58 protein-coding genes and 2 pseudogenes (2 of these 60 cut by a window edge) are annotated in these 55969 nt (G+C 66.6%); 18 read left to right on the top strand and 42 right to left on the bottom strand.

Features of this window, described 5'->3' with window-relative positions; translation table 11 throughout:
* A protein-coding gene (locus ACWZHB_RS19280; protein ID WP_427903257.1) for a DNA-directed RNA polymerase subunit beta crosses the window boundary here: on the bottom strand, positions 1–56 show its 5' end (the start). 421 nt of this gene lie to the left of the window's left edge; the window shows 56 of its 477 coding nt (coding positions 1–56); its start codon is at positions 54–56; its stop codon lies beyond the left edge, outside the window.
* A 160-nt stretch (positions 57–216) separates the two neighbouring features.
* On the bottom strand, positions 217–432 hold the full coding sequence (locus ACWZHB_RS19285) for a helix-turn-helix domain-containing protein (protein ID WP_427903258.1): 216 nt from the start codon (positions 430–432) through the stop codon (positions 217–219).
* 239 nt (positions 433–671) lie between these two features.
* Here ACWZHB_RS19285 and ACWZHB_RS19290 point away from each other — a divergent pair, with 239 nt between their 5' ends.
* The gene (locus tag ACWZHB_RS19290) at positions 672–1946 is read left to right on the top strand and encodes a helix-turn-helix transcriptional regulator (RefSeq protein WP_427903259.1); all 1275 of its coding nucleotides are present in this window, start codon (positions 672–674) and stop codon (positions 1944–1946) included.
* Here ACWZHB_RS19290 and ACWZHB_RS19295 read toward each other — a convergent pair.
* Complete coding sequence (locus tag ACWZHB_RS19295) at positions 1943–2593, bottom strand: HAD family hydrolase (RefSeq protein ID WP_427903260.1); 651 nt, start codon at positions 2591–2593, stop codon at positions 1943–1945. The two genes, ACWZHB_RS19290 and ACWZHB_RS19295, sit on opposite strands and share 4 nt — an antisense overlap.
* A gap of 133 nt (positions 2594–2726) precedes the next feature.
* Complete coding sequence (locus tag ACWZHB_RS19300; RefSeq protein ID WP_427903261.1) at positions 2727–3416, bottom strand: hypothetical protein; 690 nt, start codon at positions 3414–3416, stop codon at positions 2727–2729.
* Positions 3417–3448: 32 nt separating this feature from the next.
* On the opposite strand from ACWZHB_RS19300, the gene ACWZHB_RS19305 reads away from it, so the two are divergent.
* Complete coding sequence (locus ACWZHB_RS19305; RefSeq protein WP_427909225.1) at positions 3449–3784, top strand: SDR family NAD(P)-dependent oxidoreductase; 336 nt, start codon at positions 3449–3451, stop codon at positions 3782–3784.
* Positions 3785–3830: 46 nt separating this feature from the next.
* On the opposite strand, the gene ACWZHB_RS19310 is transcribed toward ACWZHB_RS19305, so the two are convergent.
* The 6 genes from ACWZHB_RS19310 to ACWZHB_RS19335 form a co-directional block, all read right to left on the bottom strand.
* On the bottom strand, positions 3831–4628 hold the full coding sequence (locus ACWZHB_RS19310) for an ABC transporter permease (RefSeq protein ID WP_427903262.1): 798 nt from the start codon (positions 4626–4628) through the stop codon (positions 3831–3833).
* A 2-nt stretch (positions 4629–4630) separates the two neighbouring features.
* Positions 4631–5533, bottom strand: a complete 903-nt coding sequence (locus ACWZHB_RS19315; RefSeq protein WP_427903263.1) for a 2-aminoethylphosphonate ABC transporter permease subunit — start codon at positions 5531–5533, stop codon at positions 4631–4633.
* A complete protein-coding gene (locus ACWZHB_RS19320) occupies positions 5530–6732 on the bottom strand; it encodes an ABC transporter ATP-binding protein (RefSeq protein ID WP_427903264.1) in 1203 nt (400 codons plus the stop codon). Before ACWZHB_RS19320 ends, ACWZHB_RS19315 begins: the two co-directional genes overlap by 4 nt.
* Positions 6733–6760: 28 nt before the next feature.
* Positions 6761–7807 (bottom strand): 2-aminoethylphosphonate ABC transporter substrate-binding protein, encoded by a 1047-nt coding sequence (locus ACWZHB_RS19325; RefSeq protein WP_427903265.1) that lies wholly within the window; start codon positions 7805–7807, stop codon positions 6761–6763.
* A 91-nt stretch (positions 7808–7898) separates the two neighbouring features.
* Complete coding sequence (locus ACWZHB_RS19330) at positions 7899–8585, bottom strand: phosphonatase-like hydrolase (protein ID WP_427903266.1); 687 nt, start codon at positions 8583–8585, stop codon at positions 7899–7901.
* A gap of 9 nt (positions 8586–8594) precedes the next feature.
* On the bottom strand, positions 8595–9722 hold the full coding sequence (locus tag ACWZHB_RS19335) for a TIGR03364 family FAD-dependent oxidoreductase (protein WP_427903267.1): 1128 nt from the start codon (positions 9720–9722) through the stop codon (positions 8595–8597).
* A 97-nt stretch (positions 9723–9819) separates the two neighbouring features.
* Here ACWZHB_RS19335 and ACWZHB_RS19340 point away from each other — a divergent pair, with 97 nt between their 5' ends.
* Positions 9820–10542, top strand: coding sequence for a GntR family transcriptional regulator (locus tag ACWZHB_RS19340; protein WP_427903268.1), 723 nt, complete (start codon positions 9820–9822; stop codon positions 10540–10542).
* Between the two features lie 3 nt (positions 10543–10545).
* On the opposite strand, the gene ACWZHB_RS19345 is transcribed toward ACWZHB_RS19340, so the two are convergent.
* The gene (locus ACWZHB_RS19345) at positions 10546–10905 is read right to left on the bottom strand and encodes a DUF4254 domain-containing protein (protein WP_379325015.1); all 360 of its coding nucleotides are present in this window, start codon (positions 10903–10905) and stop codon (positions 10546–10548) included.
* Positions 10906–11303: 398 nt separating this feature from the next.
* Here ACWZHB_RS19345 and ACWZHB_RS19350 point away from each other — a divergent pair, with 398 nt between their 5' ends.
* Positions 11304–12182, top strand: coding sequence for a helix-turn-helix domain-containing protein (locus ACWZHB_RS19350; RefSeq protein ID WP_427903269.1), 879 nt, complete (start codon positions 11304–11306; stop codon positions 12180–12182).
* On the opposite strand, the gene ACWZHB_RS19355 is transcribed toward ACWZHB_RS19350, so the two are convergent.
* The 5 genes from ACWZHB_RS19355 to ACWZHB_RS19375 all read right to left on the bottom strand — a co-directional run bounded on the left by ACWZHB_RS19355 (position 12176) and on the right by ACWZHB_RS19375 (position 16993).
* On the bottom strand, positions 12176–12988 hold the full coding sequence (locus tag ACWZHB_RS19355) for an ABC transporter permease (protein WP_427903270.1): 813 nt from the start codon (positions 12986–12988) through the stop codon (positions 12176–12178). The genes ACWZHB_RS19350 and ACWZHB_RS19355 overlap by 7 nt on opposite strands.
* Entirely contained in the window at positions 12985–13857 is an 873-nt protein-coding gene (locus tag ACWZHB_RS19360) for an ABC transporter permease (RefSeq protein ID WP_427903271.1), read from the bottom strand. The genes ACWZHB_RS19355 and ACWZHB_RS19360 overlap by 4 nt, the downstream gene beginning before the upstream one ends.
* A gap of 7 nt (positions 13858–13864) precedes the next feature.
* Entirely contained in the window at positions 13865–14674 is an 810-nt protein-coding gene (locus ACWZHB_RS19365) for an alpha/beta fold hydrolase (protein WP_427903272.1), read from the bottom strand.
* A gap of 235 nt (positions 14675–14909) precedes the next feature.
* Entirely contained in the window at positions 14910–15401 is a 492-nt protein-coding gene (locus ACWZHB_RS19370; protein ID WP_427903273.1) for a hypothetical protein, read from the bottom strand.
* Between the two features lie 245 nt (positions 15402–15646).
* On the bottom strand, positions 15647–16993 hold the full coding sequence (locus tag ACWZHB_RS19375; RefSeq protein WP_427903274.1) for a TIGR03118 family protein: 1347 nt from the start codon (positions 16991–16993) through the stop codon (positions 15647–15649).
* 117 nt (positions 16994–17110) lie between these two features.
* On the opposite strand from ACWZHB_RS19375, the gene ACWZHB_RS19380 reads away from it, so the two are divergent.
* A complete protein-coding gene (locus tag ACWZHB_RS19380) occupies positions 17111–17608 on the top strand; it encodes a peroxynitrite isomerase (protein ID WP_427903275.1) in 498 nt (165 codons plus the stop codon).
* 265 nt (positions 17609–17873) lie between these two features.
* Positions 17874–18071 carry a hypothetical protein gene (locus ACWZHB_RS19385; RefSeq protein WP_427903276.1) on the top strand — a complete coding sequence of 66 codons (198 nt, stop codon included), beginning with the start codon at positions 17874–17876 and terminating at the stop codon, positions 18069–18071.
* Here ACWZHB_RS19385 and ACWZHB_RS19390 read toward each other — a convergent pair.
* From ACWZHB_RS19390 to dxr, 5 genes are all read right to left on the bottom strand, one after another.
* Positions 18065–19855, bottom strand: a complete 1791-nt coding sequence (locus ACWZHB_RS19390) for a penicillin-binding transpeptidase domain-containing protein (RefSeq protein ID WP_427903277.1) — start codon at positions 19853–19855, stop codon at positions 18065–18067. The two genes, ACWZHB_RS19385 and ACWZHB_RS19390, sit on opposite strands and share 7 nt — an antisense overlap.
* Positions 19856–20028: 173 nt before the next feature.
* On the bottom strand, positions 20029–20883 hold the full coding sequence (locus ACWZHB_RS19395; protein ID WP_427909226.1) for a GNAT family N-acetyltransferase: 855 nt from the start codon (positions 20881–20883) through the stop codon (positions 20029–20031).
* A gap of 85 nt (positions 20884–20968) precedes the next feature.
* Positions 20969–22123, bottom strand: coding sequence for a flavodoxin-dependent (E)-4-hydroxy-3-methylbut-2-enyl-diphosphate synthase (gene ispG / locus ACWZHB_RS19400; protein ID WP_427903278.1), 1155 nt, complete (start codon positions 22121–22123; stop codon positions 20969–20971).
* A 222-nt stretch (positions 22124–22345) separates the two neighbouring features.
* Entirely contained in the window at positions 22346–23542 is a 1197-nt protein-coding gene (locus ACWZHB_RS19405) for a M50 family metallopeptidase (RefSeq protein WP_427903279.1), read from the bottom strand.
* Positions 23543–23581: 39 nt separating this feature from the next.
* Entirely contained in the window at positions 23582–24763 is a 1182-nt protein-coding gene (gene dxr / locus ACWZHB_RS19410; protein WP_427903280.1) for a 1-deoxy-D-xylulose-5-phosphate reductoisomerase, read from the bottom strand.
* A gap of 95 nt (positions 24764–24858) precedes the next feature.
* Between dxr and ACWZHB_RS19415 the strand changes: the two genes are divergently transcribed.
* The gene (locus ACWZHB_RS19415; RefSeq protein WP_427903281.1) at positions 24859–25128 is read left to right on the top strand and encodes a DUF2631 domain-containing protein; all 270 of its coding nucleotides are present in this window, start codon (positions 24859–24861) and stop codon (positions 25126–25128) included.
* Positions 25129–25192: 64 nt separating this feature from the next.
* Here ACWZHB_RS19415 and ACWZHB_RS19420 read toward each other — a convergent pair whose 3' ends face one another.
* The 4 genes from ACWZHB_RS19420 to ACWZHB_RS19435 all read right to left on the bottom strand — a co-directional run bounded on the left by ACWZHB_RS19420 (position 25193) and on the right by ACWZHB_RS19435 (position 29644).
* The gene (locus tag ACWZHB_RS19420; protein ID WP_427903282.1) at positions 25193–26155 is read right to left on the bottom strand and encodes a LysR family transcriptional regulator; all 963 of its coding nucleotides are present in this window, start codon (positions 26153–26155) and stop codon (positions 25193–25195) included.
* A 43-nt stretch (positions 26156–26198) separates the two neighbouring features.
* Complete coding sequence (locus ACWZHB_RS19425) at positions 26199–27344, bottom strand: serine/threonine-protein kinase (protein WP_427903283.1); 1146 nt, start codon at positions 27342–27344, stop codon at positions 26199–26201.
* Positions 27345–27434: 90 nt separating this feature from the next.
* Positions 27435–29036 (bottom strand): serine/threonine-protein kinase, encoded by a 1602-nt coding sequence (locus ACWZHB_RS19430; protein ID WP_427903284.1) that lies wholly within the window; start codon positions 29034–29036, stop codon positions 27435–27437.
* 185 nt (positions 29037–29221) lie between these two features.
* Positions 29222–29644 carry an uL11 family ribosomal protein gene (locus ACWZHB_RS19435; protein ID WP_427903285.1) on the bottom strand — a complete coding sequence of 141 codons (423 nt, stop codon included), beginning with the start codon at positions 29642–29644 and terminating at the stop codon, positions 29222–29224.
* Positions 29645–29759: 115 nt separating this feature from the next.
* On the opposite strand from ACWZHB_RS19435, the gene ACWZHB_RS19440 reads away from it, so the two are divergent.
* From ACWZHB_RS19440 to ACWZHB_RS19450, 3 genes are all read left to right on the top strand, one after another.
* Positions 29760–30563, top strand: coding sequence for a transglutaminase-like domain-containing protein (locus tag ACWZHB_RS19440; RefSeq protein ID WP_427903286.1), 804 nt, complete (start codon positions 29760–29762; stop codon positions 30561–30563).
* A gap of 391 nt (positions 30564–30954) precedes the next feature.
* A complete protein-coding gene (locus ACWZHB_RS19445; protein WP_427903287.1) occupies positions 30955–31620 on the top strand; it encodes a type IV toxin-antitoxin system AbiEi family antitoxin domain-containing protein in 666 nt (221 codons plus the stop codon).
* Positions 31617–32405, top strand: a complete 789-nt coding sequence (locus tag ACWZHB_RS19450) for a nucleotidyl transferase AbiEii/AbiGii toxin family protein (RefSeq protein WP_427903288.1) — start codon at positions 31617–31619, stop codon at positions 32403–32405. The genes ACWZHB_RS19445 and ACWZHB_RS19450 overlap by 4 nt, the downstream gene beginning before the upstream one ends.
* Positions 32406–32671: 266 nt before the next feature.
* Here the strand turns inward: ACWZHB_RS19450 and ACWZHB_RS19455 are convergent.
* Positions 32672–33241: pseudogene (locus ACWZHB_RS19455) on the bottom strand (radical SAM protein); the annotation flags it as partial.
* 101 nt (positions 33242–33342) lie between these two features.
* On the opposite strand from ACWZHB_RS19455, the gene ACWZHB_RS19460 reads away from it, so the two are divergent.
* The 4 genes and pseudogenes from ACWZHB_RS19460 to ACWZHB_RS19475 form a co-directional block, all read left to right on the top strand.
* The gene (locus tag ACWZHB_RS19460; RefSeq protein ID WP_427903289.1) at positions 33343–33669 is read left to right on the top strand and encodes a hypothetical protein; all 327 of its coding nucleotides are present in this window, start codon (positions 33343–33345) and stop codon (positions 33667–33669) included.
* 104 nt (positions 33670–33773) lie between these two features.
* Entirely contained in the window at positions 33774–34325 is a 552-nt protein-coding gene (locus ACWZHB_RS19465) for a nucleotidyl transferase AbiEii/AbiGii toxin family protein (protein WP_427909227.1), read from the top strand.
* Positions 34322–34849 carry a hypothetical protein gene (locus ACWZHB_RS19470; protein ID WP_427903290.1) on the top strand — a complete coding sequence of 176 codons (528 nt, stop codon included), beginning with the start codon at positions 34322–34324 and terminating at the stop codon, positions 34847–34849. Before ACWZHB_RS19465 ends, ACWZHB_RS19470 begins: the two co-directional genes overlap by 4 nt.
* Positions 34850–34928: 79 nt before the next feature.
* A pseudogene (locus ACWZHB_RS19475) lies at positions 34929–35219 on the top strand (IS30 family transposase); the annotation flags it as partial.
* 70 nt (positions 35220–35289) lie between these two features.
* On the opposite strand, the gene ACWZHB_RS19480 reads toward ACWZHB_RS19475, so the two are convergent.
* From ACWZHB_RS19480 to rlmN, 6 genes are all read right to left on the bottom strand, one after another.
* Positions 35290–36312: a hypothetical protein gene (locus tag ACWZHB_RS19480; protein ID WP_427903291.1), complete on the bottom strand. Its 1023-nt coding sequence runs from the start codon at positions 36310–36312 to the stop codon at positions 35290–35292.
* Positions 36309–40793: a coiled-coil domain-containing protein gene (locus ACWZHB_RS19485; protein WP_427903292.1), complete on the bottom strand. Its 4485-nt coding sequence runs from the start codon at positions 40791–40793 to the stop codon at positions 36309–36311. The genes ACWZHB_RS19480 and ACWZHB_RS19485 overlap by 4 nt, the downstream gene beginning before the upstream one ends.
* Positions 40790–41524 carry a hypothetical protein gene (locus ACWZHB_RS19490; protein ID WP_427903293.1) on the bottom strand — a complete coding sequence of 245 codons (735 nt, stop codon included), beginning with the start codon at positions 41522–41524 and terminating at the stop codon, positions 40790–40792. Before ACWZHB_RS19490 ends, ACWZHB_RS19485 begins: the two co-directional genes overlap by 4 nt.
* Positions 41521–43083, bottom strand: coding sequence for a magnesium transporter CorA family protein (locus ACWZHB_RS19495; protein ID WP_427903294.1), 1563 nt, complete (start codon positions 43081–43083; stop codon positions 41521–41523). The genes ACWZHB_RS19490 and ACWZHB_RS19495 overlap by 4 nt, the downstream gene beginning before the upstream one ends.
* 226 nt (positions 43084–43309) lie before the next feature.
* Positions 43310–43624: a hypothetical protein gene (locus tag ACWZHB_RS19500; RefSeq protein ID WP_427903295.1), complete on the bottom strand. Its 315-nt coding sequence runs from the start codon at positions 43622–43624 to the stop codon at positions 43310–43312.
* 216 nt (positions 43625–43840) lie between these two features.
* Complete coding sequence (gene rlmN, locus ACWZHB_RS19505) at positions 43841–44950, bottom strand: 23S rRNA (adenine(2503)-C(2))-methyltransferase RlmN (protein WP_427903296.1); 1110 nt, start codon at positions 44948–44950, stop codon at positions 43841–43843.
* Between the two features lie 101 nt (positions 44951–45051).
* Between rlmN and ACWZHB_RS19510 the strand changes: the two genes are divergently transcribed.
* Positions 45052–45432, top strand: coding sequence for a LapA family protein (locus ACWZHB_RS19510; protein WP_427903297.1), 381 nt, complete (start codon positions 45052–45054; stop codon positions 45430–45432).
* A gap of 3 nt (positions 45433–45435) precedes the next feature.
* Here ACWZHB_RS19510 and ACWZHB_RS19515 read toward each other — a convergent pair whose 3' ends face one another.
* The 5 genes from ACWZHB_RS19515 to rpsB all read right to left on the bottom strand — a co-directional run bounded on the left by ACWZHB_RS19515 (position 45436) and on the right by rpsB (position 49903).
* Positions 45436–46320 (bottom strand): phosphatidate cytidylyltransferase, encoded by an 885-nt coding sequence (locus tag ACWZHB_RS19515; RefSeq protein ID WP_427909228.1) that lies wholly within the window; start codon positions 46318–46320, stop codon positions 45436–45438.
* A 111-nt stretch (positions 46321–46431) separates the two neighbouring features.
* Complete coding sequence (gene frr, locus ACWZHB_RS19520; protein WP_101468579.1) at positions 46432–46989, bottom strand: ribosome recycling factor; 558 nt, start codon at positions 46987–46989, stop codon at positions 46432–46434.
* A gap of 49 nt (positions 46990–47038) precedes the next feature.
* Positions 47039–47767, bottom strand: a complete 729-nt coding sequence (gene pyrH, locus ACWZHB_RS19525; RefSeq protein WP_427903298.1) for a UMP kinase — start codon at positions 47765–47767, stop codon at positions 47039–47041.
* A 168-nt stretch (positions 47768–47935) separates the two neighbouring features.
* Positions 47936–48760, bottom strand: coding sequence for a translation elongation factor Ts (gene tsf / locus ACWZHB_RS19530; protein ID WP_427903299.1), 825 nt, complete (start codon positions 48758–48760; stop codon positions 47936–47938).
* Positions 48761–49012: 252 nt separating this feature from the next.
* Positions 49013–49903, bottom strand: coding sequence for a 30S ribosomal protein S2 (rpsB, locus tag ACWZHB_RS19535; protein ID WP_427903300.1), 891 nt, complete (start codon positions 49901–49903; stop codon positions 49013–49015).
* A 416-nt stretch (positions 49904–50319) separates the two neighbouring features.
* On the opposite strand from rpsB, the gene ACWZHB_RS19540 reads away from it, so the two are divergent.
* The 3 genes from ACWZHB_RS19540 to ACWZHB_RS19550 all read left to right on the top strand — a co-directional run bounded on the left by ACWZHB_RS19540 (position 50320) and on the right by ACWZHB_RS19550 (position 52547).
* Entirely contained in the window at positions 50320–51039 is a 720-nt protein-coding gene (locus tag ACWZHB_RS19540) for a hypothetical protein (RefSeq protein ID WP_427903301.1), read from the top strand.
* Between the two features lie 352 nt (positions 51040–51391).
* Positions 51392–51973 carry a M23 family metallopeptidase gene (locus tag ACWZHB_RS19545; RefSeq protein WP_427903302.1) on the top strand — a complete coding sequence of 194 codons (582 nt, stop codon included), beginning with the start codon at positions 51392–51394 and terminating at the stop codon, positions 51971–51973.
* Positions 51974–52034: 61 nt separating this feature from the next.
* Positions 52035–52547 (top strand): DUF1990 family protein, encoded by a 513-nt coding sequence (locus tag ACWZHB_RS19550; RefSeq protein WP_427903303.1) that lies wholly within the window; start codon positions 52035–52037, stop codon positions 52545–52547.
* Between the two features lie 76 nt (positions 52548–52623).
* On the opposite strand, the gene ACWZHB_RS19555 is transcribed toward ACWZHB_RS19550, so the two are convergent.
* The 5 genes from ACWZHB_RS19555 to dprA all read right to left on the bottom strand — a co-directional run.
* Positions 52624–52965: a GatB/YqeY domain-containing protein gene (locus ACWZHB_RS19555; RefSeq protein WP_427903304.1), complete on the bottom strand. Its 342-nt coding sequence runs from the start codon at positions 52963–52965 to the stop codon at positions 52624–52626.
* A gap of 219 nt (positions 52966–53184) precedes the next feature.
* Positions 53185–53484 carry a DUF202 domain-containing protein gene (locus ACWZHB_RS19560; protein ID WP_427903305.1) on the bottom strand — a complete coding sequence of 100 codons (300 nt, stop codon included), beginning with the start codon at positions 53482–53484 and terminating at the stop codon, positions 53185–53187.
* Positions 53481–53846: a YidH family protein gene (locus tag ACWZHB_RS19565; protein WP_427903306.1), complete on the bottom strand. Its 366-nt coding sequence runs from the start codon at positions 53844–53846 to the stop codon at positions 53481–53483. The genes ACWZHB_RS19560 and ACWZHB_RS19565 overlap by 4 nt, the downstream gene beginning before the upstream one ends.
* A 131-nt stretch (positions 53847–53977) precedes the next feature.
* On the bottom strand, positions 53978–54901 hold the full coding sequence (locus tag ACWZHB_RS19570; RefSeq protein WP_427903307.1) for a tyrosine recombinase XerC: 924 nt from the start codon (positions 54899–54901) through the stop codon (positions 53978–53980).
* A 165-nt stretch (positions 54902–55066) separates the two neighbouring features.
* Positions 55067–55969, bottom strand: partial view of a DNA-processing protein DprA gene (gene dprA / locus ACWZHB_RS19575; RefSeq protein WP_427903308.1) — the 3' portion only. It continues 279 nt past the right edge of the window; the window shows 903 of its 1182 coding nt (coding positions 280–1182); its start codon lies beyond the right edge, outside the window; it ends in the stop codon at positions 55067–55069.

Genomic DNA, 55969 nt, shown 5'->3' on the forward strand with positions numbered 1-55969 from the left:
TCGCAGCGTGAGCGGGGAGTTTCGGCGTAGGCGGCGGGTGGCCTGGTCTGCGTCATCGGCATTCCTCGGGCAACCCGGTCGTGGGGGTACCTGTTGCATCGACCGTTGGTGGCGTGGGTGAGTTCGTGAGCCAACCGGCTTCGCACATCGCTTCGAGCGTTCGGGTGAGTTGGGTGAGCGATGGCTGTGGTGCGGGCGTGGCCGGGGTGAGGTGACTCATCGCGCGGCCTGCCGTTCCGTATGACTCTGTCCGGCTGTGATCTGCCACGCCGCGCGCCGGTTTCGAAATACGTCGCCGTTGCGGCGCAACGAGTGCAGGGCGCGCCCCACGCGCCGGGGTGGCACGTTCAGATTGCGAGCGATCGTGTCGGCGGTGAGCTGTCCACCGACCGCGAGAATGGCGAGGACATCGGTTTCGATGGTGGATGTCATCTGGTCGCCGATGAAGTGGGCCACCCAGTGACGACCGCATTTGGCTGACCGCTTGACGGGTCTGGCTCGTTCATCGTTCCTCCGTGTCGTCCTTCGCGCTACCGCAAGCTGATTCGCTCTGCCAGACCAACATTGACTCATCACAAAGGTCGAAAGAAGGACAAATAAGAGGACATAGAGCGGCCATATACGAAGAGCGCTCTCGTCAAATGTCCAGATAGCGGACTACTCTCGCTTGCATGGCAAACAATGGGAATGCGGCTCTTCGCGCGGCCCGTCAGGCGCTGGGATATCGATCTCAGGCGGCCTTGGCTGATGCGCTGACCGACGCCGCGCGCGCGATCGGACTCCGCATCGAGGTAGCAGCCCGCACCGTAAGGCGTTGGGAGTCGACCGATCCGCCGTGGCCGCATCCAGAGCATGCAGCCGCCCTGGAAGCGCTGTTCAAACGCCCTATTACCGAACTCGGGTTCGCACCTCCCTGGCCGAACGGCTCGGAAGGTCGAGGTTCCAGAGAAGCGTTGGGCACCAATGTGATTCAGAAGCCCGGCCGATACCGGCGCACGATGGGTGGAGCGGAACTGCCAGCAGCGGTCGCGAAGAACTACGTGGCGATCACGGTTGCCCATCGCGGCATGTACTGGTCGCTGCCGGCGAAGCAACTGCACCGGTCCGTTTCATATCACGCTCGGATGGGGTCCGATCTCATCCCGCAGATCGACGTACGGGCCACCGTCCCCTTGGCACGAGCAGTCGCTGAATCAGCCCTGCTGGCAGGCCGTCTCGAGTTCTTCGATCTTCAGCAACCCGACGAAGCCCAGACCAGTTTCGTCCTCGCGCTACAGGCAGCCCACGAAGCAGCAGACGCCCTACTCGGCTGCGCCGTCCTCGCGCACATGGCCTTCGTTCCCGCATTCTCCGGCGAAGCGAAAAGGGCCGAGGAAGCGAGAGAGCGCGTTCGAGCGGCCCGAGCATTCGCGCGGCGGGGCAACGGAAACCACGAACTGACGGCATGGCTCGATGCTGTCGAGGCCGAAGTCGAGACGCGGTTCGGCAATACCCGACAGGCACTGAGCCTCATCCGGCACGCCGAACAGTCCTATGCCCTGCATGATCCGCAGGAACAGCCGTCGCCGCAGTGGCTGGATTGGTTCTCCCCGACGCGGCTCGCGGGCTTCAAAGCCAACACTTTGATTTCCGCGGGAGACGGCCGGGAGGCCCTGGCGACCCTGCGGCAAGTCCTCGACGACCTTCCCGCGGAGTCGGTGAAACAACGATCGGTTTACCTTGCCGATGCTGCGGCTGCGTGTGTGTTGCAGAAGCTGCCAGAGCAAGCGTGTGGCTTCCTCGAGGATGCGCTGGACGGAATCGGCGAGCACTGGTACGCAACGACTTTGGATCGGATCAAGGTGGTTCGGCAGGACCTGCGCAAGTGGGACTCGCTACCCGAGGTGCGGGCGTTGGATGAGCGGTTGTACGACTGGCATACAACCGTCAACTCGCTCTCTGGCTAGCGCTCAGCGTTCACGATGTCGGGGAGTTCGGACAGGCTGAGGATTCGCCAGTCCGAGAGCTCCTTGACGTCCTGCCGGTCCTTGTGGATCCATCCCCATGGTCCGCGCTGGATATAGGCGGTTCGCATCCCGACCTTGGTGGCCGGGGTGATGTCGTTGTCGATGCGGTCACCGACGTAGATGATCTGTTCTGCCGGGCATCCGGCGACCTCGACAACCTTGTCGAAGAACGCGACATCGGGCTTTGCCACGCCCCAGTCATCGGAGGTCGCGATGAAGTCGGTCGGCAGATCGAGCCCGCGCAGCAGGCCGCCAGCGCGTATGGTCTGGTTTCCGACGATGCCCACCCAGACACCCATCTCGCGCAGCGCCGACAGAGCTGGACGCACATCCGGGTAGAGGTCTTCCTCGCCGAACCACTCTGGTTTGCCTGCATCTGCGCGAGCTTGGCGCTGTTGATCGAGATCGAATCCGGGCTGGAACACCTGGAACGTCTCTCGATAGTCCAGCCCTTGGGCGATCACTGCACCGAACACGGAGACGAAGGTATGGCGGGGTACGCCCAACCAGTCCGCCCAGGTGCCGTACTCCCGAGTCTCGTCCACAAGGGTCTCGCCGACATCGAACACAACAGCCCGGATCACCACGCAACTCCTATTCGACCGCCCTACGGTGCGGTGCCAACCTTGCCCGGGTCAGTCTAGTGAGCGCAATACAAACAGGTTGTTCCCTCGGTGCGCCCGCTGTCGCCGTGGCCGACGGTGCAGGAGTGACGACCGACTACCAGTCGATTCCGTGGCCGACGTCGCGCTCCTGGTGGCCGTAGGGGTCGAACTCCTCGATGCCGTTGACCTCACAGGTGGATTCGGTGCAGCCGCTAGGTGTCGCTGCATCGATTGCGCTGGCGATGACCGATCCGATCGGGTCTGCTTCGTCGCCCGGTCCGACTGCATCGGAGGGCAAGGGTTCCGTCGCGCTGTACTGATCGGGCTCGGGACCGTTGAGGTCGGTGTCGGCGATTTCCAGACGTGCCCAGAGTGCGGCGGCGGGCATTTCGTCGGGTAATGGGCGGGCCACAACGGCATCGGTGAGCTGGGTTTCTATGTCGAGGCCGACGCGGGCAGCGGCGTCGATGTTGGTGGCGATGATCGGCCATGTGGGGTCGGCGCTGATGCGGGGGTCGATGCGGTCGACAGTGGCAGCCCATCGGTGCTGAGGAAGGCCGGTGTTGCCGTCGAGTTCGAGAATGCGGCGGTGCAACTGTTGTTGATGTGCGCGTTCGACGGCGGTGTAGCGGTTGGGTCCGGTCGGCCGGTGGTCAGACTCTGGGATGTGCTGCCCAGCACGCCAAATAGCAAGTTCGGCAACGAGTTCGGGGTCGGTGCCGAGCAGCCGGTCGTGCCCAGCTGGGGTGGTGGCAGCGGTCCAGCCGCGGGCCACATCGCTGATCTGTCTGGCGAGTTCGGCCACGATCCTCGATCGTCATCAATGCTTCGTTCGGCCTGCACCGTGGCGTCCCCGGAGCCGCCCTGTACTCCGCGAGCAAGGCCGCGGTGCACAACCTGACCCGCACTCTCGCAGCGGAATTGGCGCCACGGCGAATCCGGGTGAACTCGGTCAGCCCTGGTTACATCGACACCCCGGCCTTCCGCGCCGAACTCTCCGAAACCGCCCAGCGAAGCGTCGCGGGTCTTTCCCCCGCGGGCCGCGTCGGCACCGCCGACGACGTTGCCGCTGCCGTCGCCTTCTTGGCCTCGGCCGACGCCACCTTCATCAACGGGCACGACCTCCGCGTCGACGGTGGGCTCACCGCAGTCGACGCATCGGCGCTCCTGTAATCACCGGCGCCGCGTGCTGTGAATGCCCGGCGCGACCCGACCGACCTCAGCGCAGAGCCGCGCGTCCTCGCACGCGTCCGAGGACGACCAGGACCACCAGCGTGACGACCACGAGGACCGTGGTTCCGGCGGCCGCGTCGAAGACTTCACCACGGTCGGTCTGGGCGAAGATGCTGACGGGCAACGTCTTCCAGGTCGCCGGGTAGACCATGATGGTCGCGCCGAGCTCGCCCATGGAGAGGGCAACGGCCAGGCCCGCGGCGGCGCCGAGGGCGGGCAACAGCAGGGGCAGGGTGATCTGGCAGAGGACTCGGACCGGCCCCGCGCCCAGGGATTCGGCGGCTTGGCGGTAGGCCGGGTCGAGGCGGTCGAGAGCGGCGGAGACCGCGCTGAAGGCGTAGGCCAGGACCAGAACGGCGTGGGCGAGGATGACGATCCATTTGGTGCCGCCGAGCAAGAGCGGGCGTTCGTTGAAGGCGATGAGAACGCCGAGGCCGACCGCTACCGAGGGGACAGCGACCGGGAGGTGGAAAACGGCGTCGGTCAGGCGGCGCAACCAGGAGGGCGCTTCCCGCGAGGCCAGAGCTGCCCAGGTGCCGAGGACGAGGGAGATCGCGCCGGCGAGCAGCGCGGTTTGCAGGCTCACCGACAGGCTCGCGGCCTGCTCACCGCTGAGGACGGTGCCGATATTGGTGAAGCCGAGATCCGACGGCAGCGGACCGGTCCAGCTGCCTGCCAGGGCGGCGGCGATCACGGTGGCGATCGGGGCGACGAAGACCACCGTGACCACCAGCGCGAACACGCCGAGTACCAGTGCTTTTCCGCGCGGAGTCCAGACGAGCACGATCAGTCCCCCTTCGGGCGGGCGATGAACCGGGCGAAGACGAACCGGTAGACGAGATAGAGACTCAGGGAGAGCAGCACCTGGACCGAGGCCAGCACCGCCGCGCCGGGCAGGTCGAAGGTGACGATGCCGCGGGTGTAGATCAGCGCGGGTAGGGTGATGACCCCCTTGGCGCCGGTGAACAACACGATGCCGAACTCGTTGAGCGTGAGCAGCAGTACCAGGGAGCCGCCCGCCGCGAGCGCGGGCCACGCCTCGGGCAACACCACCTGGCGCAGCACCCGCCACGGCGAGGCGCCGAGACTCGCTGCCACGTCGAGCTGTTCACGCGGCATCTGCGCGAACGCGGCCAGCACCGGGCGCACCACGAAGGGGGTGAAGTAGGTGATCTCGGCCAGGATCACGCCGAGCGGAGTGGTCAAGAAGTCGATGACCGGTGTTGTCGCGCCGGTCAATTCAGCGATCAGGGCGTTCACCGCGCCCGCTGTCCCGTAGAGGAAGGTGAAGGCGAGGGTGATCAGGAACGAGGGCAGCGTCAGGATCGTATCGATGAGCCTGCCGACCAGACCTGATCCGGGGAACGGCACGAAGGCCAGCACGATCGCCAGGAACGTGCCGAGGACCAAGCACCCGGCGGTGGCGCAGACGGCGATGGACACGGTGCGCCACAACGCTTCCCGGAACGCCTCCGACCCGAGCACCGAGGACCACACCTCGGTGCCGCGGCCGGTCGGAGTCTGTGTGGACTCCGTCAGCACCCGCAGAATCGGATAGCCGGCGACGCCGAGCACCACCAGCACGGGCGGCAAGGTCCAGAGAATCGGCAACCACGACCGACGGGGTGCTGGATCTTTCGGCGGCGGCGACACGTCCGGCGGATCGAGTACCGAAGGTGCCGTCGTCATGACGCGTCCTCCGAAGGAGTAGAAGCGCCTGCCGCGGCATAGGTCGCGCCGATCGAGCGAGGAATGAGCACACCCGCCGGGTCCGGGAGCTTCACCCCGACGACGGCACCGACTTCGGTCGTGAAATGCCCCGACACGTCGGCCGCGAGCACGCCGGGTAGACCGTCGACGGCCAGCTCGACCCTGGTCGTGGCGCCACGCCATACCGAGGTCGACACGGTGGCGCGCAAGGCGTCCCGCTCGCCGGGTTTGCCGACGATGATCGTGTGCGGGCGGATGCACAGCAGGGCGTCGTCGTCGGGCGCCCAATCCGCGAGTCCCACCCCGGGTTGCGGCGCTTGCACGCGCAGGGTGTTGGTGCCCGCGGTGACCAGAGCTGCGGTGCCGGTGACGTGGTTGACGACGCAGGGCACCAGGTTCGCGCCCCCGAGGAAACCGGCGGTGAAGTCGGTGGGTGGACGCTGCCACAGGTTTTCGGCGGTGTCGATGTCGACGAGGCGGGAGTCACGCATCACCGCGATCCGGTCGGCCAGCGCCAGCGCCTCGGCCTGATCGTGGGTGACGTACAGCATCGCTGTGTCGGGCAGCGCTTTTCGCAGCGCCTGCAACTCACCGAGCATCGAATGGCGCAGTTGCGCGTCGAGCGCGGCGAGGGGTTCGTCGAGTAGCAGCACGGTGGGTTTGATGGCCAGCGCACGGGCGATCGCCACCCGCTGCTGCTGCCCACCGGACAACTCACGCGGGAGCCGCTGCGCGTAACCACCCATGCCGACCATGTCGAGCGCCTCGGCGACCCGCACGGAGATCTCCGCACGGGGCACCCGATGCGATTTCAAGCCGAACGCCACATTGCTGTGCACGTTCATGTGCGGGAACAACGCGTAGGACTGCACGACGACACCGATCCCGCGCTTGGCGGGCGAGAGATCGGTGACGTCGCGGCCCGCGAGCCGGACCGAACCCGAGGTGGGCCGGACGAAACCGGCCAGGGCCTTGAGCGCGGTCGACTTGCCCGACCCACTCGGACCGAGGAGCGCGACAGTCTCGCCGACGGCGACGCGCAGGGTGAAATCGGCCAGCGCGACGGCGGCCTTGCGGCCCCTGCCATAACTGACCCCGACCCGATCGAACACGATCGCGGGTTCGTTGGTTGCCGCGACCGAAGTGGCGGATTTCATCTGGAGGTCACCGTCGGACATCATCGAACTCCTTGTGTCACAGCCGCATTCAGCTGCCGGTTGCCTTCTGGTACGCCGCAACATCGGCGTCCAGCTCGGTCAGCACCTTGTTCCAGTCGACCGCGACCACCTCGACACCCTGCAGCGCGGCGGCCGGACCGCCATCGGCCGGTGCGGGCACATCGGTGCGGGGCGACACGGCGAAGGCGTCGGGGCCGAGTTGCGCCTGCGCGGCCGGGGCCATCAGGAAGCTCATCAGCTTGGTGGCGTCGTCCTTGTGCGGGGCGCCCTTGGCCAGACCCATCATGTACGGCACGGCCACGGTGGAACGCTTGCCGTCGGCGGCGGGGAAGAAGACGTTGAACTTGGAGCCCTTCTCCTTCACCGTGGTCAGGTTCATCTGCACGTCACCGTTGGCGATGAGCAGCTCACCCTTGTCGACCTTGGCCTGCAGCTTGCCGGTCGAGGACGACGGGCCGACATTGTTGGCCTGCAGCGCCGTCAGGTAATCGAGGGCGCCCTGCTTGCCACGCAACTGCTGCAGCAGCACCAGCACCGCGGTGCCGTCACCGGCCTGGCCGGGGGTGGAGTACTGCAGCTTGCCCTTGTACTCCGGCTTCAGCAGGTCTTCCCAGGTGAGTGCCGAGGCGTCGACCGCGGGGTTGGCGATGAAGCACAGGAAGTTGTTCGCCATGGTCACGTAGGTGCCGTCGGCGTCCTTGGCCGCGGCCGGGACAGCGGCGGTGTCGATGCCGCTTGGCTGCAGCAGACCCGACTGCTTGGCCTTCTGGATGAACGGCGGCAGGGTGACCACGACGTCGGCCTGCGGGTTGGACTGCTCCTTGTCGACCCGGTTCACGACCTCGCCGGAGCCCGCCTCGACCAGGTTGACCGCGATGCCGGTCTCCTTGGTGAACGCGTCGAACTGGGACTTGTACCAGCCACCGACGCCATCGGCGGAGTACACGGTGACGGTCTTGCCGTCCACGGATTCGGTACCGGTGCCACCGCAGGCGCCGGTGAACGCGACGGCGGTGACGCCGGCCAGCAGCAGCGCGGCCCTGGACAGGCGACGCGCGGTGAGTGAAGTACGCACGATTACAGCAACTTTCGTTTCAGTGTCGGGGGAATCGCAGGGACGGGTGGATCGGAGGGCGACGACGCGGCGACTACCGCGACGGCAGGTTTCAGTACGCCAGTACCAGCGCCGGGAAGTCGGCAACGGAGTCGACGACGTGGGTAGCGCCGGCGGCGCGCAGCTGATCGGCGGTGTGCGCGCCGGTCAGGGTGCCCGCGACGATGCCCGCGCCGGCGGCGAGGCCGGTGGCGATGTCGCTGGTGGTGTCACCGAGCACGGCGATGCGGTCGACGGCGTCGACGCCCAGCCGGAGCGCGGCGGCCAGCACCATGTCGGGATAGGGGCGACCGCGACCGGCGTCCGACGGCGCCAGGGTGAGATCGACCAGGTCGGCCCAGCCCAGTGCGGCGAGGAGCTTGTCCTGCGTGCCCCGGCTGAATCCGGTGGTCAGCGCGACCCGGACACCGGCGTCACGCAATGCGGTGATCGCTTCCACCGCACCGGGAATCGGCGCGATGTCGGCCTCGTCGACCAGGCTGTCGTAGGCGATCTCGAAGGCCCGGTTGGCATTCTGGGCGGCGGCCTCGTCGCCGTCGAGCAGCGCGCGGAACACCTCGATCTTGGACTGGCCCATAGTGTCGACCACGTAGCGGCGAGCCTGGTCCCGGCGCGGGCCCTCGGTCTCGATCCCGGCGGTGGTGGCAGCGCTCTCGAAGGCGCGCAGCACCAGTCCGCCGTCGGCGACGGTGGTGCCTGCCATGTCGAGGGCGGCGAGCTGAATCTTGTTGTCCGGCATAGTTGTTCCTCACAGTCCGATCTGGTCGGCGGTTTGTTCGCCGATGGCGGGGCCGAGCGTCATACCGCGACCGCCGGGGCCGGTGACGACCCAGACGTTGGTATCGGCCCGCACCCGGGTGACGACGGTGCCCGGGTCGACGCTCTGGCTGTAGACGCCCGCCCAGCGCCGCACGATCGGCGGCAGCTTGCGGCCGAGCAGTTCCTCGGTCACCTCGGTGAGGTGGTCGTAGGGCGCTTCGTCGACGTCGAAGGCGAACGGCTCGGTGTATTCGTGGGTGTCGCCGATGGTCAGGCCACCGTGCAGGCGCTGCACGCACAGCAGCTGCATCTTGTGCTCGGCGGCGGTGGCGGTCTGGGACTGCTCGGCAGCCAGCGAATCCACCTGCGGGCCCGCGAAACCCGGGTAGTAGCGGAAGCTGTCGCCGTCGGCGATCGCGGTGGTGAGCGGTTCGCCCAGCGGAGCGGTCTGCATCATCTGCAGGCGCACACGGCGCACCGCCAGCTCGCCCGCCAGCTCACGGGTGAGTCCGGAGTGGGCGGCGCCGGGGCAGTGGATGACGAGGTCGGCCTCGTGGCGGCGACCGTGATCGTCGACGACGACCGCGCCGGAACCGGTGTCGAGCACCGAGCGAGCCTCGGTGCCCTCGTGGAAGGTATAACGATCGGTCGCGGCCATATGAGCGCGCAGGGCGGGCAATGCCTGACGCGACTCCACGGCCGCATCGGTCGAACAGTGCAGGCCGGCAAGGTATTTGCCGCGGACCGCCGGGTTGATCGCGCGGACCGCGTCGGGGTCGAGCAGGCTGAATCCACGGGCTTCGGCGGTGTCGCCGGCGGCGGCCGCCTCGGCGACGGCGAGCTCGGCGGGGGTTCGGACCAGCGTGATCGAACCGGCGGGCCGGAAGCCGACGCCGGCGACCCGGCCGCCGATCTCCTCCCACAGCTCGCGCGAACGCAGCGTCAGCTCGAGCTCGTTCGCCGACCGGCCCGAGACCCAGACCAAACCGAAATTGCGGACCGTCGCGCCGCGGGCCTCGCGTTCGCGTTCGAGGTGCACGACCTCGTGTCCACGGGCTACCGCCGCCCAGGCGTGAGCGGTGCCGAGGATCCCTCCACCGATGATGACCAATCGCATGCCACCGATAGTGGCAAATGGTCTAGACCGATAGGTGAGGGCCGCGAGAACAGCAAGTTAAATTTTGGTATAGACCAATCCGGGTATGGTGGGCCCCATGGATTCGCCGCACACCACCCGCGTTCCGAAGGTGTTCCTGGTTCGCACCGAAATCGATCTGATCCTGGCCGATCTCACCGAGGGCGACCCGGTTCCATCAGAACGCGACCTCGCCACCCGCTTCGGCGTCGCGCGCGAAACCGTGCGGCAGGCACTGCGAGAACTGCTGGTGGAGGGGCGAATTCGACGCCAGGGCCGCGGGACGGTGGTCTCCCGCCCCAAGCTGACGCAGCCGCTGTCGCTGCGCTCCTATACCGAGGGCGCGATCAGTCTCGGCCGCACGCCCGGCCGCATTCTGGTCGCGTGGGAAGACGTCGCCGCCGACGCGGCGACGGCCACCGACCTCGAGGTGGAACTGGGCACCGAGGTGATGCACCTGGAGCGGGTTCTGCTCGCCGACGGTGAACGCGTCGGACTGGAGAGCACCTACCTACCCCTGCACCGCTTCGCCACCCTGCGCGGCACCTATGACCCCACCACTTCGCTGTACGCCGCGATCCGCGCGACCGGCGTCGAACTCGCCGGTGCGCGCGAACGCATCGAAACCGTACTCGCCGCCCCGCGCGAGGCGGGCCTGCTCGAATGCACTACCGCACTACCGATGTTGCTGTTGCACCGGCGCAGTGTCGACGCCGACGGCGCACCCATCGAACGGGTGCGCTCGCTCTACCGCGGTGACCGCATCGCCTTCGAGGCGAGGCTGTCACCGGAGCCGGTGTAGCCCTTACTGTTCGGGCAGTCTGCGCCGTCCGCCTGCCACATCCGTGACCAGGTCGGTGTAACCGTCGACAAGCTCGGCGAGGTGATACCAGTGCTTGTGTGTGTTGTCGCTTCGCGCGCCGTTGATGTCGATGGCCTGGTTGGCATCCACCCAGCTACGCGCCATCCGGTCGACGACCGCACCGAGACTCTCGGTGTGCAGCGAGGCGCCGTTGCGATGCAACGGGATCTCCTGGACACACCAGTCGTTGATGTCGTCGACCAGTTCACTTCGACGGCAATCGATCTCGGCGATCAATGCCGTGTCACGCACCTGCCCCCGCCGTTCGTGCAGTTCAGCGAGCGCGTGCGCTGACCGCAACAATTCGCGATCTTGAAATCGCCGCCCCTGAAATGCGCACAACAATTGCGGAGCGGTGGGCAGTATCCCCATCACCGGCGCGCTCATCGCACTGCCCCGAATTCACCCGACACCCAAGATTTGTCTACCAACATGATTGGCTCTCGATTCGGTTATCCCGGTCATCTGTTCGGATTGTTCGCAACCAGGCTAACTGGATCATGCTCGCTCAGAAGACGAAACGCAAGATTGCGTTATCACTCCTGCAGTAAAGCCACCCTGACAGAACCGACAGTCACATGCGCAGCGCCGCACGGTCTTCCGGCGCGCCTCGCGGACTCGCCGAACACCATGGTTGTCCCTACGCCGCTGTCTTCGCCGATCGCGTGACATAGCGGCCTTGCAGCGCAATAATGCGATTCATGGCAGGCAAGCGTACGACCCTGACCGTCCGGCTTCGCCGGCTCGCAGCCATGTTGCGCGAGTTGCGCGAAAGCGCCCAGCTGAGCAAGGAAGACGTCAGCGCGCGGACCGGTATCAACGTCACCACGCTGTACCGGATCGAAATGGCTCAGGCGCGCCCACAACGTCGCACCCTCGGCGCCATGCTCGACCTGTATCAGGTCGACGACAAAATGCGCGAGGAAGCACTCAGCTTGCTGACCGACGCGCTGAAACCCGGCATGTCGCAGCCCTACGAGGGCGCGGTGTCGGAGGTGTACGCGAATTACATCAACTTCGAGGCGGAAGCATTGTCGGCCAGGCAGTACCAGACCTCGACGGTGCCCGGCCTGCTGCAGACGTTCGAGTACGCCGCCGCCGTGATCGACACCTCGATGCCGCGTCTCGACGCCTCGGTGATGGAGAGCAGGGCGCAGGCGCGCATGGATCGCGCCATCAACCTGACCAAGGACGACCCGCTCGAATTGTGGGTGGTGATGGACGAGGCGGCCATTCGCCGCGTGGTCGGCGGCCCCGCGACGATGGTTGGCCAACTCGATCGGCTGCTCGACGAGACCAAGCGCAAGAACGTGATCCTGCAGGTGCTCCCGTTCGACGCGGGCGCTCACCCCGGCATGGCGGGCTCGTTCACGCTGCTCGACTTCCGCAATCCGGTCGACCCGGAGCTCGTGTACGTGGAGAGCATGTCGGTGCACAACCTGGTCGAGGGGCACTCCGAGATCCGCCGGTTCGGCGTGATCTTCGACCAATTGCGGGCGATGGCGTTGAGCCCGCGCGACTCGGCGAAGTTGATCACCGAGGCCAGGGACGCGATCACGCAGGCCGCGGCCGCTCAGTAGCGGCTGGCGCGGCGGAAACCGATCGCGGCGGGTAGCGCGAACACCACGATCGCGCCGAGCGACCAGGCCAGCGTGGCCAGCAGCGGGTCGCGCACGGGACCGCCGAGTGAGAGTCCGCGCATCGTCTCGATGGCGTGGGTGAGCGGGTTGTGTTCCACGATCGGGCGGGCCCAGCCGGGGTAGGCGGTGAGCGGGACGAATCCGGTGCTGAAGAACATCAGCATCGACGATCCGAGCGAAATAGACTCCACCAGTGCGGGTTTCGCCGTATACACGGCGCACGCCGTGACCATGGTCGCGAAGCCGAGACCGTACAGCACCGGGATGCCGAACAGCGCGATCGCGGCGAGCGGGCCCTGGGTGAAGCGGAACCCGAGGGCGATGCCGACGGCGAAGATCACCATGGTGCAGAGCAGGATTCGCACACCTTCGGCGAGGACCCTCGAGAGCAGGCCCGAGGCACGATGGACCGGCAGCACCCAGAATCGGGACAGCAGTCCGCCATCGCGTTCGCGACCGAGGGTGACGGCGCCGGCCAGCGAACCCGACATCACCCCGACCAGCGAGACCATCGGGACCGAGCCGTACAGTGCGTCAGCACCCGCGAAAGACGAGACCTGTTTGCCCAGCACGGCATTCAGCATCACCAGCAGGAGCGCGGGGAAGAGCAGGGCTTGCATCACCGTCAGCGGGTCGCGGCCCCAGCGGGTCAGCAGCCGTTTGGTTTGAATCACCGTCTGCGGCAGTAGCATTCGCAGCGTCTCGGTGTGCCGGTCGATGACCGCGGGCAGCGTTTCGGTTGTCATGCGGTCCGCCGCGCGGCGTGTCGCCAGGCCAGGCCGCCGCAGACCACCAGGATGCCGAGCGCCCAGGCCAGGCCGGGACCCAGTGTCGCGATGTCGACCGAGCCGGCGTTGCCGGTGGCGTCGCCCGCCAGTGCGCGCAGGCCGTCGACGAACTGGGAGACGGGCTGATTGCGGACGAAACCCTGGATCCAGCCGGGGAATTGGCTCGCGGGCGCGAACCCGGTGGACACCATGCCGAAGATCAACTGGGGCAGCACCAGGAGCTGGGTGGTGGCCTCGGGGCTGGTGGACATGCTGCCGAGCAGGTCGGCGGCACAGCACAGGGCGGTCGCGATCAGCAGCGCGAACGCGAGGAAAGCCACGGTGTGCCACCAGTTTCCGCTGAACCGGAAGCCGATGAGGGTGCCGCAGACCAGCGCGGCGCCGACCGCGATCACCGCTCGGTGGGCGGCCACGGTGATTCTGGCCGCGAAGGGGATCCACCGCGGCATCGGCAGGGTGGCGAAGCGGAGGTCGAGGCCGTCGCGGGCATCGGTGGCGGAGCGGAACGCGGCGGTGACGGCGCAGAACGCGACCGCCTGCATGACGATCATCGGCATCAGGAACTGGGCGTAGCTGCTCAGGCCGTGCCCGTAGACGGTCATCACGAGCTCGAGCGGGACGTAGAAGCCGATGGTGAACACCGCGGGGGCAAGGAGCGCGGTCACGATCTCGCCGGTGCGCCACGCCGGGCGGATCAGCCGTTGCGCGAGCACCCACCACTGCGTGAACGCCGCCGTCGGCGCGCGGTCGATGCCGGGCTCGTCGGTGGTCTGCACGCCCCCATCGTTGCCGATGTGCGCTGTGCCGGCGGGGAACTCGGTCTGCATGTCGCGCCTAGGACGTGGCTGTCGCGAGGATTCGGGCGATCTCGGGGAGAAGTTCGGGTGTGGCGAGTTCGTCGGAGGTCGCGTCGAGGACGAAGCCGGTAACCGGGCCCTCGACGTAGGGGCGCCAATTGCGCACCGTGGCACCGGGATCGAGGCGGTCGGTGCCGTCGGGCTTGCGGCCCGCGATGCAGACGGTGAGGTCGCCGGGGAGCCAGGAGGGCCGGTAGCCGGACACCATGCGCGCGGCTGTGGTGCTCAGGTCGGCGATGCGGTCGAGATCGCGGCCGGGGAGGTCCGTCGTTCCCGCGAGGCCGAACAGCGGGGCGAATCGGTCGGCGGACAGCGGTGCGGGGGTGGGACCCGCCGGGTCGGTGGCGAGGACGACGACGCGGACCTGTTCGCCTGCCGCGCGAAGTCGCACCGCGACTTCGTGGGCGACGAAACCGCCTGCGGACCAACCGAGTAGCTGGTACGGGCCGCGCGGGGCGATACGGCGGATCTCGGCGAGGTAGCGGGTGGCGTATTCGCGGATCGTGCGCGGTCCGGTGCTCGCCTGCAGGCCGTAGATCGGGACCCGGGGCTCGAGATGGGTGACCAGACCCGCATAGTTCCAGGCCAGCGATGCTTCACCGGCCAGACAGAACAGGGGCGCGCCGTCGACGTAGGTGGTGCGCGGGCGGATCGGCAACACGATATCGGTCGCCGCGGAGTCGGCGCGCTCCTCGTCGACGGCGGATTCCGCCGCGCAAGCGTCGGGCCGGTCAGCCGTCCATCCGCAGGCAGACGGCTGGCCTGCCGGATCGTCGCGAGTGCTCACAACAGATGATACGTCGTACGAAACCCCTGGCAGCCCAATACTTTCGGGGGCAATCGCTGCCGACCGACTTCGCATCAGAACTCCTTCGCCGACCCGACCACAGATGGTGTGAGTTCCACTGTCGTGCAGGAAGGCCGCGGCCCCAAGCGACCCCGGGGCCCGATCTCACCCACCCAGGTGGCGGTGAACCCACCCTAGGTGTCATCGAAGGGAGGCCGCGAACACCTGTCCGGCACTAGTAGGTGTTCAGAGGGAGGCTGCGGACTCCTGACCACAGGTCGTCGATCAGGCGCTCGTAGCTGTCGGCGAGGTCGTCGAGGCGGACCCACTCGTCGTAGAAGACCGATTCGGGGGCACCTGCCAGGGCGACGAACGTCTGAGAGCAGTGTTCGGCGAGGCGGTCGACCAGGCCGCCGAGGGTTTCGCAGTGTTCGTCGGCCGCGGCGGGCGGCACGGGGGCGGCCAGGATGACCCAGCGGTCGATCGCGCGCATCAGCTGGGCGCGACGACGGTCGATGCGCTCGGACTCGCTCAGCGGGGTGCGCTCGCGCAGCTGGTGCAGCAGCGCGAGCTCACCAGCCGCGTCGAGAAGGGGGTGGTCATCGTGTGGCAAACCACGGAAGGCCGCCAGGAGCACATCGCGGCCGGGCAGCATCGCCTCTCGTGCCGAATGCCACATCTCACCGCTCCCCGTCGAACGGCCGACGTCAACGCGCGCAACCTTCATCTGGCACACCTCCGGCTCGGGCACGACACCCCGGTGGAGGTGCCACAGCGTGCGGACGGAACGGCCCCGAACCCGCGCGGATCGCACATATCCGGCAACCATTTCGCCACCAACTGTCCCTCACAGCGCACGTGGCGGAAGCACTTTGCCCACCGGACACTTGCATTGTCCGCTCCGCCGCCTTGTCCGCTCCCCCGCCTGTCCGCGCATTCAGGCCAGGCGTGGGAGCGGGTCCCATGGTCTTCCTACTGCACGCGCAGGCTGCCGAACAGGCCGTCTTTTTCGTCTTCGGGACCCGCGGTGAAGTAGAGGGCGTTCGCGTCGCCCTGGCTTTCGCCGTTGCCGAACATCAGTGCCCACAGGCCCGCGATCTCGACCGGCTTCGCTTCACCGTCGCGCAGGTAGTCGACGAAGGTGCCAGTGGTGTCGTCGTAGGCGAGCACGCGGCCGAGCCCGCCGAAGTTGCCGATCAGCAGCTTGCCCGACAGAGCACCGAAGTTCGACGGCGCGATCGCCACACCCCATGGCGCGTTGAGCCTGCCGCCGTCGTCGATGATGCGCACCAGCTTGCCCGCGCCGTCGAACTCGGCGACCTTGCCCCGGTCCGGTGTGCCGTCCGAGGCCTTGTCCTGAGCGGCGTCGAGCGAGACTTCCGCGCCCTTGTCGAAGGCTTTCGGGTCCGCCTTGCCGGGCGCCGTCATGGCGTAGGACACGAACACTCGGCTACCGAGCGTGGTGATGTTGAACGGCGCCGGATCGCCGGGCTTGGCCTTCTTGCCCTTTTCCGGCGAGGACGCGTCGATCACCTCACCGGTGGCGAACGGGTTGGCGAAGCCGGTGGTCGCGACCGGCTGCCAGTTCTTGTCGAAGGTGCGGACCTGCGGATCTGCGCCGAAGTCGGCTGCCAGCAACTTGTCACCCGAGGGGGCAAGCGCGATGCCGAAGAAGGCCATGCCCGCCGCGGTTCCGTCGAACACCTGGTTCGCGCCGCCGTCGCGACGCACGATCACGCCGTCGGGAGCCTGCTCGGTCCAGGCGGAGATCTTGCCCGAATCGGTAGCGAAGATGAAGCGCGCGGAACCGCCGAGCGGAACCGGCATGCCGTCCACGTCGACCCACTGGTCACGCACCACGAACAGATCCGAGGTGATCGGCGCCGGGTTGGACACGACGCCGGTGGTCTTGCCGATGCTCTTGTCGGAGGTGTCGGCATCGGCGCCGGGAATGCCGACAAGCTTGAACTGGTCCTGAGTCAGCTTCTGCAGCTTGGGATCCGAGGACGACTGCACGTCACCGAGGAACTGGAACGACTTGCCGCCCGCACCGACCCAGAAGTGCCCACCCGTGCCGTTCGGCCGATCGGCCAGGCCCCAGGCGTTGACCATGCCCGGCACCGTGAACTGGGCGTGATAGGAGTCCTTGTCGGCAGCCAAGTTGGTCTGGCTGTAGCGGTTGCCGTCCAGCGCGGCCACGTCGTCGGTCGAGGGCTCGGCGTTCGAGCACGCCGCGGCGAGCAACACGGCCGCGCCGAGTACCGCACCGCGCACCAGCCCGGACCGCACCCCGCGGGCGCCCCTCACATGTCCGTTCACGTTCTTTTGTCCTTTCGACCCTCCGCCGGACGGCGTTCAGGCGAAGGTGACCTTATCGCGGCTGATGCGCCGGTGTGCCGTGACCGCCGCCGGAACCGCGGGGTTAGGCTGTCGGCCGTGGTCGAACCCTCCCCCAACATCGCCCCGCATCCCGACATCGCCGCTCTGGCACCACTACTCGGTACCTGGCGCGGCCGCGGCAGGGGCGAATATCCGACGATCGAGTCCTTCGACTACGTCGAGGAGATCACCTTCGGGCACCTCGGAAGGCCGTTCCTCACCTACCGGCAGAAGACCAAGGCGGGCTCCGACGGTCGCCCACTGCACGCGGAGACCGGCTACCTGCGCAGCCCGGCGCCCGGCCGGGTCGAACTGATCCTCGCCCATCCGACCGGAATCACCGAGATCTGCGAAGGCACGATCACCGAAACGGTCGACGGAATTCGCCTGGAATTGAACTCCACGAATATCGGTCTGAGCGAATCCGCGAAGCGGGTTACCGCGGTCGGCCGATCGTTCCATGTGACCGGCGACATGATCGAGTACACACTGCGGATGGCGGCTGTCGGCGAATCTTTGCAACACCATCTAGCGGCAACTCTGCAACGCGGCTGAGTCACGTGTAATTCGGCAATTTACCCGAACATGACCCCTGATCAGCGCATTTGCGCGATCGAAACCGATAATTCACCTTTTCATCACGGTGCGGTAGCGGTTGTGTTCGAACACGCCCGCACATAGGGCAACAATTGTGTGTCGCTTACTGACGCCGCCTGTTGCCGCAGTAACCATCGTTCTACGGTTATGCATCAGCTAATCCCCAGACAATCGAACGACTGCCCCGCGAACACGTCGAAACCCTGAATGAGGGAGACGAACTATGAGGCGTTCCACTCTGATCTTGACCACTGCGGGGATGATCCTCGGCGGCGCGGCCGCCATCGACGTCCTCGACGGCGCGGCCATGGGGGCCGCGCCCGAGCCCGTTGTCAGCTACAACGTGCTGCACGACACGGCGTCATCCCATACCGAGAGCACGTCACTCGCGGTGGTGCGGGGTCTGCTGGCGACTCAGTAGCCTGCGGGCAAGGCGGCGAACATATCCCGGGTGGTGGCGACCGCATTGTCGGAGCTGCCGCCCTTGACCAGCAGTGTCGCGAACGCGATATCCCCGCGATACCCGATGAACCACGAGTGCGAACCCCCGTCGACCTCGGCCTCGCCGGTCTTGCCGTAGACCTCGCCCTGATCCCTGATGCGTTCGGCCGTGCCGCCGGTGACCACCATGCGCATCATCGAACGCAGTCCCTCGACCACCTCCGGCGCGATCGCGGGCCGCTCACCGGTGACCTCGGTCGGCCTGCCCGCGATCAGATACGGCACCGGCGCGCTACCGTGCGCGACCGTCGCGGCCATCACCGCCATCCCGAACGGGCTCACCACCACTCGGCCCTGGCCGATGCCGTCTTCGGCGCGCTGGACGAGCCCCTCGGCTTTCGGCACCGAACCGGACATCGTCGGCAGACCTTCCACGTTGTAGTCCTGGCCGACGCCGAGGCGCGCCGCCGCCTCGGTGAGCGCATCGGGTTCGAGTTTGCTGGCCAGCCTGGCGAAGGTGGTGTTGCACGAGCGTTCGTAGGCGGTGGCCATCGGCACGTCGCCCACCGTGAACATGTTGTAGTTGGGGATCGTGCGTTCGCCGATGATGGTGCTGCTCGGGCAGGCCAGCACGGTGTCGGGTGTGGCAAGGCCCGATGCCATCGCCGCCGACGCCGTGACCGTCTTGAAGATCGAGCCCGGCGGGTACTGGCCGCTGGTGGCCACCGGGCCGTCGCGGTCGGCGAACTTGTTCTGGGCCACCGCGAGGATCGCGCCGGTCGACGGGCGCAGCACCACCATCATGGCCTGCTCGGTGCGCAGATCGACGGCGTGCTGGGCGGAATTCTGGACGAATCGGTCGATGCTCAGCGCGAACGAGGGCGCGGGTTCGGCCGCTTCCTCGTGCAGCACAGCGAGATCGGCGCCGTCGGCATTGCGGGTGACCACGCTCCAGCCCGCCTTGCCGTCGACCTCGGCGATCACCGTCTTGCGGACCTGGGTGAGCAGGTCGGGCGCGAACTTCCGGTCGGTGGCCACCATGTCCCACTCCTGGGTCAGGGTCACACCGGGCAGGCCGATCAGTTCGCCACCGATGGTCTCGGCCTCGTATTCGTTGAGCAGGATCACAGTGTGCGCGCCGTCGGTTTTGCGCGCCGCGGCGAGGATGGACTGCGGGGTGTAGGCGACGGGGTCGATGCGGCTCAGCGCCGCGGCGAGCGCACCGGCGACGCGGCTCGGGTCGGGGGCGTCGGCCACGGTGAACTTCACCCGCGAGACCTTGCCGGGCACGAGCACGTCACTGCCCGCCGCCTCGTTCACCCTGGCGCGCGGCGCGGGGCGGGTGCGCAGCTCCATGCTCTGGGTGTCGCCGAGTTCGGGGTGGATGTCGGCGGAGCTCCAGCGCACCAGCCAGCGCCCGTCGCTACGGCCCATCTGCAGTTCGCCGGAGTAGGTCCACTGGCGGCCCTTGGGCAGGGTCCACTCGTAGGTGTAGTCGACCGTCGCGGTGTCGCCGTTGACGCGCGCGTCGCCGGTGCGGATCGACAACTTCTCCGCCTGCAACGCCTGCCACGTCGAAGTCAGTGCCGCCGTTGCCTTCTCGGGTGCGGTGGTGAGCGCCGCGGCCGCGGGGAGATCGTGTTCGGCGAACGCCGCCGCGAAGGCGTCGGCGGCGGGCACCGGCCCCTGGGCACCCGAAGAACAGGCGGTCGCCGCAACGGCGAGGGCGGCCACCGCGCACGTGGTGAGCATCCGTGTCCTCATCGGCACCGATCGTAGCGGCGAACAGCCCGCTGACCTCGGCGCAACACGGTGTCGCCCTTACGGTTTGCGGCCGCCTCGATCTGGACTGACCGGAGGGTGCGACGAAGGAGTACCCGGAGGGAGGGAAGATCGAGGGAACAGGCCGCAAACCCGCGGCACCAGCCGCAAAAAACTCAGTCCACCAGGACAGTTGCGAAGGTGGCGATCTGGCGGAAACCCACGCGGCTGTAGGCGCGGCGGGCGATGCGGTTGTAGTCGTTGACGTAGAGGCTGGCCGTACGGCCTGTTGCCACAACAGCATTGGCGACCGAGGCGGTGCCCGCGGTACCGACGCCGGCACCCCGGTATTCGGGATGTACCCACACGCCCTGGATCTGGCCGGTGCGCCGCGACAGCGCGCCGATCTCGGCCTTGAAGACGACCTCGCCGTCTTCGAAACGTGCCCAGGCCCTGCCGGATTCGATGAGACTGTTGATCCGCCGCCGGTAGCCGCGGCCGCCGTCGCCTGCGCGCGGGTCGATGCCGACTTCTTCGATGAACATGGCGATCGCGGCGCTCAGGTAGCGGTCGATCTCGTCGGGCCGTACCCGGCGCACGCCCCCGTCGGCGCGCACGGTGGCGGGTTGGGCGAGTGCCAGCAGCGGTTGGTCGGCGCGCAACTCCCTGGCGGGACCCCACGACGGAAGCAGCATCTCCCACAGCGGGAGGGCGAGTTCCTGCCTGCCGACCACCGAGGAACACACCCGTGGCCAGCGGCCTGCCCGATCGGCGAACGCGCGTAAGGCCTGCTGGTCACCGCGGAGCGGAACCAGATTGGCACCGGAGAAACACAGGGAGTCGGCCGGTCCGCCGCGACTCCACAGCTCACCGACACCACTGCGCGTATCGAGCCCGAATTCCTGCACCCGGGCGGCGATCATGCACGACGCCACCGGGTCGGCGTCGAGGACGCGCAGCACTTCGCCGAGATCTCGCACGGCCACCGGGCGCGCGGGAGCGGTTTTGGACCGTCGCGTCGGCTCCAGCAGACTCCGCACGGCACCAGCCTGCCACGAAAGCACGCCGAGCGGTACGGGTCCGCCGAATCCGACGCCTGACCGAGAGTTGCCCGGCTCAGCTGACGGTGACGACCGGTTCGCCGCCCGGCTGCTCGCCCATCTCCTCGGCGATGCGCATCGCCTCTTCGATCAGGGTCTCCACGATCAGATGCTCGGGCACGGTCTTGATGACCTCGCCCTTGACGAAGATCTGGCCCTTGCCGTTACCGGAGGCGACTCCGAGGTCGGCCTCACGAGCCTCGCCCGGCCCGTTCACGACGCAGCCCATCACCGCGACGCGCAGCGGCACTTCCAGGCCGTCCAGACCGGCGGCGACGGCGTCGGCCAGGGTGTACACGTCCACCTGGGCGCGTCCACACGACGGGCAGGACACGATCTCGAGCTTGCGCGGGCGCAGGTTCAGCGACTGCAGGATCTGGCTGCCGACCTTGATCTCCTCGGCGGGCGGGGCCGAGAGCGAAACGCGGATCGTATCGCCGATGCCCTCGCTGAGCAGCGCGCCGAAGGCGACCGCCGACTTGATCGTGCCCTGGAACGCCGGGCCCGCCTCGGTGACACCGAGGTGCAGCGGGTAGTCACTCTGGGCGGCGAGCTGGCGGTAGGCCTCGACCATGATCACCGGGTCGTTGTGCTTGACCGAGATCTTGATGTCGCCGAAGCCGTGCTCCTCGAACAGGCTCGCCTCCCACAGCGCCGACTCCACCAGCGCCTCTGGCGTTGCCTTGCCGTACTTCTCGAGCATCCGCTTGTCGAGCGAACCGGCGTTGACGCCGATGCGGATCGGGATGCCCGCGGCGCCTGCGGCCTTGGCGACCTCGCCGACGCGACCGTCGAATTCCTTGATGTTGCCCGGGTTCACGCGCACCGCGGCGCAGCCCGCGTCGATGGCGGCGAAGATGTAGCGCGGCTGGAAGTGGATGTCGGCGATCACCGGGATCTGCGACTTCTTCGCGATCGTGGCGAGCGCGTCGGCGTCTTCCTGACGCGGACAGGCAACTCGCACGATGTCGCAGCCCGAGGCGGTGAGCTCGGCGATCTGCTGCAGGGTGGCGTTGATGTCGTGAGTCTTGGTGGTGGTCATCGACTGCACCGAGATCGGCGAATCGCTACCGACGCCGACATTGCCGACCATCAGCTGGCGGGTCTTGCGCCGGGGTGCGAGAACAGCAGCGGGGGCGGCTGGCATCCCCAATCCGATTGTGGTGGTCACGTTCGGCTGCCTTCTTTCGTACGGTTCTCGGATTGACCGGGTGTATGTTGCCGAGCTTAGTCGCGCGGAGTGACCCGCCGCCCTGTGAGGGCCACGACAGTGAATGCATCGCGGTTTTCGGCCGCCCCGGATCCGAGGGGCGAGACGGAACGCCGCAGGCGCGGTATCGCCCCTCGGATTCGGGGTGACGAGGCCGAAGACCCGCGGCGACAGCCGCGAATGTTACCGCAGGCTGATCGGGTTGACGATGTCGGCGGCCAGCGTGAGCAGCATGAACGCACCACCGATCACTACTGCCACATATGTCAGCGGCAACAGCTTGAGGTAGTCGACCGGGCCCGCGGGGGCCTTGCCGAACCAGCCTCGGATCGTGTTGCGGACCTTCTCGTAGAGCACCACCGCGATGTGACCGCCGTCGAGCGGCAGCAACGGCAGCAGATTGAACGCGCCGAGGAAGAAGTTCAGGCTGGCCAGGATCATGATGAACATGCCCCACAGGCCACGCTCGGCGGTCTCGCCACCGAGGCGGCTGGCGCCGTAGACGCTCACCGGGGTCTCCGGGTCGCGCTCGCCGCCGGTGACGGCTTCCCACAGTGCCGAGACCTTCTGCGGCATCTTCGCCAAGGACTTCACCGTCTCGACGAAGAAGTCGCCGGTGAACGAGATGGTGGCCGGGATCGCCGCGATCGGGCCGTACTGCTTCGGCTCGGCGTAGTCGGGACCGACCCCCACCGCGCTCACCTCACGACTCGGGCCTTCCTTGGGCGAGCGCACGACCCGCTCCGGGGTGACCGGAACCGTCAGCGTGGTGCCGTCGCGTTCGATCGTGTAGGTGAAAGTGCCGGTCTGCTTCTGGGTTTCGGCCTGGAACTGTGCCCAGGTGCTCACCTCGACGCCGTTGACGGCCTTCACCACGTCACCACGCTGCAACCCGGCGCGCTGGGCGGGGCCGTCGCCGGTGCAGGGGGCGAGGGTCTTCTCCGGGGTCTCCTGCGCGACGCAGCTCATGGTGCCGAGCGCGGTGGCAGGCGGCTGCTCGAGCTGCGGCAGCCCCCAGCCGATCGCCAGGACCACCAGCAGGATGAACCCGAGCAGGAAGTTCATGCCGATGCCGCCGAACATCACGACCAGGCGCTTCCAGGTCGACTGGCGGTACATCGCCCGGTCGACTTCCTCCGGCTCGAGCTCGTCGAGCGCCGTCATGCCCGCGATATCGCAGAAACCGCCGAGCGGCAGCGCCTTCAGGCCGTACTCGGTCTCACCGCGACGGAACGAGAACACCTTCGGCCCGAAGCCGATGAAGTAGCGACGCACCTTCATGCCGGTGGCCTGCGCGGTCCACATGTGCCCGCACTCGTGCAGCGCGATCGAGATCGTGATACCAAGGGCGAACAGAGCGAACCCCAGCGCGAAAACCATGTTCTCCCTGCCGTGTTTGTTGGCGGCCGAACGAGCGAGTCAGGACGCGATGATCTTCGCGGCGTACTCCCGTGCCCAGCGGTCGGCCGCGAGGACGTCGTCCAGGGTATCCGGTTCGGCGTGCCAGCGGTCGGCGGCCTCTACCGCGCGGGTGACGGTGCGCACAATCATGGGGAAGGTGATCTCGCCGTCGAGGAAGGCTTGGACGGCGACCTCGTTGGCGGCGTTGTAGACCGCGGTGACGCTGCCGCCCGCTTCACCTGCCTGCCGGGCCAGGCGGACGGCGGGGAAGACCTCGTCGTCGACCGGCTCGAAGGTCCAGGTGGACGCGGTGCCGAAATCGCAGGCGGCGGCCGCACCGGGGATGCGGTCGGGCCAGCCGAGCGCCAGGGCGATCGGGAGTTTCATGTCAGGGGGGCTGGCCTGGGCGAGGGTCGAGCCGTCGGTGAAGGTGACCATCGAGTGGACGATCGACTGGGGGTGGACGGTGACGTCGATGCGGTCGTAGGGCACACCGAACAGCAGATGGGTCTCGATCAGTTCCAGTCCCTTGTTGACCAGCGAGGCCGAGTTCAGGGTGTTCATCGGGCCCATCGACCAGGTCGGGTGGGTTTTGGCTTCGGCGGGGTTCACGGATTCGAGCATCTCGGTGGTCCAGCCGCGGAACGGCCCGCCCGACGCGGTGAGGACGAGGCGATCCACCTCCTCGGCGCGACCGCCACGCAGGCACTGGGCCAGTGCGGAATGCTCGGAATCGACGGGCACGATCTGACCGGGTGCGGCCGCGCGCGTCACCAGGGAACCACCCGCCACCAGGGATTCCTTGTTCGCGAGCGCGAGGCGCGTGCCCGCGTGCAGAGTGGCCAGCGTTGGTTCCAGACCCAGCGAACCGACCAGCGCGTTGAGCACCACATCGGCCTCCGTGCGGCGGACCAGCTCGGTGGCCGCGTCGGGTCCGCCGAGTTCGAGATCGAGCGCCTCGGCGGCGGCGGGGTCGGCGACGGCGACATTGCGGGTGCCGGTCGCCGCCATCTGCTCGGCGAGCAGGGCGGGATTGCCGCCCCGCGCCGCCAGGCCGACCACCTCGAAGCGGTCGGGGTTGGCGGCGATCACCTCGAGCGCCTGGGTACCGATCGAACCGGTACTGCCGAGAAGCAGCACCTTCACCCGATCGGTGGACGGGGAACTGTCGTGCGTGGCACGCGTTGCGGGGTGGGACACGGGCCCATTGTGGCAGGGCTGCTGGCTACGACGGACGGTCGTATGCCACGATATGCTCACTCGCCCAACCAGAACTCGAGCCCTTAGGAGCGATCGTGGCAGCCACGGACCTCGATAAAGCCAGCACCGAGCGTGCCGTCGCCACCAGCGTCGACCCCGCCGAGGTGCCCTCGGCAGCATGGGGCTGGAGCGGTGAGTCGCGCAAGACCTTCCGCATCGCGGGTTGGGTCGTCGTCGTGGCTCTGCTCGGGATGACCATCGGCAACCACCAGGGTCACGTCGAGGACATCTTCCTCATCAGCCTGGCCGGTCTGATGGCGCTCATCATGATCGTCGATTCGCTCACCCAGCGGATGCCGAAGTAGCGCTTCGACTACCACAACGTCCACGCCTGCGGCAATCACTGTGCGCCGCAGGCGTTTTCGTGTATCAGCGGCCGCGCCGGGCCGGTTTGCGACCGCGCGCGACCGGCTTCTTCGGCGCCGGTTTCCTGGCCGCGGGTTTCTTCGCCGCGGGCTTGCGAGCGGGCGCCGCGGTGCGCTGTTCCGGTTCCGCCACGCCGCCGCGCGAGCTGTTGGCCGAGCGGCCGCGCACGATGCCGACGAACTCCTCGAGCAGTTCGGTGTCGGTCCCGGTCGGCCAGGCCAGCGCGATCTCGGTGAACTCGGTGTCGCTGATCGGGCGGTAGACCAGGTCGCGGCGGTGGTGCAGGCGAGCGATCGACTGCGGCATGATCGCCGCGCCGCCGACCGCGGCGACCAGTGCGAGGGTATCGACGGCCTGATCGAGATCGGCTGCCTCCTGGACCGTTTCGGCGGCCAGATCCGCGGGGCTGATCGAGTCGAGCAGCGACAGCGCGTCGTCCTTCTGCACGACCACGACCGGTGTCTCCTGCCACAGCGGGATCGCGTTCGTCGCGGTCCGATCGATGGGCAGCCGCACGAAGCACACGTCGACGCGGCCCTCGCGCAACGCCGACTCCTGCTCACCCTGCGCGACGCCGACGACCTCGAGTGGATGGTCCGGCAGTCGATCGCCCCAGATCCGCGCCCACTTCGACACCGTCACCCCCGGCACGAAACCCACCCGCAGGCTCGCGGGGGCGTCGGGCTTCTGCTCCCGCTCGGCTTGCTCCTGCGCCCTGATCAGGTCTCTGGCGCGCACGAGCAGGGCGTTGCCGTCGTCGGTGAGCTGGGTGGGCGAGGCGCCCGGTACGAAGACACGGGTGCCGAGCTCGGCCTCCAACTCGATCACCGTGGCGCTCAGTGCCTGCCGTGGAATCCGCAAGGCCTTGGCGGCGCGCGCGAAGTGCAGCTCCTCGGCGACAGCGACGAAACGGCGCAACCGGTCGAGGTCGATGGTGTCGGCGGCGGTGACGTCGAAGTCGCTCATTCTGACCAGAATATGGCACCCGCCGATCAGCCCGGTGCTCCGATCACAGGTTTGCCAGCAGCGCGATCACTCCGGCGATCACGATGACCACGACCACCAGGACCACGTAGGTGCCGAGTGCCGATCCCCAGCCGCCGCTCTGCGGTGGCGGATTCGGGATCCGGGCCGGCTGCTGCCAGTACTGCGGCTGTGGCGCGTACTGCGGCTGTGGCTGCGGCATCCGCGGTGGCATCGGCGGCGCCGGGTTGTACGGCGGGATCGGCGTGCCCGTCGAGCTCACCGGGCGCATGGGCGACATGCCGACGAACGGCTGAGCGTGCGCACCCGAGGTCGGCCGGGCGAGCGGGCTGGCACCGGTGGTTCCGGTGCGGACCGCTCGCTGCGCGGCTTCCACGAACTCCTCGCACGAGGTGAACCGGTCGGCGGGTCGCTTGGCCAGCGCGCGGGCCATGACGGCGTCGAGCACCGGCGGCAGGCCGGCGCGACGCGGACTCACCGGCGGCGGGGGCGACTGCAGGTGTCCGGTGATGACGGCGGCGGGGCTGGTCGATTCGTAGGGCGCGCTGCCGGTCAGCAGTGTGTACAGCGTGCACGCGAGCGAGTACTGGTCCGCGCGGTGGTCCAGTGCCGCGCCGGTGAGCTGCTCGGGCGCGGCGTAGGCGAGCGTGGCGGTGAACGAACCGGTCTCGGTCAGGTGGCCCGAGTCGTCGCGTAGCCGCGCGATCCCGAAGTCGGTGAGGTACACCCGCTTCTGGCTGCTGGAACGCGCCAGCAGGATGTTGGCGGGCTTCACATCACGGTGCAGCACACCCGCGCGATGCGCGTAGTCGAGCGCGGCGGCGGTCTCACCGATGATCTGCAGCGCCCGGTCCGGCGGCAAGCTGTGCGGATCCAGCGAGGAGGCATCGATCCCGTCGATGTACTGCATGCTGATCCACAGCTGATCGCCCTCGACCCCGCGGTCGAACACGGTCACGATATTGGGATGATCGAGCTGGGCGACCAGATCGGCTTCCCGTTCGAACCTGGCCCGGATCTCCTTGTCGGAGAACAGTTCCCGATTCAGCAGTTTCAGCGCGGTCCACCGGGGCAGCCGCGGATGCCTGGCCAGATACACCGACCCCATACCGCCCTGCCCGAGCTGCCGGTCGATCGTGTATCCGGCGAACACCGTCCCGTCAGAAATCACTCTGACCCCCGAATCTCGCTCAACGTCCGACGGCCTGGACCCTACCAAAACGCCGCTCGCGGCGTTGCGGGCATCGGTGTGTGGGTGAACTCAGCCCAGCGGAAAGCTCGCGACGTCGGCGATCAGGATCGGCATATTCGCCTCCACCGTGAAGCCCGGGTGTGGACTGCTGCCGGAACCGCGGTAGAACACCAGCACCCAGCGGGCGCGGGCCGGTTCGGAAAACGTGGAAACTATGGCGGAGCCGGAATACCGGCCATCGGTCGATTGCTCCCTGCGATCGTCGGTGCGGGTACCGGTCGATGCCTGGCCCCAGTCCTTCGTTTCCTGGCGGAAGCGGGCGACGACAGCAGTGGCGGCCTCGGCCGTGGGGTAGGTGTAGAACACGTAGTGGGTATCGACGACCAGCTCATCCGAGCAACTCCGTCTCGCCTGAAAACCGTCGAATGTCTTCATCCACGGATCGTCGTACCCCTGCGGCTTCAACGATGCCGAGCACTGTCGGTGGTATCCGCGCCCGTCCGCATAGCCCGCGGGAACCATCTGCGGGAAGGCTTCATGCAAGGCATCCAGGTCCTTGTGCCCTCGTGATCGCTGCAAGATGTCGGCGACCGGGGACGTCTCGTCCTGCCACACCCAATACCCCCCGCCGAGCACCGATGCCAGCACGACAAGCAGGACGATCGGTGTCCGGCTGTCCCGCCGCACCGGCATCGGGCGACCTGGGTACGACGGCGCGGGGGCGGCGTATGAGGGCTGCGCGTACCCCGAATACGGTTGGGGCACAGCACTCGGACCGCCAGGGTGGTGATTCGGGTCCGGGAACTGCGGCATCGACCGCGCGGCGAACACCGTTGGCTGCGCGCCGGTTTCGCTCAGCGCCCTTCGCGCCGCGGCAGCGAATTCCGCGCAGGAGTCGAAGCGGTCGACGGCACGTTTGGCCATCGCCCGGGCCAGCACAGCGTCGAGAGCTGCGGGAAGATCTGATCGGCGGGCGCGCAGCGACGGTGGCGGCGAGTGCAGGTGCCCCTGAATGACCAGCACCGGATTGGTCGCGTCGAACGGGGCGACGCCGGTCAGCAACGAATACAGGGTGCACGCCAGGGCGTACTGGTCGACGCGGTGGTCGAGGTGGGCGCCGGTGAGTTGTTCCGGGGCGGCGTAGGCGAGGGTGGCGGTGAACGAGCCGGTCTGGGTGAGGTGGTGGACGTCGTCGCGGGGGCGGGCGATGCCGAAGTCGGTGAGCAGGACGCGTTCTTTGCCGTCGATGTCGGCGAGCAGGATGTTGGCGGGCTTCACGTCGCGATGCAGGACGCCGTTGCGGTGTGCGTGGTCGAGCGCGGCCGCCGTGGCCTCGACGATGCGCAGGGCACGGTCGGCGGGGACGGGGTGTTCGATGGTCGCCGCGTCGACGCCGTCGACGAACTGCATGCTGATCCAGAGGCGGCCGTCATCGGCGCCGCGGTCGTATACCGTGACGATGTTGGGATGCTCGAGTTGCGCCGCGAGGTCGGCCTCGCGTTCGAATCTGGCACGAATCTCGGTGTCGGCGAACAACTCCGGGTTCAGTAGTTTGAGCGCGGTGTGCCGCGGCAAGCGCGGATGCCTGGCCAGATACACCGACCCCATCCCGCCACGCCCCAGCTGACGCTCGATCGCGTACCCGGCGAAGACATCACCTCTCGACAGCATGGTCTCCCCCGTTGTCCGATCGAATCGGTCCCCAGCCGACTCCGGATGCCGGCCGCGACCAACCTAACGCCTACAGACGACGACGGCGCAGACGGCCCGCATCGGCGGACACGGCGGAGCGGACACACCAAGGCCGGGCGTGCGGCGCAGAGCCAGGATGAACCGCCGCGTTCGCAACACCGCGGTCAGTCCTCGACGCGCACGCCCATCGACCGCGCGGTGCCTGCCACGATGCGCATCGCCGCCGCCACATCGGTGGTGTTCAGGTCGGGAAGCTTTCGAATAGCGATGCGGCGCAATTGTTCCCGGCTGAGCGCGCCGACCGATTTGTGGCCGGGCTGTGGGGAGCCCTGCTGGCCGAGGGCTGTGCGGATCAGGGATGGCGTGGGTGGGGTCTTGAGACGCATGGTCCAGCGTTTGCGGGCGTCGATCGTGATGACCGCGGGGATGATCTCGCCGCGTTTGTCTGCCGTGGCGGCGTCGTATCGCCGTTTGACCTCGAAGGGCGCGACGCCGGTGGGGCCGAGCATCTTGCCGAGAACCATCAGCGAGGCGTTGCCGGCTTCGAGCTCGAGAGTGACTGTGACAGAGGCTGTTTCGCGCGCCATAGTCAACGCTCTCGGACGCGCGCGTCGATCCGGTCCCGCGACGATAACGCCTGGGCCGCAACCCGCTCGAGCGGTTCGGTTCGCCTGATCCCGGTTCGCCTGTCAGTCTGTGGGCGTGAAACGTGACGTTTCCGCTCGCCTGGAGGTCGCGGTCCATGCCGATTCGATGCTGCAGTGTCAGATCGCTGTCGCCCGCGGGCCCGGCCTCGACCTGATCGAGTCCATGACGTGCTCGCTCGACGGCGAGTTCCTCACGCCGCGCGAAGTGATCGGCTCGCACGGTTCCCGAATCCACGTGCTCGACGTGCGCGCGGGCACCCTCCGGATCGATTACCAGGCGACCGTCCTCGGCACCGCTTTTCTCGAACCACCGTCGGACTACGACCTCGCGCTGTACCGGCGACCGAGCCGCTACGCGGAGTCGGACAAGCTACTCGGCTTCGCGGCGGCCGAATTCGGCTACGGCATAGCCGATCCCGAGGTAGCCAACCGCGTCTCGTCGTGGATCGGCCGACGGATCACCTACGTCTCCGGCAGCAGCACGCCCATCGACGGCGCGGTGGAGACGCTGCTGTCGGGCACCGGTGTCTGCCGCGACTTCTCGCACCTGATGGTCGCGTTGCTGCGCGCGGTCGGCGTCCCCGCCCGGGTCGCCGCGGTCTACGCACCGGGCTGCGTGCCGATGGACTTCCACGCCGTCTGCGAGGCCTACATCGACGGCCGATGGCGCACCTACGACCCGACCGGCCTCGCGCCACGCTCGAGCCTGGTACGCATCGCCACCGGCCGCGACGCCTCCGATATCGCCTTCCTGGACAACCTCGGCGGCGACATCACCCTGAACTTCATGTCGGTCAACGCTTTCGTGGCGGGTCCACTCCCCTACGACGACTTCATCGCACCGGTCAGCATCGTCTGAGGCCACACAGCATTCATCAGGTGCACACCTGGCGGAGGTACACCTGAAGGGCGCCAACGCGCAGCGTTCATGAGGTGCGCACGGCCGCAGCGAAGGCGGAGGTACGCCTATCGCGAAATTGGGATCGACCGGGACCCGAATACGTTCCGCCGAGGTTAACCCCACGGCGGTCCCGGGAGCCGGGTTCAGCAGGACCGATTAATACGCGGACCAGCGGATGGCCCACGAGGTCTGCCACCGCACCACGAACCTGTTCGTAGCTCTCGACGTAGCCAGCGGATCTGTGATGAGCGAACACGGTCCACACCGTCATCGCCAACATCGCCCAGCCCGATCGAGCACAGCCAGCATTACTACTGAATCACTAACCTTCTAGGTTAGACTTCCAATAATGATTGAGCCGGAGATGGAAGACCCAGGGTATAGGCAGCCCGGTATCCGCCCGGAGCTGGCGCGCCTACCGCTGCGCACGCTCACCGCCCAGCACGTAACCGATATCTACCAGCATCCCCATCAACAGCTGGCGAAACTCGCGGCTCGCGGGCTTCTGCATCGTGCCGTCTACGGCTACTACATCGTCGTACCCCAAGACCGCGTCGACCAGCCCTGGCAGCCCGAACTCGAGGCCGTCGCCGCCGGCATCGCCACGGCGGTGTTCGGTCCCGAACGCGCAATCCTCATGGGTGTCAGCGCCGCCCGGGTCCTCGGCGCAATCCCCCGCGCCCTCGCGGTCGCCGTCGTGGCAGTCCCCAAACAGCGCGCCGCCCTGCAACTCATGGACCGGGACGCCACCGTCCGCTTCGTCACCCGTGACACCGACCGCCTCGATGCCGAACTCATCCGCACAGAACTAGGCCCAACCCTCGCCACCACACCCGAACAGACCGTCCTCGACCTCGCCCACCGACCAGGTCTCGGCGACGCCGACACCGAAATACCAACAGCAATCCGCACTCTCTACCGCCTCTGCGACCCCGACCGACTAACCGAGCTCGCCACCGAACAACGCCTGCGTGCCGCACTTGACCGCGCCGAGGCCATCGTGGAGAACCGGTGACACTCGACCCCGACGAACGCGCAGCGACCGCCACCGAATTCGGAGTTGCGGACGCCCAAGTCGAACGCGACTACCTGATCTCACTCATACTCGGCCATCTGAGCAGCACACATGCCGAATCCCCCATCTTCTTCGGCGGTACCGCACTAGCTCGCACCCACCTGCCGAACGGCCGCCTCAGCGAAGACATCGACCTCATCGCCATTACTCCTCGTTCCCGCCTGGCCGCCGAACTCACGCGCACTTTGCCGCGCTCTGTACAGCGCCAATTCGGCCGACTGGAGTGGGAAACCAGCCTCAGCGCCGTCATCGATACCGAACCGGCCCGGTTGATCACCCGGGACGGCAGAATCGGCCTCAAGATCCAACTACTCTCCAGGACCGGCACAACCCGATGGCCCACGGAACCGCGCCGGCTAACCCAGCGCTACCGCAACGCCCCACCCGCGACCCTGTGCGTCCCCACCCGCCCCGCCTTCGCCACCGCGAAAGCCGTCGCCTGGTACGACCGCGCCGCCCCAAGAGACCTCTGGGATCTCTGGGCCCTCGCCACCATCAACGCTATCGACCATGAGGCCGCCACCCTCTTTCAACGACTCGGCCCCACCAACAAACCCCCACAACCCCGGCAATTCGCCACCGCCCCCAGCGAAGCTCAATGGCATGCACAACTCGCAGGCCAAACCCGACTCGAAGTGACTGCCGCTCACGCACTCTGCCTCGTTCGCGACGCCTGGACGAGCGCCGCACCACCACCGGACCGACAGCGCCCGATGCCGAACTGACCGACCGGCCACGATTTGTGATGAGATCTCGCGATGGAGCCTGACGAACTGGGAGTTCAGCTGGGAACTGTGGATGCGAACGTATTGCGCAAGTGGGGTTCTGCCTGGTTCGACCTTATCCTGCTGGGCAGGCTCTGAAAACTTCGATCGGTATCGAGCCCGATCTGCCGACCGGCGGCGTCCTAGGGAGAGGTTTCACCTTTGGCTGGCACATGGCCTCCGACAACTTGATTCAGAGCTTCATACCCAGCCGCTGTCGCCGCCCATCAGCCCTCGGCGGCCAATTGCCCACAGGCGGCAGCGATCTCCTGGCCGCGGGTATCACGCACCGTGCACGACACACCTTGGGCGATGACGCGCCGAACGAACTCGCGCTCAACGGGTTTCGGGCTCGCATCCCACTCGCTGCCCGGGGTCGGGTTGAGCGGGATCAGGTTCACGTGGACGAGCGGGCCCAGGGCCTTGTGTAGTTTCTTGCCGAGCATGTCCGCACGCCACGGCTGGTCATTGATGTCACGGATGAGCGCGTACTCGATCGACACCCGGCGACCGGACTTGTCAGCGTAATAGCGTGCGGCGTCGAGCACTTCAGCGATTGACCAGCGGTTGTTCACCGGTACCAAGGTGTCGCGCAACTCGTCGTCGGGCGTGTGCAACGACACCGCCAGACGCACCGACATGTCCTCGTCGGCCAGCTTGCGGATCGCGGGCGCGAGGCCGACGGTCGACACCGTCACCGAGCGCTGCGAGATACCGAGCCCGTCGGGCGCGGGCGAGGTGATCCGGCGAACCGCGTTCACCACCCGCTTGTAGTTCGCGAGGGGCTCGCCCATGCCCCCTGATTTACAAATGCTCTGACCAGCCGCATCCCTGCTCAACAGCCTTCGCGCACGGTAGGCTTGTGCGAACGGCCGACTGACAAGACGAGGAGCGGGCAATGCCAGACAGGAAGTACAGCAAGCCTGTCGTGGTCCCGGAGAATCTGGTGTTCCTCAAGGGCCCTACCAGCGGGATCGTGAACCTTCCCAGTCACCTCGATTGGTCGGGTAACGCCCACTACGACCTAGACCGGCCAGGTCGAATCGTCGATCTCTACCGCGCGGTTATCAACGAGGCCATGAGTCCGAGCGATCTTCATACCTACCTCAATCAAGCGGTGCTCAAACAACTTTGGTCATACATCTGGCTGCCCGCGGCAACCAGGCGCGTCTGGGAAGTCAGCTTCCCTGAACTTGCTGAACTCAGCCGCCTGGCGTCGGCGTAGAACGCGTGGAACCGCGCCACCGTCGACTCACGGAAATTGCTCTGTCCGTCGCGGGTGATCACGGATTCGCGTTGGCCGGCGGCTACGCGATCCGAGCCCATGGCATGGGCAACCGGCCGAGCGGCGACGTCGACCTCTTCACCGATTGGCATCGCAGAGCCGACTTCCCTGGTGCCGTCAAAGCCGTAGTCGCCGCTCTCGAAGAACATGGATATGTCGTCACTACCGCGATGACCGGCGAAACCTTCGCCCGCCTGCTGGTTCATTCCGCGAAAGAACCCAACCTAGAACCCGACAAACTCGAGATGTCGGCCGACTGGCGAGCCCACCCTCCGGTTCTGCTCGACGTCGGGCCAGTCCTTCACCCCGATGACGCCGTCGCCAACAAAATGTGTGCACTGTTCGGGCGGGCGCTACCCCGCGACTTCCTCGACATCGACGCCGCGATCACCAGCGGCCGATACGACCACAACCGGCTGCTCGACTTAGCCAAGAACGCCGACAGCGGTTTCGACGACCACCTCTTCGCAGACGCACTCGGCGCACTCACCCAGATTACCGACGACGCCTTCGCCGAGTACGACGTGCCATCAGAATTCACCACTGCCATGCGCCGCCGATTCACAATCTGGCGACAGGAGCTTCAAAATCCATGATTTCATCAGGTAACGCACTTCGATCAACCTTGGAGTCCCGTGACAGGAAACGAATCCAAGCTGGCCACCCAACGCACGATGATGTTCATGCGTACCTCCGCAGCGCGGTCCTGGCACTGTATCGGGACGAGCGAGAACTCATCGAATCCACTGTTCACGAGCAAACTCTTGCATTCCGGATTGGTCTACGCCTCGCCAATTCAGTGGAACGTCCGGATAACAGGCTGCGCGTAGATACGGAGTACAACCGCCAGGGCACACGATCAAAAACGATCCGCAATAGCGGCCCGATCGGAGAAAGACCCGATCTAGTGATCCATGTCCGCGGTAATGACGAGTCAAATCTGCTCGCAGTGGAAATCAAGAAATCCGCTAAAAATATAAAGGACGATCTCCAGAAATTGCGCCAGCTACACTCCGACCAATTTAACTACCACGACACCGTGCTACTGATTCTCGACGACGCACCTCGGTGGCAATGGATTAGAAGTGATCCGGGGCTGACTGATATCCCGTTCGAGTAGAAGCGATTACAATGAGCGTGAGCCCAGGGCCCCAAACTGGAGACAGCAATGCATCGGCGGCGAGCTTGACGCAGGCGACCGGTCGTTGACCTGGGACCAAGGAACGGAAATGGCACGCCACCAACACATTACGGCGATGACGGGAATGTCGATCTACTTCGCGCACCCGCATCGTCCCTGGGAACGCGGGTCGAACGAGAACCGTAACCGTGGCATTCGTCGGTATCTGTCCAAGGGAACCGAGATCACCACTCACCAGCCCTACCTCGACGCGATCGCTGACGAGATCAACGAAATCCCGATGAGGCTGTTGGACTGGCGGACGCCCCGCGAAGCGTATGAGGCGTTACTCGTTGCTTCCATGGATTGACACCGCCTTGTCTCCCCCGTCGCTACGTCATCACTGATCCTGTTCCAAAAGGACCCGACTCAGCAACACCTCATCGCGGTTCGTTCACCCATTCGACAAGTGTGTCGATGAGCACCGATTCTTGTGCGACTCGGCCGCAGGCGGCTCGGATAGGGGCTAGCAGCGCCCAGGACTCGGAGCCCAGAAGGTGGCCGCCTTGGACGCCAGACCAGTCCACAGCGTCACGGTCTTGAATGGGACGCCCGGCCATGGCCGACCAGAGGCCGCGCGCTGGCTGCACGGGCACAGTGCTCGACGCTAACGCGGCGGCTTCGGCAATCGCGATCCCCGCTGGATCAAAGTCACCCCAGTACCAGGCGATTCCGCTCACTGGGCCGCGACCGGCGACGTCAACGCCTAACGCGTCGACCTGGGCGGGAAAGGTCCGCCCGCTGCCCCAAGCGATGGCCCCAATGGGGTGGCCCGTGATGTCGCGCAGAAGTTCGTGGAATACCCAGTAGGTGTCGCTGTTCTCGACGATGAGGACATCCGGACCATTGCCGACAATCGCGGCGGGCAGGGGCGGCGGATAGCGAACGCACGCCAATAGGTCAAGGGTGAGCCTGCCTGAATCAAACAGTGTCGTGCGGGCGAGATCGTCGAGTCTTTTCTCCTTGCCGAAGATTTCGGCGGAACGGTAACGCAAGGGAACGAGCGGGACGGTCTGCGTAGCGTGTCGGCCCAACCAGGTGTTGATCGCGACAAGTTCAGCGAAGAGTTCCTGCGACAGGGTTCGCAATGACGCCGCCCAGCCCAATTCGGCGCGCCACGGATAGCTCACCCACGGTTTGGATTTCACGGCGGGACGAGACGCGGGAACGGTGACATAACTGGGCCACAAGCGCTTCGACGACCGCGACGGCAAGCAGATCGTGTTCTCCTCGGCAAGCGCGCGGAGGCACTCATGCAGATCGTCGGTCTGCTGCGGGCTGCCGACGAGCCGAGGAGCGGCGACACACCATAATCGCCACAGGTCTTCATGGGAGATGCGCACCGACCCTTTGGCCACAAGTGCCGCACGCAACGCGGCGATCTCGGATTCGCGCACGCTCATCGTCGGATCTCGTAGCCGATGCCATCCACCCAGTTCTGAGCAGATCCTTTATCACGGCCTCGCACTATCGATTCGACAATATCGACGCCCTCGACGACCGTTGCCCGAAGCCGCAAGAATGACAGATTGCGCCGCAGGTCCCCGTCATTGCGCAACTTGACAATCACCGATCCGGTCCCGGCGAACGCCGCTTCGACCGCCGGATCGTGTAGCCCCGTCGCGCACACGAGCTGAACTCCAGTATGGGCGGCGAGCCGGTGCTGCATCTCGATCAGCGGCTCCGCTGAAGCCGCGCCAAAAGGATTGTCCAGCAGCAGCGTTCCGGCAGGCCGGGCACCTCCCTGCCGGTGCGATGACCGTACGCGCGAGAGCGCGCAGTAGACCAAGACCGCGAGAGTGAGGACTTGGCCACCGGAGAACTCGTGGGGTATCCGATCAGGCGGGCAGTACGCGACATGTCCGTCGATGCGAGGCTTGAGGATCTCGATCGCCCATGCGCCCGCACGAGCGCGGTTCACCACCGTGTCACGGACGGCGTCGGCGAGCCAGCGTGCCCGCACGTCAGCCGATTTGGCCTTTTTCGGGTTTTCGGACAGCTCGGTTGACCAACTGTCGACTCGGTTCGCTAGGCGCGCGGCCGCTTCGACCGCGGGCGCCTCTTCGAATCGGATCTTGATCGCTGGATTGTCCGACAGGTCGCCGAGTCCGGCGGGCAGCCTCGATGACTGCGAGACCTCGCGCAGCATGCGTCGCTGCGTGCGGCACAGCGCGAGCAGGTCGTCGCACAAGATACTTCTGTGTACGTCAAGCTGTTCGAGGTCTGCGCGCGCGGACTCAGTCACCGCCCTGATTCGACGGGTCAGTATGTCCGCTTCAGCGACGAGGTCCGGTTCGTGAAGTGATCTGATCCGAATGACATCGGGGGTGTCCAGGCTGGCAAATCGCGGACCTGCAGCGACCTCGCGCACCTTGGCGACTGCGGCGTGGATCGCCTCGCGCGCGGCCTGAGCGGCGCGGTCCACGCGTTGATGGTTCTTCACATGCCCGCGCAGCTGTTCTCGGGCGCTGTCGGCGGAACCCGGGAAGACCACGACGGTGGGAACGTGCTCTGCCGCCCACATCTCGGTGGTGAGGGTGAAGGCGGCGACATCGTCTTGCACCGCGTCATGCAGTTGGTTGGCCTCTTTGTGTTCTGATTCTGCTGCGTCGCGCCGATCACGCATCTCGCCGTTGTGGGCTTCGAGTCGTTCGAGCAGGTCGGGAATATCGTCAGGGTGCGCGGGTGACCACTCCGTTGGCGCGAGGTCGAAGTAGTTCTGATGGTCCGGTGATGCCGGCTCAGCGGCAGTAAGATCGGTGCGCGCCCTGTTGTGGGCTGCCTGCGCGTCAAGATGGGCGAGGTGGGCGGCGTCGAACTCTGATTGCGATCGGCGCTGCGCGTCAGCCCGGGTGGTATCAGTGCTGGCTTCTATTGTGTCGCACAGACTTTCAGCTCGACTATGGATATCAGGGTCGAGCCGGTTGACCTCAGTCAACGCACGGCTCACCGCCTTGTTCGCATCCTCGAATCGGGTTGCCTCGACCATGCCGTGCTCCGCTTTGGCCAATTCCTCGCGCAGAGTCGTCCATTGTGTGCGCAGGATCGCCGGATTGCCGCCAGGGTCGGTGCCCGAAATGTCGACGCCGAGGTCTGCTCGTTCCCGCCGGTGCGACTCGCAGTCGCTGCGGTAGTTGGCTGCTTGTCGCGTCGCTGCCTTGAAGGCGTCCTCGGCGTCTTCGATACTGGCAATGGCTTGATCGCGGGCGGTCTTCGCCTGGTTGAGCTTTGCATCGATCCCCAATATCGACGTCTCTGCCTGATCGGCTAGCGTCGACTGGTCTGCCAACTCAACGGCGAGTCTCGCGCGTTCCTTTGCGATCGTGGCGAGATCAGTCTGCCTGCGTTCTTCGATTCGGGCGTCTCCCGCGAGGGTGCGCTGGCCCGTTCGCTCTTGTGACAGACCATCGAGCTTGGCTTCGGCCGTCTCCAGCGCCTCAGCGGCACCTCGCGCGGCCGCTTCCAGGTTGCCGAGCGTGGTAGCGCCCCACCGTCGGGCGAAGTCACGACACCGCGCTTCGCTCGCGCGGTACTGCTGGGCGGCTTCGGTCGCCTGTCGCGCCTGTTCGTCGTGGTGTTGGGCCGCTACTTCCAGTTCCTGCCGCAGTTCAGCAGCCCAGACTCGGTCCCAGGTCGCGCGATGGGGAATGACGACGTGACGGAAGGACATCGGCGGCGTCAGCGGTGTCGGTGTCGTCGGCGGGGTGGTCACGGTGACCGGCGTCCTCGTACGCAACTCGCTGTCCTGGAGGACCCGCACGCCGTCGTCGAATCTGTTCCGGTCGGAGACAACGACTCCGCCCGCGAGTTCAGGATTGGCGGCGATGAAGGGTTGGCGCGCGTCCGCGTCGACGATGTTGTTCTCGATCCACTGCAGCCCAGTGACAGAGCCGATCCCAGCGGCGGAAAGCGTATCGAGTACATCAAGCACGTCCTGCGCGGCTGGCGCGGTGCCAGTCAGATCGAGCAGGCCGAGTTGACGATACGCAGCCTTTGCCGCCGAGCCATGTTCGCTCGATCGGGCATCGGCACCACGCGCGGCCTCAGCTGCGAGATCGGCTGTGCGGAGCAGTGTTTCGGTGTCGGTCACCTCGCCGCCAGCCAACTCAAGGACAACGCAATCCCCGGTCACCACGGCGAAATCGGCGACAAAACGCTCGCCATCGGTCGCCGTCGACTGTCGCTGTTCGCGGAGTCCGTTCATGCTTGCGTTCAGCTGCTCAATGGCCCTACCGAGTTCGTCGAATCGTTGTTCGGCGGATTCCCCACGGGTGCGGGCGGTTTCAGCCGACTGTTCTGCGCTCGTTTGGGTTTCTCGCCAGCGTCGTAAGCAATCGTCCAGGCTTTCGAGCTCATGCAGCCAACCTGCGGCCACCGCCTCCTTTCGCGCTAGACGCGCGGCCTCAACTTCCGCGCGCACGCGTGATCGCTCACCGGAGAGATTCGCGATTGTGACGAGGGCGGCTGTCTTCTTCTCGTCCGCCTGCTTCTTGAGCTCGACCGCAGCGTCGGCGCGGTCATCGGCGTTTTCCGCCGCAGCGCCGGATTCCGTGATCAACCCGTCGAGCCTGCCCGCCAACGCGGCGGCGGCGTGGGCGACATCAGTACGCAACGGGCCTAGATCCGCGTCAGCTTTCTCGTAGGCTTGGCGCGCGGTGTCCGCCGCCGCTCGCGCGACGCGTAGCGCGAGGACATCGTTCACCGCCCGCCACGCTCTCGCGGCGAGCTGGGCTTGGTTCGCGCGCTCCGCACTGTCTTTGAGGCGTTGGGTTGCCGACCCGACAGCCGCGCGTGACTGCTCGAGGACCAGCTGCAGCCGGATATCGCTAACTTGACCGTAGTCGCGCCGTGCCGCCGTAAAGGCGAGACCTGTGGCGGTGACTGCGGCGGCGAGATCGGTCAGATTCCGGCGGTCCTGCTCGATGCGGTTGATGAGCGACGAAACATGCTCCCCGCCAAGGGTGACGGCCCGCAGCAGTTCGCCTTCGGCGGTCGCGCGTTCCTCGGCCAACCCCGCTACCCGCTCGACCAACGGAACGACCACATCACCGAAGCTTGCCCGCTCCGCCAACGACGATCGCTGGCCGGCCAAAACAGCGTAAGTGCCCAACTTCTCAGCGAAGATCTCCAGATCACGTTGATCGTTCAAGGCGGTAACGAAGAAACGCACAACGTTGTCCGGCGAATCGAACGAGTGCAACAACTGCTCTGCGCCGGTCTCGGAATCGTTCATGCGCATCTGGTAGCCAAACAGGACTGGGTCGATGCTGGTGTGTTTCTCCAACGCGGAGGTCCAGTCGGTTTGCTTGTCGACGGAAATCCCGTGCGCCGCCGGGGTCGCGTCGATCAGATTGTCGATGGCCGCTCGAAAGTGTCGGTAGGTCACGCGCCGACCATCGGCGATGAACGGCAGATCGTCGATCCCTGGCAAGTCGGCGCCGGTTCGGAACATGTACCAGGCGCGATGCATGTTCGAGGTCGAGCGCATCTTGTGGGCTGGCTGTCGGCGACCGTCTTTCCACTCCATCACCGTCCCGGTGACCGTGCGGTGGCCCGTCGCGGCGTCCTCCCATTCGCAGACGATGTGCGATGTGTCGCCGGTCAACACGTAGTCGCCGAGGATCTTGCCGCCAACCTGCGCCCGTGCGGCGGGCACGATGAGACTGCAGATCAGGGTGATCAGCGTCGATTTCCCACCAGTGTTAGTCAGGGACAACAGCACTCGTGCGGCCGCGCCGGCACTGGTGCTGAAATCCAGATTGAGCGGATCGAACCGGGCGCCATCGGGTCCCACACCGTGCAGGCGGACTCGCCGCAGACGCAGCGGCGGCGTTGGCAGTTCCTGCGGCGGTTGCTGATTCACTTCGAAGAGCGAGTCGGTCACGCTGTGTCCTCCTCGCTGGCGTTGCCGGAACCGCCAGCCAGGCCATTTACCAGCCGGAACAGTTCGGAGTCATCGCACAGCGCGCCGACCGCATAGCGAAATCGAGGTCTAGCCGCCCAGACGCCTCCGTCAGCGTCACCTTTGGCGGTGAGAAACCCTGCCTCGACGAGTATCTTGCAGACTCGAACAACGATCCCCGGGCGATCTCCCGTTGACCTGCGTCGAGCATTCGGACGAGCGGGCGATAGGTCACTCCATCGCCGCCACGCTTCGATCAGGTCGTCATCGATATCGCTATCGTCGGCACTGTTCTCAGCGAGCGACTGGGCTACCCGATCCAAGGTGTCGACCACCGATTGTGTGGTGAAAACAGCGATTCGGTCGGGATCATCAATCATCGCCGGGTCCGGGTATACGGTTCGTGCGACTGCCAGAATCACCGCGCCAAGCAGCGCGCGATGTGCCTGTGGTGCCCGTTTTGACACGTCCGCCACTGTCAAACGTAACGGAGAGTGTGTACGCGCGGTCGCGATGATGCCATCTCGCTCGTCAACGCTGACATCGAGCCCTGCACCCGCGAATACTCCGTCGACGGCGGCGGCGAAGTCAGAATCCTCATAGTATCTCCGCACGAGCCGATGCAACTCCTCATTGCGTGCGGGGGTTTCCTTCGGGCGAGCGGCCCAGGCGAGGAAACGGCCGACATCCTCATACTCGCTCGGGGCTCTCATTCGAGCGCCTCCTGCCCGTAATCGCTCCAGGTCCGAGTCCTCGGGGCGGAAGCGGCGATATCGGCACTCACCTCGGCGGGAATCAACAGCAGGTCATCGGCGCGAGTGACCGCCGAATCCAAGGACTCTCCAGTCGTGACAGCGACCACGACCTGGTCACCTGCCGATCTGCCAGCCAAATGCGGAGCCCATGCGTGATGAGCAGCATGGACCACGGTCGCAGCCAGAACACCAGCATCCAAGAAATGACTATCGCCGCCCGGTTCAGCGGCGACAGTCCGCACAGCATCGTCTACGCGAGCTAGCAGTTGCGACAACCTAGTTGGCTCGGTGAGGCCGTCGAGCAACGATTCCGCGACAGCCTCGTAGGCGTCCCACCACTCGGGCGCCTCGTCCGAATCGACTTCGGGCGGTTCATATTCCACGCCTAGTTCAGGGATTCGAGGCGGCGTGCACAGTTCATCAGTCATGGTCGTCAGCGACGGCCACCATCGAATGGGCAGCCCACCGGCCACTGCCAACAACCGGTCGGCGGCTTGAGCGCCACCTGCGGTCGGGCCGGCAAGCAGTGGCACGAGCAAGTCCGCGCCAAGGTCGATTCGGTGAGTGCGGCGCGGCGGACGCGCGAAACGATCATCGAGTGCCTGCCGCAACGCTGCCCGCGCCCCAATGAGATGGCGATGCAACTCGCTATGCCGAAAGCGGCACTCACGAAGGATCTCAAGCAACCGATTGAGCGCTTCCAGACGCGCCCTATCCGAAATGTCGGTGCGCCGATCAGCGACTGTTTCCAGCAACGCCGTCTCGGCGTCGAGCCTGCCCCGGACGTGATCGAGAGCGGCATCCAGATACGCCGGGACATCACCGAGCCAATCATGGGTGTCTGGATCGATGAGGGTGTCGGCGACAACGCGCCTGATCCGCTCCTGATACTCGATCGACCGATAGCGCGCGACGCGGGCGATCTGCACCGCCGACGCGACCGCGCCGCGCGCGATCAGCGCCGCCATCTGGGCTTCATTGGCGATCTGCGCGGCTTCGATGTCGAGATCGAGGGCCTCGACGAAGATGTTGATGGCCTGTTCGGACGCACGAAGGTGTTCAAGCCCATCGGTGCTGTCCGGGTGCAAGTACAACAGCCGAAACCGCTGCTGTCGCCAAGCAGGCCCCTCCGCCGTGTGAACAAGATGCTGAACGACCTCTACATCGACGGTGACAAGCGAAACAACCACCCGCTCAGCCACCTTCGCCCATTGCGCCGGGTCAGCATCCGGCGATTGCCTGGCCGCCTGTTCGGCGGCGTAGGCCACCGTCTCATCCCAGGTCCGCCCCGACGACAATCCCATCGCCAGCGCTACCTGGTCGATCACAGCGAGCGCGATTCGGAAAAGGTCGTAGTCCGCCCAGAAATCGCCGTCCAGGCTGGATTTGGTTCGCTCGAGATCGGTAAGGATCTGGATGGGGGCAAGCGCGCGTCGCCGTCGCGTGATGGAGTCGTCATCGGTTGGAATCGCGATATTCCAGCTATCGATCTGCTCCGCATCATCGTGTTCGGTCATCAACGCCGCCCCACTCTCCCCACGAGTACGCAGACCGACCCATCGACCTGCCCGTAGCCCCACTGCGGTTCCTAGAGGATAGCGGGCGATCTTGATCTCGGCAGCGGCGTTCATTATGACGATGAACCGATAACCCCGACGAACCGCCAGCTGTTGATAGCGCAATCAGTCCGGCTACCACACACCCGTGGCGGTCTCCGGACGGACATCGCTGACACCGCGCGTCCTAGATCCGCACTTCGCTATGAAGCGACCGTGTCGCCGTAGAAGCTGTCCGGTACTCGCGACTGACCAAGCTCGGACCGAACGGCGTTAAGGAACTGCTCAAACGCACGACGAACAGGACCCGACCACGTCGCCAATCGTCGCCGCTGAACACCTCAGTGGAAACGGGCAGCAGCCCAGCAGCAACCTCGGCAAAAGGCCGCTTCTCGGTGTCCGCGCACCGTCGGCGACCTCTGCCGAACCAGTAGGCGTTCTGGGCTGCGTCCGGATCGGTGGACATACCAGACCCCACATGCGTCGCCAGCAGCACGAACATGCGCTGCCCACCGATCCACGCCAACGCCTCAAGGCAATTGCCAACCCAGTCCTTGTCAAGCTGATGCCGCCGCCAATACGCCGGGCGAGCGAACCGGCGGTAAACTCGACATCGCGTCGCCCGGATCGAACATGAAACACACTATGCCGCTTTCGATATCACGACAGCTTTGCGAAATCCCTACCCGCAGATGAAGCCACAGCGCCCTACCAAACATCAGCCTTCTGCTGCGAGTTGCCCACACGCCGCGGCGATCTCCTGACCCCGGGTATCGCGCACCGTGCACGACACACCCTGAGCGATCACGCGGCGCACGAACTCCTTCTCGACCGGCTTGGGGCTGGCGTCCCATTCACTGCCCGGTGTCGGGTTCAACGGGATCAGGTTCACGTGCACGAGCGGGCCCAGGGCCTTGTGCAGCTTCTTGCCGAGCATGTCCGCACGCCACGGCTGATCGTTGATATCGCGGATCAACGCGTACTCGATCGACACGCGTCGCCCGGACTTGTCCGCGTAATAGCGTGCGGCGTCGAGCACTTCGGCGATGGACCAGCGATTGTTCACCGGCACCAGAGTGTCGCGCAGTTCGTCGTCGGGAGTGTGCAGCGAGACCGCCAGGCGCACCGACATGTCCTCGTCGGCCAGCTTGCGGATCGCGGGCGCCAGACCGACGGTCGACACCGTCACCGAGCGCTGCGAGATACCGAGCCCGTCGGGCGCGGGCGAGGTGATCCGGCGAACCGCGTTCACCACCCGCTTGTAGTTCGCGAGGGGCTCGCCCATCCCCATGAACACGATGTTGGACAGCCGGCCGGGACCGCCGTGCACCTCGCCGTCGCGCAGGTCGGCCGCGGCCGCGCGCACCTGGTCGACGATCTCCGCGGTCGACAGGTTGCGGGTGAGCCCCGCCTGCCCGGTCGCGCAGAACGGACAGGCCATCCCGCACCCGGCCTGGCTGGAAATGCACAGCGTGTTGCGGTCGGGATAGCGCATGAGCACGCTCTCCAGCAGCGTCCCGTCGTGTGCCTTCCACAGCGTTTTGCGGGTATCGCCCTCGTCGCAGGCGATATTGCGCACCACCGACAGCAGCGGCGGGAACAGCGTCTGGCCGACCTTTTCGCGCACGTCGGCGGGCAGATCGGTCATCAGCGCCGGATCGGACTGCAGGCGGCCGTAGTACTGACGGGCCAGCTGGTCGGCCCGGAACTTCGGCAATCCCAGCTCCTGCACCGCGGCCTTGCGTTCGTCCGAGTCGAGATCGGCGAGGTGGCGCGGCGGCATGCCGCGGCGCGGGGCATCGAACACGAGGGGCAGGGAGATGGCCATAGTTTCACCATTGTCCCAAACGCCACGTCGGACCCGCCACGCCGGGCGACGTTATCGAGAAGTTGCGTGCGTGAGCCATAGCAGTCGGCAATGATCGAACTATGAGTACACATGCAGAATCCGGTGCGTCACCGGCCGAGCACGACCCGCCGTCGACCGATCTCACCGGCAAGCACAGCAAGCCCGCCGAACCGGCGAAGCCTGCCACCAAGCCGGTACCGACCCCGCGCGACGCCGTGCACGGATCACGCACCGGCTACACCTGGATAGCGTTGCTGGCCGCGGCCCTGCTCGGCATCGTGCTGCTGATCTTCATCATCCAGAATCTCGACAAGGTCCGCACCGACCTGCTGTTCTGGGATTTCGAACTGCCGCTCGGCATCACCGTGTTGCTGTCGGTGATCGCGGGCGCGCTGGTGATGGGGCTGGTCGGCGGGGTACGCATCCTGCAGCTGCGGCACGCCGCCAAGAAATCTTCCTGATACTCAGAGCAGCGCGCTGAGGACGAGCCAGGAAACGAACGCCGAGGGCAGCATCGAGTCGAGACGGTCCATGATTCCGCCGTGCCCCGGCAGTAGCGTTCCCATGTCCTTGATGCCGAGTTCGCGCTTGATCTGCGACTCGATCAGATCACCGATGGTCGCCACGGCCACCAGGCCGACACCGAGCACCACACCGATCATCGAATTGGCCTCGAGCAGCAGCGTGACGGTCAGCAGACCGCCGATCACGCTGAACACCAGCGACCCGCAGAACCCCTCCCACGACTTCTTCGGGCTGATCGCGGGCACCATCGGATGCCTGCCGAACAGCACACCGGCGACATAGCCGCCGACATCGGAGCACACCACCAGGATCATGAAGGTGAGCACCCGCAGATTTCCATCGGGTTCGAGCAGCAGCAGCGTCGAGAACGCGGCCAGCAACGGGATCCAGGTGAGGGTGAACACCGCGATCGCGGTGTCACGCAGGAAGTTCTTCGGTGCGGTACTGAGGCCGTGATCGAACAGGCGCCACACCATGCACACCAGCGCGGTGGCGGCGAACGCGCCGAGTACCCCACTGGCCCCCCACGGCCAGCCCAGCCAGAACACCGCCTGACCGCCCACCAGCAGCGGAATCCGCGGCACCAGCACGTCGGCTTCGCGCAGCCGCTTGGTGACCTCCCAGGTCGCGACGCCGACGCCGAGCCCCGCGACCGCGATGAACACCTTCGGGACGAACAACAGGATCGCGATCAGCGACAGCCCGAGCGTCAGCCCGACAGCCAGGGCCGCGGGCAGATTGCGCCCTGCCCTGGATGCCGGGGCAGACGGCTGCTCCTCCTGCGGCGTGGCCGCGGGCGCGGTCTCCTCGACCTTGTCCGGCATGGGATCCGGTGCCGCCCCGGTGGCGGCGGCGTCTTCGGCCACGATTGTCCCGTCGCTCAACTCGTCGTTCCGTTCATCCCCCGCACGAGCGGGACTGGCGAGATCTGGCGCTCAGACCTCGAGCAGTTCGGCTTCCTTGTGCTTGACCAGTTCGTCGACCTGGGCCACATACTTGGCGGTGGTCTTGTCGAGCTCCTTCTCGGCGCGCCCGACCTCATCCTCACCCGCTTCGCCATCCTTCTGGATGCGACCCAGTTCGTCCATCGCCTTGCGGCGGACGTTGCGAATCGAGACCTTGGCGTCCTCGCCCTTGCTCTTGGCCATCTTGACCATCTCGCGGCGACGTTCCTCGGTGAGCTGCGGCACCGAGATGCGCAGGATGTCACCGTTGTTGGTCGGGTTCACGCCCAGGTCGGAGTTGCGGATGGCGTTCTCGATCAGGCCGAGCGAGCTCTGCTCGTAGGGCTTGATCACGACCATGCGCGGCTCGGGCACGGTGATGCTCGAAACCTGGGTGATCGGGGTGAGCGAGCCGTAGTACTCGATCAGCACACGGGTGAACATGCCCGGGTTGGCGCGACCGGTACGGATGCTGCCCAGGTCGTCCTTCGCCACCGTGACGGCCTTGTCCATCTTCTCTTCGGCATCGAAGAGCGCTTCATCAATCACGACCGAATCCTCCACAGCGTCGTCATCGTCGTCGTCCGCGGGTGCGGGGTCACGACCGAACCAGGGTGCCGATGGGTTCACCGGCGACCGCGCGGGCAATATTGCCCTCGATCAACAAATTGAACACCAGCATCGGCATCTGGTTGTCCATGCAGAGGCTGAACGCGGTGGCATCGGCCACCTTCAGCCCCTTCTCGATCACTTCCTTGTGCGTGATCTCGGTGAACATGCTCGCGTTCGGGTCGACACGCGGATCGGCGTCGAACACGCCGTCGACCGCCTTGGCCATCAACACCACGTCGGCGCCGATCTCCAGCGCGCGCTGGGCGGCGGTGGTATCGGTGGAGAAATAGGGCATGCCCATGCCCGCGCCGAAGATCACGACGCGGCCCTTCTCCAGGTGCCGCTTGGCGCGCAGCGGCAGGTAGGGCTCGGCGACCTGGCCCATCGTGATGGCGGTCTGCACGCGAGTGTCGATGCCCTGCTGCTGCAGGAAGTCTTGGAGGGCAAGGCTGTTCATCACGGTGCCGAGCATGCCCATGTAGTCGGAGCGGGCCCGCTCCATGCCGCGCTCCTCGAGCTCGGCGCCGCGGAAGAAGTTGCCGCCGCCGATCACCACGGCCACCTGCACACCGGTCGCGACGATCTCGGCGATCTGCTCGGCTACCGTCTGCACGACATCGGGGTCGAGGCCGACACCGCCGCCACCGAACATCTCCCCACCCAGCTTGAGCAGCACCCGGCGGTATCCAGGGCGGTCGTTACCCGGGTCGGTCATGGGTGTCGGTCTCCTTCGGCGAGGTCGAGAGCGGGGCGAGCAGGCGGCATCCATCCTGCCCTATCAGGTTGCGGTCACCCAGAAGTGGGGTCACCTCGATTGACGAGGAAAGCCCCTTCAACGCGGCTCACACCGCGCCGAAGAGGCTTTTCGTGAAGTTCAGGCGGATCAGGCCTGGCCGACCTCGAAACGAGCGAAACGCTTCACGTTCACGCCCGCCTCTTCCAGAAGCGCCTTGACGGTCTTCTTGGAGTCGGTGACGGCGGACTGCTCGAGCAGCACGACGTCCTTGAAGAAGCCGTTGACGCGGCCTTCGGTGATCTTGACCAGCGCGGCCTCGGGCTTGCCCTCTTCGCGGGCGGTCTCCTCGGCGATGCGGCGCTCGGCGTCGACAACGTCGGACGGCACGTCCTCACGGGTCAGGTACTTGGCCTTGAGCGCGGCGACCTGCATGCCGGCGGCACGCGCGGCATCGGCAGCGGCGTCGCCGGTGCCCTCGTACTCGACCAGCACGCCGACGGCGGGCGGCAGATCCGAGGCACGCTTGTGCAGGTAGGTGGCGACCGGGCCGTCGAAGGACACGACGCGACGCAGTTCCAGCTTCTCGCCGATCTTCGCCGACAGCGCCTGCACGGCGTCGTCAACGGTGCCGTCGGACAGCTTGAGCGCCTTGAGGGCGTCCAGGTCGGCCGGCTTGGCCGCGGCGGCCGCGGTGACGATGGCGTCGGCCAGTTCCTGGAACTCGGCGTTCTTGGCGACGAAGTCGGTCTCGCAGTTGATCTCGACCATGACGCCGTCCTTGGCGATGACCAGACCCTCGGCGGTCGCACGCTCGGCGCGCTTGCCGACGTCCTTGGCACCCTTGATGCGCAGCACCTCGACGGCCTTGTCGAAATCGCCGTCGGAGTCGGCCAGCGCGTTCTTGCAGTCCATCATGCCGGAACCGGTGAGCTCCCGGAGCCGCTTCACATCAGCAGCGGTGTAGTTCGCCATCGGGGGCGAGCCTCCTGTATTTTTTGGCGGCTGGCGCCGCGGGTTTCTCGGCCCTGTGGGCCTCGATCTTCCCTCCCGGCGGGCACTCCTTCGTCGCACCCTCTGGTCAGTCCAGATCGAGGCGGCCGAGAAACCAGGGAAAAGACATCTCGGCCGAGGCCATGCACGTACTTGTTCGGGTATTACGCCACCTTGCCGACCGCATCTGAATTCAGACGGGTCGGCAAGGTGAACAGTGCGCTACCGGTCAGCTCAGAAGTCGGCCGGGGTGTGCTGCGCCGGGTCGGCCTTGACCTCGGCCGCAGCCTCAGCCGGGGTCTCGACGGCCGGTGCCTCGGTCGCGGCGGCGACATCGGCTTCGGCAGCCGGGGTCGCCGACGACAGGAGCTCCTGCTCCCACTCGGCCAGCGGCTCGCCTGCGCCGGCCTCGGGCTTCGCGTCGCCGGAAGCCTGGCCCGCGCGGGCCTGCACGCCCTCGGCCACCGCGGAAGCGACGACCTTGGTGAGCAGTGCGGCGGAACGGATCGCGTCGTCGTTACCCGGGATCGGGTAGTCGACCAGGTCGGGGTCGCAGTTGGTATCCAGGATCGCGATGACCGGGATGTTCAGCTTGCGCGCCTCGCCGACGGCGATGTGCTCCTTGTTGGTATCGACGATCCAGATGGCCGAGGGAACCTTGGCCATGTCACGGATACCGCCGAGGGTGCGGTCCAGCTTGGTCATCTCACGCGTGAGCATGAGGATTTCCTTCTTGGTGCGCCCCTCGAAGCCACCGGTCTGCTCCATCGCCTCGAGTTCTTTGAGGCGCTGCAGGCGCTTGTGCACGGTGGAGAAGTTGGTGAGCATGCCACCGAGCCAACGCTGGTTGACGTAGGGCATTCCGACGCGCAGCGCCTCGGAAGCGATCGACTCCTGGGCCTGCTTCTTGGTACCGACGAAGAGGACGGTGCCACCGTGGGCGACAGTCTCCTTGACGAACTCGTAGGCCTTGTCGATGAAGGTCAGCGTCTGCTGCAGGTCGATGATGTAGATGCCGTTGCGGTCGGTGAAGATGAACCGCTTCATCTTCGGGTTCCACCGACGAGTCTGGTGGCCGAAGTGCGCGCCGCTGTCGAGCAGCTGCTTCATAGTTACGACAGGCATAGCCTTCGTATCTCTCTTTCGTTGCCGGTTGTCGCGGTCGATCGGCGATCGACTGCCCTGGCGCCACCGAAACCGCCGGACCCGATTCGAAGAATCCGGGACCAGCCGACGATTTCCCTGTTCATCCGCTGAAGAACTCGCGCTGACATGCCCTCGCGGACCGTCTGCTTTGCGAGCGACGACCGGATGGACGAGCACGGGTGGCGCGCGAAGTCGGTCCGTGCTGTGCACACGCAATGGCTGCTGAGCACAAACCGCTTGTTCAGTCTACGCGGCAGTGGGCCAGGTCTGAAATCGCCCCTGCGCATCGGCCGCCCATTTCGTGGATGAAGTAGGAGGTATCCACATGTCGGGAAGTTGTCCACAATCCTGAAATCGTTGTCCCGCTGGGGTTGCGCGGCACCCAGAGTGGGGGCATGAACACGTTGACACGCACCCTGATCACTACGTTTCCGCTGCTCTGCGTGGCGGGGATCGCTGGCGCACCGGCAGCCGCGCACCCCGTTCCCGCCGACTCGGGAGCACCGCCGACGGTGACGCGACCCGCTGAATCGGCTCCGAAATGCGCAGGCGGCGGGGTCGTACTCGCCCACCCACCAGCGCGACGAACCACCGACCCGCTTGTCACACCACAGCGTGCGGCCGCCCCGGGCGCCGTCCCGAAAGCGCCGCCGCCGCCACTCTCCCAGGACGGACCCGATTCGACGGGCGATCGGCCCTCCGGATTCACCTCTGCGGGCCAACGAGTGGCGATTTCTGTGCAGCTGTCGCTCGGGTCGACATCGGAAGGTGCGCGGATCGGCGGTCTGCCTGCCCCGTCGCCGGTTCACTCATCCGGTGCCGGGACCGCGGGTTCCTGCGGCGCGACGCCGACCGTAGTGCCCGTAGTGGTCGTGCCACGACGTGAGCTTGTTCCCGCCCCCGTCCCGGTACAGGTGACAACCCATGACCTCGGCGCGGCTCCGGCCCGACCTCAGGGATTGGATCAGAGCGCGGGGGCGCGATCGGAGATCGAGATCGTGGTGCGGGCAGGCGGCGGTAGCGGGTCGGCGGCCGAGCTCCCCGCGGTGCTGCGCGACATGCTGCGGTCCCTGGCTGCTCAGCAGCGGGTGCCAACGCCACGACCCCACCGCTGAGGCCGCGATGTTCACCAGGACCGCCGCCGGCCAGAAGGAGACGTGTCGTCCTCCGCGCCCTGCTCGCTCCCAGCCCGGCACAGCGCCCTGGCCAACGCGCGCTCACCGTCCCGACCAGCACCAGCCCGACACCAGGCCCTGGCCGACACGCGTCGGTCCGTCCGATCAGCACCAACCCGACACCAAGCCCTGGCCGACACGCATCGGCCCGTCCGATCAGCACCAACCCGACACCACGCCCTGGCCGACACGCATCGACCGGTCCGATCTGCGCCGATCCAGCACCGCGCTGTGCCCGACGTGCGGGAATCGGCCAGGGCCTCCCCAGCGCAGCATCGTGGCATGGCCGGGCATGCTCGATCGCGAACAGCGTTCGGGCAGGCCTTCGACATCGCGGCGCACGGGGCTCAGCGCACGGGCGATTATCGGGCGAGTGCTCGGTGTGGTCTGTCTGGTGGCGATTGTGCTCAGTGGTGCGGTGCCGGCCGATGCGGCGGAATCGGGGGCGTTCGGATGGCCGCTGCGACCGCGGCCCGCGGTGGAGCGAAAATTCGACAAGCCGGAGCGGAATTGGTTGCCGGGGCATCGAGGCGTGGATCTGGCGGGTACCGCCGGGCAGGCCGTGTTGGCGGCGGGCGACGGCATCGTGGTGTTCGCCGGGGAAGTAGCGGGCAAAGCGGTGGTGTCCATCGATCATCCGGGCGGCTTGCGCACCACCTACGAACCGGTGGAGGCGAAGGTCGCGGTGGGAAGCCGGGTGAGCAGGGGCACGCCGATCGGCACGTTGGTGGCCGGACACGAGGGGTGTCCGGCCGCCGCCTGCCTGCACTGGGGCGCCCGCCGCGAGACCGGCGCCCACAACCGCCGCGAATACGTCGACCCGCTCGGACTCCTGCACGAAGTGCCCGTTCGACTCAAACCTCTGGAGCCATAACGTGACGAACGACTCGACCACCCGATTCCCACACCGCTCATCGGCGGACGAGAATCGGGCCATGTCCGAGGAATCAAGACCCTTCACCTACGCCGAGGTCGGTGCCACCCGCACCACAATGCCCGACGGGTACCACCGGTTCCAGCATCGGCGGGCGATCGGCTACGGCCGGGAGCTGTTCGATCGGGCGGCCATCCACATACTCGACTTCGGCATACAGAAGGGCGTGGGCACTTTCCGAGCAGCCGACACCGAAACTGCGCAGCCCGGAACCGAATTGACGGTCGTTCTCCAGCTCGGACCACTGAGCATCAACGCGCCCTGCCGCGTCGTCTACGTCCTCGACGAACCCGACCGCCGAGGCTTCGCCTACGGCACCCTGCCCGGCCACCCCGAGGTCGGCGAGGAACTCTTCGCCGTCGAATACGACCCCGCCGACGACACCGTCTACGGCCTGGTCAGCGCATTCTCCAAACCGGGTACCTGGTACGTCCGCCTCGGCGGGCCCGTCGTCCGCCTGATCCAGCGCTGGTTCGCCCACCGATACCTGAATACGTTGCCCACCAGCAACTGACATCGCGGCCGACGGCTGACATCGCGACGACGGCGGGCGAAACTTCGACGTTGTGTCGAAGGCGGAACGGCAGTGGTCAGAGCAGCGCTGCCAATGTTTCGGCTTCCGCGGTCAACCGATCGCGCCGGTCGGTCGCGCCGAGGCGGCCGTATTCGGTTGCCGCGACACGTCTTTCGTCGATCTCACGGCGAACAATCGCTTCGATCTCGACCTCGGTGAGTTCGCGGCGAAGCGCCTCCGCCGCACCGAGACCGACCGCACTGTCTTCCACCGCGCCGGCTTTCACCTCACCGGCATCGATCGCCTCCGCGTTGTCGATCGCCGCCAGCGCCGAACGCAGCGCCGACACCGCACCGAGGTCGCGGGCCTTCATCGCAGGCTGCAACGCGGCGCGCAGCCGCTCACGCAGGGAAGTCACCCGACCACACTATTTTGCACCTCCGCCGGCGTCGACCGATTTCCGCCGGCAATCGGCGCGGCCGCGCGGGCCGTCGGTCTGGCCAGCGGGCGACGGGTCACGGCACGAACATTCGCCGGCTGCGTATCCAGTCCCGCCCCGAGTCCTCGATCCTGCCCGCCACCTGATGACGATAGGTGGCCCGGCACTGGGTGATCGCACCACCTGAACCGCAAAGCGCTACCCGTTGAGTAGCAGGGTGACCACGGCAACGAGAGCGAGGGTGGCGACGGCGAGGGTGGTTGTCACGACGAATCGGTGAGCGGTGCCCATGTGTCCGCGATCGAGTGCACGGCCGCGGGACCAACCGACCCCTGCCAGGAGCAGTGCGACCACGGCGGCAGCGAGGGGAAAGACCCACATCGGCCGGCCGTCGACAGCCGCCTCGTGCGCGAAGAGCAGCGCACAGGCTGCCGCGCCGAGGGACGTGCGCCGCCAGGCCAGCGCGGTGCGTTCCATCGCCAATGTCGGTGCGGTCACGACAGCACCACCGCCACGCAGGCGAGGGCGGCCACCACCGCGATGCCGGCCGACAGCACGGGAACCAGGACCGTTCCCGGCAGCGGTCCCCCTGCCCGCATCGCGAGGTTGATCCGTCGCCAGTGCCGGAAGGCGGCGAGCGCGACGACCAGCGCCATGATCAGGCAGATCATCGAGATGGCACCGGCGAATCCGGCCAGACGAGTCGGCTGGACGAGCGTATGCACCGCGACGCCACCGGCGAGCAGACCGATAGCGGTCCTGATCCACGCCAGAAACGTCCGTTCGTTGGCAAGGGTGAACCGATAGTCGACCTCCTCCTCGCCATCCCCGGATTCAGCCCCGACCTCGGGCAACGTCACAACCACCACCTCCTGTCCCCATCATGCGCTACCCGCCGCCCGCCCCGACCCTGACGAGCACGGCGCCCACCATGTCGTCGGTGTCCGGTGGCATATCGTCAAGCACCCCTGGTTGTTCTCGCTTCAGGTGGTCAGGCGCGGGGGTGGGCTCGGTCGTGGACTCGTTTGAGGCGTTCGACGGAGACGTGGGTGTAGAGCTGGGTCGTCGCCATGCTGGCGTGGCCGAGGAGTTCCTGAACTACGCGCAGGTCGGCGCCGCCTTCGAGCAGGTGGGTGGCGGCGGTGTGGCGTAGGCCGTGGGGTCCCATGTCGGGTGCGCCGGGGATGGCGGCGATGACCTCGTGGACGACGGTGCGGGCTTGGCGCTGGTCGAGGCGGCGCCCGCGTTGGCCGAGGAACAGGGCGCGGCCGGAGTGGTCGTTGACCAGGGACGGACGGCCGCCGCGGAGCCAGGCGTCGAGGGCGGCGTCGGCGGGACCACCGAACGGCACCGAGCGTTCCTTGTTGCCCTTGCCGAGCACACGCACCAGGCGACGTTCCCGATCGATGTCATCGATGTCGAGCCCGCACAATTCGCTGACACGAATCCCGGTGGCGTACAACAACTCCACCACGAGCCGGTCCCGCAGTGCCATCGGGTCCTGCTGCGCGGCACCGGATTCCGCCGCATCCATGGCCTGTTCGGCTTGATGACGACCGAGCACCGCAGGCAGCACGCGATGCGCTTTCGGGGCCTGCAGCCGCAACCCCGGATCGACACCGAGTCGCCCGGTCTCGGTCAACCAAGCGGTGAACGTCCGTGCGGCCGAGGCCCGCCGAGCCAACGACGTCCGTGCCACTCCCGCCGCCGCCAGCTCCGCCAACCACGACCGCAACAACGGCAGATCCAGCTCCCGCACCGCCGAATCGGCCGACCGCGCGTACAGATGCTCCAGCAGCGACCGCACATCCCCCAGATACGCCCGCACCGTATGCGCCGACCGATTCCGCCCCAACCGCAGATGCCGCCCGAACTCGGTGAGCAACGCGGTCAGATCATCAGGCAGCACATCCATCCCCCAACCGTCGCCCTTCCCCATCCCCCACGCAACCCACCACGCCGCCGCTGACGACGAGCCACCCACACAGATCGCTCCGACCCCCTCTTGCAACATGCCGAGCACCCCGCACCGTCCTCGGCGCCCGAAACGCAGATCCACGCCTGTCGCCCGCTCGCGCTGTCAGCTCGCCCGCCGACTGGATATCCGAAACCATCCACCCGAGTCGCAACCGACCAGTTCGGCGAGTTCCAGGCTCGGCAGTACCGCTCGGACAGTGGCCAGATCCAGTCCGGATTGTTGGGACAGCTCGCGGGGCAGACGGGAACCGATGGTGGGCAGGGCGGCATAGATTTCGGCTTCGGCGCCGCGGAGGTGGGCGGCGGGGTCCAGCGGATTGCCTTCGGTGACCGGGAGGCGGAGAGGGCCTGCTTCGTCGATGATGTCCTCGGCGCGGGTTACCAAGAGCGCTTCGCCGTCTCTGATCATTCGATGGCAGCCTGCCGAGGAGGCCGACCCTACGGGGCCCGGCACAGCCATGGCGGGTCGTCCCAGCCTTCGTGCCCACTTCACCGTATTGCGGGCGCCGCTGCGTAGGCCCGCCTCGACCACAAGAACACCGTCCCCGAGCGTCGCGATCAACCGGTTCCTTGCCAGGAACTGGTGTTTCTGCGCCGAGATGCCCGGCGGGTATTCGCTGACTACGAGACCACTTTCGGCGATAGCGGCGAGAAGACGATCATGCTGCGCAGGATAGGGGCGATCGACACCGCAAGCGAGAACCGCCACGGTGTTCCCGCCGACAGCCAATGCCGCCCGATGCGCTGCGGCGTCGATGCCGAAAGCCGCTCCGGAAACGATGGTCCAGCCACGGCCTGCCAGGTCGCACGCGATCTCACTCGCCACCTGCAACCCGTAGCCGCTACTACAACGCGAACCGACCACCGCGACAGCACGTTCGGACGCGACATGGAGCGAGAGCGGGCCGCGCGCCCACAACACCAGCGGGACAGCCGCCTCACGATCACGTTCGGTGTCGAGTTGGCCGAGCCCGAGCATCCGCCAGCCTGGCCATTCCTCGTCATC

This window comes from Nocardia sp. FBN12, from assembly GCF_054031145.1.

Coding starts and splice junctions, on each gene's coding strand:
- ACWZHB_RS19285 (WP_427903258.1), bottom strand. CDS start 432: ATGACATCCACCATCGAAACCGATGTCCTCGCCATTCTCGCGGTCGGT.
- ACWZHB_RS19290 (WP_427903259.1), top strand. CDS start 672: ATGGCAAACAATGGGAATGCGGCTCTTCGCGCGGCCCGTCAGGCGCTG.
- ACWZHB_RS19315 (WP_427903263.1), bottom strand. CDS start 5,533: ATGACGACGGCACCTTCGGTACTCGATCCGCCGGACGTGTCGCCGCCG.
- ACWZHB_RS19320 (WP_427903264.1), bottom strand. CDS start 6,732: ATGTCCGACGGTGACCTCCAGATGAAATCCGCCACTTCGGTCGCGGCA.
- ACWZHB_RS19330 (WP_427903266.1), bottom strand. CDS start 8,585: ATGCCGGACAACAAGATTCAGCTCGCCGCCCTCGACATGGCAGGCACC.
- ACWZHB_RS19335 (WP_427903267.1), bottom strand. CDS start 9,722: ATGCGATTGGTCATCATCGGTGGAGGGATCCTCGGCACCGCTCACGCC.
- ACWZHB_RS19340 (WP_427903268.1), top strand. CDS start 9,820: ATGGATTCGCCGCACACCACCCGCGTTCCGAAGGTGTTCCTGGTTCGC.
- ACWZHB_RS19350 (WP_427903269.1), top strand. CDS start 11,304: ATGGCAGGCAAGCGTACGACCCTGACCGTCCGGCTTCGCCGGCTCGCA.
- ACWZHB_RS19355 (WP_427903270.1), bottom strand. CDS start 12,988: ATGACAACCGAAACGCTGCCCGCGGTCATCGACCGGCACACCGAGACG.
- ACWZHB_RS19360 (WP_427903271.1), bottom strand. CDS start 13,857: ATGCAGACCGAGTTCCCCGCCGGCACAGCGCACATCGGCAACGATGGG.
- ACWZHB_RS19370 (WP_427903273.1), bottom strand. CDS start 15,401: ATGAAGGTTGCGCGCGTTGACGTCGGCCGTTCGACGGGGAGCGGTGAG.
- ACWZHB_RS19385 (WP_427903276.1), top strand. CDS start 17,874: ATGAGGCGTTCCACTCTGATCTTGACCACTGCGGGGATGATCCTCGGC.
- ACWZHB_RS19390 (WP_427903277.1), bottom strand. CDS start 19,855: ATGAGGACACGGATGCTCACCACGTGCGCGGTGGCCGCCCTCGCCGTT.
- ACWZHB_RS19405 (WP_427903279.1), bottom strand. CDS start 23,542: ATGGTTTTCGCGCTGGGGTTCGCTCTGTTCGCCCTTGGTATCACGATC.
- ACWZHB_RS19420 (WP_427903282.1), bottom strand. CDS start 26,155: ATGAGCGACTTCGACGTCACCGCCGCCGACACCATCGACCTCGACCGG.
- ACWZHB_RS19430 (WP_427903284.1), bottom strand. CDS start 29,036: ATGCTGTCGAGAGGTGATGTCTTCGCCGGGTACGCGATCGAGCGTCAG.
- ACWZHB_RS19435 (WP_427903285.1), bottom strand. CDS start 29,644: ATGGCGCGCGAAACAGCCTCTGTCACAGTCACTCTCGAGCTCGAAGCC.
- ACWZHB_RS19445 (WP_427903287.1), top strand. CDS start 30,955: ATGATTGAGCCGGAGATGGAAGACCCAGGGTATAGGCAGCCCGGTATC.
- ACWZHB_RS19460 (WP_427903289.1), top strand. CDS start 33,343: ATGCCAGACAGGAAGTACAGCAAGCCTGTCGTGGTCCCGGAGAATCTG.
- ACWZHB_RS19465 (WP_427909227.1), top strand. CDS start 33,774: ATGGGCAACCGGCCGAGCGGCGACGTCGACCTCTTCACCGATTGGCAT.
- ACWZHB_RS19470 (WP_427903290.1), top strand. CDS start 34,322: ATGATTTCATCAGGTAACGCACTTCGATCAACCTTGGAGTCCCGTGAC.
- ACWZHB_RS19480 (WP_427903291.1), bottom strand. CDS start 36,312: ATGAGCGTGCGCGAATCCGAGATCGCCGCGTTGCGTGCGGCACTTGTG.
- ACWZHB_RS19490 (WP_427903293.1), bottom strand. CDS start 41,524: ATGAGAGCCCCGAGCGAGTATGAGGATGTCGGCCGTTTCCTCGCCTGG.
- ACWZHB_RS19495 (WP_427903294.1), bottom strand. CDS start 43,083: ATGACCGAACACGATGATGCGGAGCAGATCGATAGCTGGAATATCGCG.
- ACWZHB_RS19500 (WP_427903295.1), bottom strand. CDS start 43,624: ATGTTCGTGCTGCTGGCGACGCATGTGGGGTCTGGTATGTCCACCGAT.
- rlmN (WP_427903296.1), bottom strand. CDS start 44,950: ATGGCCATCTCCCTGCCCCTCGTGTTCGATGCCCCGCGCCGCGGCATG.
- ACWZHB_RS19510 (WP_427903297.1), top strand. CDS start 45,052: ATGAGTACACATGCAGAATCCGGTGCGTCACCGGCCGAGCACGACCCG.
- ACWZHB_RS19515 (WP_427909228.1), bottom strand. CDS start 46,320: ATGCCGGACAAGGTCGAGGAGACCGCGCCCGCGGCCACGCCGCAGGAG.
- pyrH (WP_427903298.1), bottom strand. CDS start 47,767: ATGACCGACCCGGGTAACGACCGCCCTGGATACCGCCGGGTGCTGCTC.
- tsf (WP_427903299.1), bottom strand. CDS start 48,760: ATGGCGAACTACACCGCTGCTGATGTGAAGCGGCTCCGGGAGCTCACC.
- rpsB (WP_427903300.1), bottom strand. CDS start 49,903: ATGCCTGTCGTAACTATGAAGCAGCTGCTCGACAGCGGCGCGCACTTC.
- ACWZHB_RS19540 (WP_427903301.1), top strand. CDS start 50,320: ATGAACACGTTGACACGCACCCTGATCACTACGTTTCCGCTGCTCTGC.
- ACWZHB_RS19545 (WP_427903302.1), top strand. CDS start 51,392: ATGCTCGATCGCGAACAGCGTTCGGGCAGGCCTTCGACATCGCGGCGC.
- ACWZHB_RS19550 (WP_427903303.1), top strand. CDS start 52,035: ATGTCCGAGGAATCAAGACCCTTCACCTACGCCGAGGTCGGTGCCACC.
- ACWZHB_RS19570 (WP_427903307.1), bottom strand. CDS start 54,901: ATGGATGTGCTGCCTGATGATCTGACCGCGTTGCTCACCGAGTTCGGG.